We start from the raw sequence: 57,243 nt of genomic DNA on the forward strand, positions 1-57,243 counted from the left end.
GAGCTGCTCGACGCCGTCGAGGACCTCGTCCATGGTGTGGCAGATCACCGAGCGGGCGGACTCGCCGTGCCCGATCTTGCGGTTGACCTCCTCCACGACCTCCTTGAACAGGTCGCGGTCCTCGCCCTTGTTGATCGCCTCGACGTTGGCGCCGATCAGTTCGACGTCGTACTTCTCGAGGGTGCCCGCGGCGTGCAGCGAGATGGCCGTGTTGAGGGCCGTCTGGCCGCCGAGGGTGGGCAGCAGGGCGTCCGGGCGCTCCTTGGCGATGATCTTCTCGACGAACTCCGGGGTGATCGGCTCGACGTAGGTGGCGTCGGCGATCTCCGGGTCGGTCATGATCGTGGCCGGGTTGGAGTTGACCAGGATGACCCGCAGGCCCTCGGCCTTCAGGACGCGGCAGGCCTGCGTGCCGGAGTAGTCGAACTCGGCTGCCTGGCCGATGACGATCGGGCCGGAGCCGATGACCAGGACGGACTGGATATCGGTGCGCTTAGGCACGCTGGCCCTCCATGAGCTGTACGAAGCGGTCGAACAGGTAGGCGGCGTCGTGCGGACCGGCCGCCGCCTCCGGGTGGTACTGGACGCTGAAGGCCGGCTGGTCGAGCAGCTGCAGGCCCTCGACGACCTGGTCGTTCAGGCAGACGTGGGAGACCTCGGCGCGGCCGTAGGGGGTCTCGCTCACCTTGTCGAGCGGGGCGTCCACGGCGAAGCCGTGGTTGTGCGCGGTGACCTCGACTTTGCCGGTGGTGCGGTCCTGCACCGGCTGGTTGATGCCGCGGTGGCCGTACTTCAGCTTGAACGTGCCGAAGCCGAGCGCGCGGCCCAGGATCTGGTTGCCGAAGCAGATGCCGAACAGCGGCGTCCTGCGTTCGAGCACGGCCCGCATCACGGAGACCGGGTGGTCGGCGGTCGCCGGGTCGCCGGGACCGTTGGAGAAGAACACGCCGTCCGGGTTCACCGCGTAGATGTCCTCGGCGGTGGCGGTGGCGGGCAGCACGTGCACCTCGATGCCGCGCTCGGCCATCCGCTGCGGGGTCATGCCCTTGATGCCGAGGTCCACGGCGGCGACCGTGAACTTCGCCGTGCCGATCGGGACGGCTTCGCCGTCGGGGCCGACCGCGGGAACCACGTAGGTCTCCTTGGTGGCGACCTCGGCGGAGAGGTTCGCGCCCTTCATCTGCGGGGCTTCCTTGACCCGGGCGAGCAGCGCCGCGTCGTCGGCGACGGCCTCACCGGAGAAGATACCGACGCGCATCGCGCCGCGTTCGCGCAGGTGGCGGGTGAGGGCGCGGGTGTCGACGCCGGAGATCCCGACGACGCCCTGGTTCGCCAGCTCCTCGTCGAGCGAGCGCCTGGCCCGCCAGTTCGAGGGGACGCGTGCGGGGTCGCGTACGACATAGCCCGAGACCCAGATGCGGCCCGACTCGGGGTCCTCGTCGTTCACACCGGTGTTGCCGACGTGCGGGGCCGTCATCACGACGACCTGCCGGTGGTACGAGGGGTCGGTCAGTGTCTCCTGGTAGCCGGTCATGCCGGTGGAGAACACGGCTTCGCCGAAGGTCTCCCCCACGGCCCCGTAGGAACGGCCGCGGAAGATCCGGCCGTCCTCCAGGACGAGTACGGCGGGAGCGGCCTGCGTGCGGGCTCCCCTGGTGGAGGTCGTCATCGTGCGCCTTCCGTGCTGGTCGTGCTCGTGTTCGCTGTCATGGAGTTGATGGCCTCGACCCAGGCGGCGTGCTCGGCCGCCCGGTCGGAGCGGAAGCCGGAGTCGAGCTGCCTGCCGCCGTGCTCCCAGGTGACGATCAGGAGACCGCCCTCGGCGAGCACCTTGCCCGCGATGCCCTTGTCGAGCCGCGCCCCGCGCAGGGCGCCGGCCGGGATGAAGAAGTCCTGCGCCCCGGGGCGTACGACATCCAGGCCCTCGTCCGTGAGCGTGAGCTCGACGCGGCTGCGGGTGCCGAGACCGTGGGCCACGATCCGGTCGAGCCACTGCCCGGCCGTGGTGGACCCGTGGTACCGGCCGCTCAGCTCAAGTCTCGCCGGACCTCGCCCGGACGGCATTCCAGGCAGCGGCGGCTTGCCGCCTCCGTCGAGGGTGGTGGCGGGCGACGGGCGGGCGGGCAGCTCGGGCAGATCGCCCTGGAGGGTGCCGCGCCACTTCCAGCCCTGGCGCATCAGCCAGTAGACGAGGGCGATGAAGAGCAGGAGTCCGACGACCCAGCCGATCCGTGCCGCCCAGTCGGTGACCTCGGCCGACTTCTGTTCCGCGGTGATGAGGTAGGTGCTGTGGGTATTGACAGTGTTGGGGGTGATGAAGCTGATGAAGGTGCTGTAGGTGCTCACGCCAGGTTCCCGTCGACGACCGTCGCGCGGCCCCGCAGGAAGGTGTGGGTGACGCGCCCGGGCAGCTCAAGACCCTCGTACGGGGTGTTGCGGCTGCGGGAGGCGAATTCCGCGGAGTCCACGGGCCCACGGTAGGCGGGATCGAGCAGCGTGAGGTTGGCCGGCTCACCTGCCGAGACGGGGCGTCCGTGGCCGGCGAGACGGCCGATCCTCGCAGGGTTGGCGGACATGCGCTCGGCGACGCCCGCCCAGTCGAGCAGACCGGTGTCGACCATCGTGTGCTGGACGACGGACAGCGCGGTCTCCAGGCCCACCATGCCCATGGCGGCGGCGGCCCACTCGCAGTCCTTGTCCTCGTGCGGGTGCGGGGCGTGGTCGGTGGCCACGATGTCGATGGTGCCGTCGGCGAGGGCCTCGCGCAGCGCCAGGACGTCGCGCTCGGTGCGCAGCGGCGGGTTGACCTTGTAGACCGGGTTGTACGTGCGCACCATCTCGTCGGTGAGGAGCAGGTGGTGCGGGGTGACCTCGGCGGTGACGTCGATGCCGCGGGACTTGGCCCAGCGGACGATCTCGACGGAGCCGGCGGTGGAGAGGTGGCAGATGTGCACGCGGGAGCCGACGTGCTCGGCGAGCAGCACATCGCGGGCGATGACCGACTCCTCGGCCACGGCGGGCCAGCCGCCGAGGCCCAGCTCGGCGGAGACGACGCCCTCGTTCATCTGGGCGCCCTCGGTCAGGCGCGGCTCCTGGGCGTGCTGGGCGACGACACCGTCGAAAGCCTTCACGTACTCCAGGGCGCGGCGCATCATCACCGCGTCGTCCACGCACTTGCCGTCGTCGGAGAAGACCATGACGCCGGCGGCGGACTCGTGCATGGCGCCGAGCTCGGCGAGCTGCTTGCCTTCGAGGCCCACGGTGACGGCGCCGATGGGCTGCACATCGCAGTAGCCGGACTCCTTGCCGAGCCGCCAGACCTGCTCGACGACGCCGGCGGTGTCGGCGACGGGAAAGGTGTTGGCCATGGCGTGCACGGCGGTCCAGCCGCCCTTGGCGGCGGCCTTGGTGCCGGTCAGGACGGTCTCGGAGTCCTCACGGCCGGGCTCGCGCAGGTGGGTGTGCAGGTCGACGAGGCCGGGCAGGAGGATCTTGCCGTCCGCCTCTACGACCGTGGCGCCCTCGTCGGACAGGCCGCTGCCGACCTCGGCAATGGTCTCCCCGTCGATCAGCACGTCCTGCGGTTCGCCACCCAGGACCTTCGCACCGCGGATCAGGATCTTGCTCATGGTTACTTGCTCTCCTCGGGACGTGCGTGGGTGACGGCGGGCTCGTTGCCGCCGAGAAGCAGGTAGAGGACCGCCATACGGGTGTGCACACCGCCTGCGACCTGTTCGATGACGGTGCAGCGCGGGGAGTCGGCGACCTCGGCGGTGATCTCCATGCCGCGGACCATCGGGCCGGGGTGCATCACGATGGCGTGCTCGGGCATCTTCGCCATGCGGTCGCCGTCCAGGCCGTAGCGGCGGCTGTACTCGCGCTCGGTCGGGAAGAAGGCGGCGTTCATCCGCTCGCGCTGCACGCGGAGCATCATCACGGCGTCGCTCTTCGGCAGGACGGCGTCGAGGTCGTACGAGACCTCGCAGGGCCAGCTGTCCATGCCGACCGGCAGGAGGGTCGGCGGGGCGACCAGGGTGACCTGGGCGCCCAGGGTGTGCAGCAGATCGACATTGGAGCGGGCCACACGGCTGTGCAGGATGTCGCCGACGACGGTGACCTGCTTGCCGGACAGGTCCTGGCCGATGCCGGCGTCGGGCCCGACCAGGCGGCGGCGCATGGTGAACGCGTCGAGCAGCGCCTGGGTGGGGTGCTGGTGGGTGCCGTCACCGGCGTTGATCACCGGGGCGTCGATCCAGCCGGAGTTAGCCAGACGGTACGGGGCGCCGGAGGCGCCGTGGCGGATGACGACGGCGTCCACGCCCATCGCCTCCAGGGTCTGCGCGGTGTCCTTGAGGGACTCGCCCTTGGACACCGAGGACCCCTTGGCCGCGAAGTTGATGACATCGGCGGACAGCCGCTTCTCGGCGGCCTCGAAGGAGATCCGGGTGCGGGTCGAGTCCTCGAAGAACAGATTGCAGATCGTGCGGCCGCGCAGGGCGGGAAGTTTCTTGATCGGCCGGTCTGCGACCCGGGCCATCTCCTCGGCGGTGTCGAGGATCAGTACGGCTTCGTCGCGGGTGAGGTCGGCGGCCGAGATGAGGTGACGCATCATCTGGAAGGCTCCGTAAGGCAGTTCTGGAGGTTCCGGGTCTCCCCCGGATCCAGGGGCATGCGGGCGTGCGTGAGCACGGAAGGTCCTGGCGGACCGTGGGAGGAGTGCTAGCGCTCGCCGGCCGGGGCGGTCTGCTTCTCGGCGGTCTGCTTCTCGGCGGTCTGCTTCTCGCCGAGCAGCACGGCATCGCGGCCGTCCTCCTCGGCGAGCTGGACCTTGACCGCCTCCCGCAGCGACGTGGGGAGGTTCTTGCCGACGTAGTCGGCGCGGATCGGCAGCTCGCGGTGGCCGCGGTCCACGAGAACGGCGAGCTGCACGGCGCGCGGCCGGCCGATGTCGTTCAGCGCGTCGAGGGCGGCGCGGATGGTGCGGCCGGAGAAGAGCACGTCGTCGACGAGGACGACGAGGCGTCCGTCGATGCCGTCGGCCGGGATGTCGGTGCGCGCGAGCGCCCGCGGCGGGTGCATCCGCAGGTCGTCGCGGTACATGGTGATGTCGAGCGAGCCGACCGGGATCCCCAGTCCGGTGATCTCTTCGAGCTTGTCGGCCAGGCGCCGGGCGAGGAAGACGCCGCGGGTGGGAATGCCGAGGAGCACCACATCGTCGGCGCCCTTGGCGCGTTCGACGATCTCGTGGGCGATGCGGGTCAGAACCCGCGCGATGTCCGGGCCTTCGAGAACGGGCCGGGCAGCATCGGATGCCGCAGATGAGTCCATGAAAAGGACCTCCTTCTCCGCCTCACGGGACGGACCTTAAAGGACGTCGTCATTGCGCCCACCAGGCTACCAGCAAACGGCAACCGCGCAGTTCACGGTCCCTCCGAAGGGAGGGTACGGACCTTTCGGCTTGACGCGGGGACGTAACGCTGCGTAACATCACAGTGAGTTACCAGCCATGCGGCAGGCTCAAGTCCGCCGCAGATCGAAACGGTGTCCGGGAGCTATATGTCCAGCGAATACGCCAAACAGCTCGGGGCGAAGCTTCGAGCGATCCGCACCCAGCAGGGCCTCTCCCTTCACGGTGTGGAGGAGAAGTCCCAAGGACGCTGGAAGGCGGTCGTGGTCGGTTCGTACGAGCGTGGCGACCGCGCCGTGACCGTACAGCGGCTGGCCGAGCTGGCCGATTTCTACGGTGTCCCGGTGCAGGAGCTGCTCCCGGGCACGACCCCCGGCGGGGCCGCCGAACCGCCGCCGAAGCTCGTGCTCGACCTGGAGCGCCTGGCGCACGTCCCGCAGGAGAAGGCGGGGCCGCTGCAGCGCTATGCGGCGACGATCCAGTCGCAGCGCGGTGACTACAACGGCAAGGTGCTCTCGATCCGTCAGGACGACCTGCGCACCCTCGCCGTGATCTACGACCAGTCGCCCTCGGTGCTCACCGAGCAGCTGATCAGCTGGGGCGTCCTGGACGCGGACGCGCGCCGTGCCGTCTCCCACGACGAGGCCTGAGCCCTCACTGCAGAAACGTGCCGCCTGGCGCGGGGCTCCGCCCCCGCACCAGGCGGTTTGTCGTTGGTCGGCCGGAGGCCGCGAACGCCGGGAGCCCGCAACGCACAATGCGCTGCGGGCTCCCGGCGTGCCGGACGCGGCGCCTACGCCTCGTCCCGCCGAAGCGAAGGCTTCAGGTCCTTCAGCCGGCCGAGCAGGCCGTTGACGAAGGACGGCGACTCGTCCGTGGAGAACTCCTTGGCGAGCTGCACAGCCTCGTCGAGGACGACCGCATCGGGCGTACCGTCGACCCAGACCAGCTCGAACGCGCCGAGCCGCAGAATGTTGCGGTCCACCGCGGGCATCCGGTCGAGCGTCCACCCGACGGCGTACTGGCTGATCAGCTCGTCGATCCGGGCAGCATGCTCCACATACCCCTCGACGAGCTCCATCGTGTACGCGCTGACGGGCGGCTGCCGGGTGTCCGACTTGGAGTGCCGGATCCAGTCCGCGAGGACCGTGGCCACGTCGGTGCCGCGCTGATCCGCCTCGAAGAGGATCTGGAAGGCGCGCTTGCGAGCCGTATTGCGGGCAGCCACGGTTAGCTGTTCACCCGGCCGAGGTAGCTGCTGTCACGGGTGTCGACCTTGATCTTCTCGCCGGTCGTGATGAACAGCGGAACATTGATCTGGTGGCCGGTCTCGAGGATGGCGGGCTTGGTGCCACCGGTGGAGCGGTCGCCCTGGACGCCCGGCTCGGTCTCCTGGATGACGAGCTCGACGGCGGCCGGCAGCTCGACGAAGAGCACCTCGCCCTCGTGCTGCGCGACGGTGGCGGTGAAGCCCTCGATCAGGAAGTTGGCCGCGTCGCCGACGGCCTTCTTGTCGACGTGCAGCTGGTCGTACGTCTGCATGTCCATGAAGACGAAGTACTCGCCGTCCATGTACGAGAACTGCATGTCACGCTTGTCGACAGTGGCCGTCTCGACCTTGACGCCGGCGTTGAACGTCTTGTCGACGATCTTGCCGGACAGCACGTTCTTGAGCTTGGTGCGCACGAAGGCCGGGCCCTTGCCGGGCTTGACGTGCTGGAACTCGACGACGGACCAGAGCTGGCCCCCGTCGAGCTTGAGCACCATGCCGTTCTTGAGGTCGTTCGTGGAAGCCACGGTTGCGGATCTCCTGGACTGGACTGGTGGGACCGAGGTTCCGCCCGCACACTAGAGCGCGAGCAGTTCCTTGGTCGTGATGGTGAGTAGCTCGGGTCCGCCGTCCGCCTCGGGGCGTACGACGAGCGTGTCATCGATCCGGACTCCGCCCCGTCCCGGGAGGTGGACCCCCGGTTCGACGGTGACCGGCACGCAAGCGTCCAGTTTACCCATGGCCGTGGGCGCCAATTTCGGGTCCTCACCGATTTCCAGCCCGACACCGTGTCCGGTGGCCGCCGGAAGCTGTTCCGCATACCCGGCGGAGTCCAGTACCTGACGGGCCGCATGGTCGACATCGCGGTAGGCGACGCCCGGTGCGAGCGCCTCCCGGCCCGCCCGCTGCGCGGCGAACACGAGGTCGTAGAGCTCGATCTGCCAGTCGGCCGGGGAGGTGCCGATGACGAAGGTCCGGCCGATCTCGCAGCGGTACCCGCGGTAGTTGGCGCCGAGGCAGACGCTGAGGAAGTCGCCCTCTTCGACCCTGCGGTCGGACGGCCGGTGGCCGCCCCGGCCGGAGTTCGCTCCGGTGGCGACGGAGGTCGCGAAGGCGGGCCCGTCGGCGCCGTGGTCGACGAGGCGGCGTTCGAGTTCGAGCGCCAGGTGCCGCTCGGTGCGGCCGACAAGAATCGACTCCAGAAGCTCGCCGAGCGCCTGGTCGGTGATCTCGGCGGCGATCCGCAGACAGGAGATCTCCTCCTCGTCCTTGACGAGCCGCAGCTGCTCGACGGCGCCGCCGAGGTCGGCCAGGCGCAGCCGCGGGGCGACGGAGGCGAGCGCCCGGTGCCGGGCGACGGTCAGGTGGTGCTCCTCGACCGCGAGCGATTCGGCGCCCGCGGCCGCGGCCAGGTCGGCGGCGGCCACGGCCGCGTCGCCGTCCGGTGCGCCGATGACCTGGAGCGTGAGCTGTTCGTCCGCCCGGCCATCGGCGGGTTCGCCGGTGGGCACCTGGCCGCACAGCAGGAGATCCTCGCGCGGGCCGAGCAGCAGCACGGCTCCCTCGGGCGAGGAGCCCGCGAGATAACGGACGTTGGCGGGGCGTGAGACGACGGCCGCCGCGCTGCCGCCGGCCGTCCACCGCTCCCTCAACCGCGCCCTGCGGGCCGCGTACACCTCGGACATGAACCGAGCGTACGAGCGTGGGCGCGGGGCTGCCCGGTCAGTGCGTCCGACCGGGCGCCGGGCCGCCGCGCGGGGTCGGCGGGCCGAGGCGCCCTGCCGTCTCAGCGAGCGGCGGGCCGGGGCCCGCGCACGGCCCTGCGGCTCACCACTTCGGCGGGCTGGCGATGGAGCGGGCGAGCACCTCGTCGAGGACGCGGGCCGTGCCGGGCACGTCGTAGTGCGAGTTGTCGATGATCGGCAGGCCGGAGCCGTACCAGCCGGCCATCCGGCCGTGGATACGGGCGACTTCCTCGTCGGTGAGCCGCCGGTTGCCGCTGCGCTGCCGGTTGCGCTCCAGGACGATCTCCAGGCCGGGAAGGAGCACGACGGGCAGCAGTCCCGGTCCCACATGCCGCTTCCAGCCGCCGAGCCCCACGACGGGGCGGTCCGGGAAGACCGCGTCGTCGAGGATGCAGGAGATGCCGTTGGCCAGGAAGTTGCGGGCCGAGAAGCCGCAGGTGCGGCGGGCGAGCCGGTACTGGGCCTCCGAGTTGTCGTTCCACCCGGACTGCGGGTCGGCGAAGCCGGAGCGCACCCATTCCCGTACGTCGTCGAGGCTGATGTGCGCCGTCGGCACCCTGCGGTGCTCGGCCCAGTACTTGGCCACGGAGGTCTTGCCCGCACCGGCCGGGCCGATGAGGAGAACGGCGAGGGTGGTGCCGCCGGTGTCTACGGGGGCCTGGCCCTGCGGAGGACTGGGCACGGCGACGGGCCCGCCGGGCGGCAGCTGGACATGGCCGGTGGTGTCCCGCGATATGGGTGGGGGCTGCGGCTGCTGGGCCGGGGCGGGCTGCGGCGGGGCGGGCTGCGGCGGCGCCTGCTGCGGTGCCGGACCGTTGTGGAAGCTCGCCGTGGGCGGCGCGGCCGGAGGGGGCGCCACCACGGGCGGCGGCGGACCGGCCGGCGGGACCACGGCGCCCGGCGCGGGCGCGACGGGGTGCGGTCCTGCGGGGCCCTGCCCCGGCCGATGGGGCGGCAGCGGGTTGCCCACTGCGTGTTGCATCCGGTGCCACTCCGTCTCGTCACTGCGACTGGCGCCGGTCCGGCGCCCGTCGGGCGGAACTCGGCGTCGGGTCCCGAGCCGTCACCGGGGAGCTCCCCCGGCGCCGGCTCTCACGGAACGGTACCGCCCCCGGCCGCCGTTGTGTGAACGGCCGGGGGCGGAGGAAAGTGCCCGAATGGCTGGATTACGAGGAAACCTCGCCGTATGCGGCGAGCAGAACCGCCGGGTCGGGGCCTTCGAGGACCGCGGGCTTGCCGATCCCGTCCAGGATGATGAAACGCAGCAGGTTGCCGCGGGACTTCTTGTCCACCTTCATCGTCTCCAGGAGCTTGGGCCACTGGTCGTGCCGGTACGAAAGCGGCAGTCCCACCGACTCCAGGACGCTGCGGTGCCGGTCGGCCGTGGCATCGTCGAGCCGGCCCGCGAGCCGGCCGAGTTCGGCCGCGAAGGCCATGCCGACGGAGACGGCCGCGCCGTGCCGCCACTTGTAGCGCTCGTTCTTCTCGATCGCGTGGGCCAGGGTGTGGCCGTAGTTGAGGATCTCCCGCAGGCCGGACTCCTTGAGGTCGCTGGAGACGACCTCGGCCTTGACCCGGATCGACCGCTCGATCAGCTCGGCGGTGTGCGGCCCCCCGGGCGTACGGGCGGCCGCCGGGTCCTGCTCGATCAGGTCGAGGATCACCGGGTCGGCGATGAAGCCGGCCTTGATGATCTCGGCGAGCCCGGACACGTAGTCGTTGACCGGCAGCGAGTCCAGGGCCGCGAGGTCGCAGAGCACCCCGGCCGGCGGGTGGAAGGAGCCGACGAGGTTCTTGCCCTCGGCTGTGTTGATCCCGGTCTTGCCGCCGACCGCCGCGTCCACCATGCCGAGCACGGTCGTCGGCAGGGCGATCCAGCGCACCCCGCGCAGCCAGGTCGCGGCCACGAATCCGGCGAGGTCGGTGGTGGCACCGCCGCCGACGCCCACAATCACATCGCTGCGAGTGAAGCCGGTCTGGCCGAGCGCCTTCCAGCAGTACGCGGCGACCTCGGCGGTCTTGGCCTCCTCGGCGTTGGGCACCTGGATGGCCACGGCCTCGTAGCCCTGCTCGGCGAGGTCGGCACGGATGGCGTCACCGGTCTCGGCGAGCGCCTCCGGGTGGATGAGCGCGACGCGCTGCGCCTGCTCGCCGATCAGACCGCCCAGTTCACCGAGCAGCGAACGGCCGACAAGGACCTCGTACGGGTCGCTTCCCGCGGTGCCGCCGACCTGGATCCGGGTCACCTGCTGCTCGGTCATGCCTGCTTCAACTCCAGAGCTTCGAGGACCGCCTCGGCGACCTCTTCGGGGGCCCGGCCGTCGGTGGCGACCACGACACGGGCGACTTCCTGGTACAAGGGGCGGCGCGCTTCCATGAGCTCGCGCCACTGTTTGCGCGGATTGACCGCGAGCAGCGGCCGGGCCACGTTGAGGCCGGTGCGCCTGACGGCTTCCTCGACGTCCATCGAGAGGTAGACGACGGCGTGCTCGGCGAGCAGCTCCCGCGTGCCCGCGTCGAGGACGGCGCCGCCGCCGAGGGCGAGCACGCCGTCGTGGCCGAGGAGCGCCTCGCGGACGGCCGCGCGTTCCAGGCCGCGGAAGTGCTCCTCGCCCTCCTCGATGAAGATGTCCGAGATCTCCCGGCCCTCGCCGGCCACGATGTCGGCGTCGGTGTCGCGGAAGGTGCAGCCGAGCCGCTCGGCGAGCAGTTCGCCGACGGTCGTCTTGCCCACACCCATCGGGCCGACGAGGACGATCCGCGGGCTCATCGGATGTGCAGGTGGTCGAGGTACGTCTGTACGTTGCGCCGGGTCTCGGGGACGCTGTCGCCGCCGAACTTCTCGGCCACGGCGTCCGCGAGGACCAGGGCGACCATGGCCTCGGCGACGATTCCGGCGGCCGGAACAGCACACACGTCGGAGCGCTGATGGTGTGCCTTCGCCGCCTCACCCGTGGCCACGTCGATGGTGGCGAGCGCGCGCGGCACGGTGGCGATGGGCTTCATCGCAGCCCGTACGCGCAGCAGTTCACCGGTGGTCAGGCCACCCTCGGTACCGCCGGAGCGGCCGGTGGAACGCTGCACGCCGTCCTCGGTCCGCACGATCTCGTCGTGCGCCTGGGAACCGGGGACGCGGGCCAGGTCGAAGCCGTCGCCGACCTCGACACCCTTGATGGCCTGGATGCCCATCAGCGCGGCGGCCAGCCGGGCGTCCAGGCGGCGGTCCCAGTGGACGTGCGAGCCGAGGCCGACGGGAACACCGTAGGCGAGGACTTCGACCACACCGCCGAGGGTGTCACCGTCCTTGTGGGCCTGGTCGATCTCGGCGACCATCGCCTTCGACGCGTCCGCGTCCAGGCAGCGCACCGGATCGGCGTCGAGCTTCTCGACATCGGCCGGGGTCGGGTACACGCCGTACGGGGCCTTCGCGGCGGCCAGCTCGACCACATGCGAGACAATCTCGATCCCGGCGGTCTCCCTGAGGTACGAACGGGCGACCGCACCCAGCGCCACGCGGGCCGCGGTCTCGCGCGCGGAGGCGCGCTCCAGGATCGGCCGGGCCTCGTCGAAACCGTACTTCTGCATGCCCGCGAGGTCCGCGTGACCGGGACGCGGGCGGGTCAACGGCGCGTTGCGCGCGAGCCCGTCCAGGATCTCCGGGTCGACCGGGTCGGCCGACATGACCTGCTCCCACTTGGGCCACTCGGTGTTGCCCACCATGATCGCGACCGGGGAGCCGAGCGAGAGACCGTGCCGGACACCGCCCAGGAAGGTGATCTCGTCCTGCTCGAACTTCATCCGCGCACCGCGGCCATAGCCGAGCCGCCGCCTGGCCAGGTGGTCCGCCACCATCTCGGTCGTGATCGGGACGCCCGCGGGCAGCCCCTCAAGGGTCGCCACGAGTGCGGGGCCGTGGGACTCGCCCGCGGTCAGCCAACGCAACCTGCTCAACGGTGCTCCTCATGCTCGCGCCTGCTACAGCGACGGCGCGACCCGGGTGCGCGGCCCTGGCCCGCCTCCCGTAGATCCTCCCACGCCCTGCGACCCGCGCCGCCCGCCGGTCCAGCAGACGGGACGGCGCAATGCAGCGCCGCCCTGGGACTAGCGCTCCGCCAGCGCCCGCTCCCCTGCCTTGCGCATCGCGCCGAGGGGCGCCGGGGCGCGGCCCGTCATCTGTTCGACCTGCAGGACCGCCTGGTGCACCAGCAGGTCGAGGCCGCTGACCACCGCTCCGCCGAACATCGACCAGCGGGCGGCCAGCTCGGTCGGCCACGGCTCGTAGAGGACGTCGAAGAGCGTGCCGGGGCGTTCGGGTGCCGATCTGGCCAGCTCGTCGGTGGTCCCTGCCGGGGTCGTGGCGATCACCAGCGGCGCCTCCAGCGCGGCGGCCGCCTCGCTCCAGTCGGCGGTGCGCACCGCGACGTCCAGCCGCTCACCCCACTGCCGCATCTCCCGGGCCCGCGTCTCGCTGCGTACGTACGCGACGACCTCGCCCGTGCAAATCCGGGCGAGCGCAGCCAGCGCGGACGATGCGGTGGCGCCGGCGCCCAGGACCGCCGCGGTCTCCACCTGCTCGACGCCGTGCTCGCGCAGCGCCGCGATCATCCCCGGGATGTCGGTGTTGTCGCCGAGGCGCCGGCCGTCCTCGGTGCACACCACCGTGTTGACGGCCTCCACCGAGGCGGCGGTCTCACTGACCTCGTCCAACAGCGGCAGTACGGCCCGCTTGAGCGGCATGGTCAGGGAGAGGCCGGCCCACTGCCCGTCGAGGCCTTCGAGGAAGGCGGGAAGTCCTGCCTCGTCGACCTCGAAGCGCTCGTAGGACCAGTCGCGCAGGCCCAGCCGCTCGTACGCCGCCCGGTGCAGCACCGGCGAGAGCGAGTGGGCGATGGGCGAGCCGAGAACCGCGGCCCGCCTTCGCACATCAGCCATCAGTCCTTCTTCTTTTGTTCCTCAAGGTACTTCTGCCGGTTGCGCTCGTGCTCCGCGTTCGTCACGGCGAACAGTGTCTCGTTCTCGTTGATGGAGACGAAGTAGTTCCACTTGCCGTCGACCGGGTTCATCGCGGCCTCCAGCGCCTCCTTCTTGAAGGTGCTGATCGGACCCGGCGGCAGGCCCTTCGCACCCGGCCAGTACGTGTTGTACGGGTCCTCGATCTCGCGCAGGTGGTCGACCGAACCGATGCCGAGCTTGGACTCGCCGCGTACGTAGTTGACCGTGGAGTCCATGTCCAGGAGGCCGTAGGTCTCCGGGTTGTCGAGCTTCTTGCGGTTGTAGATGACGCGGGAGATCTTCCCGAAGTCCTGCTCGCTGCCTTCCTTCTGGATGATGCTCGCCACGGTGAGGACGTCGAGCGGGCTGTCGAGGCCCAGCTCCTTCGCCTCCGCCTCGAGGTCGTACTTCTTCAGGAGCGCGGTCGAGCCCGCCACCATCTCCTTGAGCGCGTCCTCGGGCTTCATGTCGTCGGCGACCGGGTAGGTGCCCGGGAGCAGGAAGCCTTCGAGCGGGTCCCTGACGTTCTTGTCCGGTTTCTTCGCCCACTCGGGAAGGTCGAGTTCCTTCCAGTGCTCCTTGGCGTACTTCGCCGTGGTGCCTTCCTTCTGCCCGGTGCGCTTGTCGATCTCCTTGTAGATCTTCGTATTGCGGTCACCGGGGATGACCATGAAGTTGTTGCGGCTCTTCGGGTCGAGCATCAGCTCAACGGCGGCCGCGGCGGACATCTCCTTCTGCAGGATGTACGAACCCGCCTGGATGCCGAGCCCCTTCGGGTTCTCCGCCTGAGCGGCGGAGAAGGCATCGACGCTGGCCACGACGCCGGCGTCCTTCAGGATCTGTCCGATCCGGTTGCCGCCCGCGCCCTTGGGGATGACCACCGACACGCTCTCGCCGTTGCCGCTGCCGGAGTAGTCCTCGGCCGCACCGAAGCGGTCCTGGACGAACTGATAGCCGAAGTAGCCGACACCCGCGATGCCGCCGGCGAACACCGTCGCCACGACCAGGCAGGCGATGCCGCTGCGGCCCTTCCTGCCGCCGCGCCCGCGCCGCTCGTCCTTCCCGCCGCGGCCACGACCGCCGCGCCCGCGACCGTCGTCGTCGGAGTCGTCTTCATCGTCATCGTCCCCACCGCCCGCGAAGAACGCGTGCTCGCCCTGGTCCGGCCCCGGGTCCCACTCGGGCGTCTTCTCGGGCACCGCACGGCGGCGGCCCGGCGGCTCGGGCGGCGGATACGCCTCGGGCGTGCGGTAGTGGTCGGGGAGCTCGGAGCCGTACTGCGCGGGCTCCGCGTAGGGGTCGGGGCCCGCGCCGTAGGAGGGCTGCTGTCCGCTCTCCCAGCCGCCCTCGTAGCCCTGCTGCGGATAGCCGCTCTGCGCGCTGCGGCCGTACGTGGCCTGCTGACCGGTGTCGTACGTGGCCTGCTGTCCGGTGTCGTACGGAGCAGACGTGCCGTACGAGGACTGGGCGCCGCCGCCGTACGTCGCCTGCTGACCGGTGTCGTAGGCGTAGCCCTGCCGGCCGGTGTCGTAGTGCTGTCCGCCGTTGTAGTGCTGTCCGGTGTCGTACTGCTGTGGCTGCTGCGGGTACTGCTGCTGCGGGTACTGCTGCTGCGGCTGGCCGCCGTAGGGACTGTGGCCGTCGGCGGCCTGCTGTCCCGACCATCCCTGGTCCCCGTACAACGGGTCCTCGGGATGCCACGGTTCGGGGCCCCGGCCCCGGCCATACTCAGTCATCGATCCCCTACGAGCCGCGAGACGGCTGCCGGACGCTGCGCGACCGGATCCCTTCCGCCTCTCCTGCTGCACGCCTCTTTTTCGAACACCGGCGCATCGCGCGGAACGTTACCGTATCGCGATCAGATGACCACTTCGACGCCCTCGCCCGGAGCTTTGCCTGACGCCCGTTCGGACTCCAGGGCGTTCTGCAGGATCACCACGGCGGCCGCCTGGTCGATGACAGAACGGCCCTTTTTGGACTTCACACCCGAGGCGCGCAGGCCCTGACTGGCCGTCACTGTGGTCATCCTCTCGTCGAGGAGACGGACCGGCACCGGGGCGATGCCCTTGGCGAGCTCCTGGGCGAAGCCGCGCACCTTGGCTGCGGCCGGGCCCTCGCCCCCGCTGAGGGAGCGAGGCAGGCCGACCACGACCTCGATGGGTTCGTACTCCTCGACGAGCTGCCGCAGTCTGCGGTGCGCGGCCGGGACATCCCGGCCCGGCACGGTTTCGACGGGGGTGGCGAGGATCCCGTCGGGGTCGCACGAGGCGACCCCGATCCGGGCGTCCCCGACGTCGATGGCGAGCCGGCGCCCGCGACGCAGTTCGCCGCTCACTTCGCGGTCTCACCCACGAGGCGTTCGACGGCGGCCATGGCCTCGCCGACGGCGGCCGGGTTCTGGCCGCCGCCCTGGGCGACGTCCGGCTTGCCGCCGCCTCCGCCGCCGAGGGTCTTGGCGGCGGTGCGGACCAGGTCGCCGGCCTTGAGGCCGCGCTCGCGGGCGGCCTCGTTGGTGGCGATGACGGTCAGCGGCTTGCCGTTCGCCGTGGTGAACAGGGCGACGACGGCCGGGCGGTCGCCCGGGATGCGGCCGCGGACGTCGAGGACCAGCTTGCGCAGGTCGTCGGCGCCGGTGCCGTCGGGCACCTGGCCGGTGACGAGGGCGATGCCGCGGACGTCCTGGGCGCCCTGGGCGAGACCGGCGGCGGCCTGGAGGACCTTCTCCGCGCGGAACTTCTCGATCTCCTTCTCGGCGTCCTTGAGCTTGCCGAGCATGGCGGAGATCTTCTCCGGGAGCTCCTCGGAGCGGCCCTTGATCAGCTCCTGGATCTGGGCGACGACCGTGTGCTCCTTGGCGAGGAAGCCGTAGGCGTCGACGCCGACGAGGGCTTCGATACGGCGCACGCCGGAGCCGATGGAGGACTCGCCGAGCAGCTTCACCAGGCCGAGCTGGGCGGTGTTGTGCACGTGCGTGCCGCCGCACAGCTCCTTGGAGAAGTCGCCGATGGTGACGACGCGGACGCGCTCGCCGTACTTCTCGCCGAACTCGGCGATGGCGCCCTGCTTCTTCGCCTCGTCGATCGACATGACCTCGGCCTGCACGTCGAGTTCGCGGGCGAGAACCTCGTTGATCTTCTGCTCGACGTCGGTCATCACGGCCGTGGGCACGGCGGACGGCGAGCCGAAGTCGAAGCGGAAGCGGCCGGGCTGGTTCTCGGAACCGGCCTGGGCGGCCTGCGGGCCGAGGGCGTCGCGCAGGGCCTGGTGGGTGAGGTGGGTGGCGCTGTGCGCGCGGGCGATGGCGCGGCGGCGGCTCACGTCGATGACGGCCTGGGCCGGGGCGCCCACCGTGATCTCGCCGACCTGGACGACGCCCTTGTGGACGTAGACACCGGGGACGGGCTTCTGGCAGTCGCGGACCTCGATGACGGCGCCGGAGTCCAGCTTGATCCGGCCCGTGTCGCCGATCTGGCCGCCGCCCTCGGCGTAGAAGGGGGTGCGGTCGAGCACGATCTCGACCTCGTCGCCCTCGACGGCGGCGGGCGAGGGCACACCGTTCACGAGGATGCCGACGATCTTCGACTCGCCCTCGGTGGAGCTGTAGCCGATGAAGTCGGTGGCACCGGCCTCGTCGGCGATCTCGCGGTAGCCGGACATGTCGGCGTGGCCGGTCTTCTTGGCCTGGGCGTCGGCCTTGGCGCGGTCCCGCTGCTCCTTCATCAGGCGGCGGAATCCGTCCTCGTCCACGGAAAGGCCCTGTTCGGCGGCCATTTCGAGGGTGAGGTCGATCGGGAAGCCCCAGGTGTCGTGGAGCAGGAAGGCCTTCTCCCCGGCGAGGACCGTGCCGCCGGCGGCCTTGGTCTCGGTGACCGCGGTGTCGAGGATGTTGGTGCCGCCCTTGAGGGCCTTGAGGAAGGCGGCCTCCTCGGCGAGCGCGACGGTCTCGATGCGCTTGCGGTCGGTGATCAGCTCGGGGTACTGCAGACCCATCGTGTCGATGACGACGTCGATGAGGTCCTTGACGACGGCGCCCTCGGCGCCCATGAGGCGCATGTTGCGGATGGCGCGGCGCATGATGCGGCGCAGGACGTAGCCGCGGCCCTCGTTGCCGGGGGTGACCCCGTCGCCGATCAGCATGACGGAGGTGCGCATGTGGTCGGCGACGACGCGCATGGATACGTCGGTGTCCTGCTTGTCGCCGTAGCGCACACCGGTCAGCTCGGTGGCCTTGTCCATGACGACGCGCAGGGTGTCGGTCTCGTACATGTTCTGTACGCCCTGCAGGATCATCGCGAGGCGTTCGAGACCGAGTCCGGTGTCGATGTTCTGCGAGGGCAGGTCGCCGAGGATCTCGAAGTCGTCCTTGCCGGTGCCCGGGCCGCGCTCGTACTGCATGAAGACCAGGTTCCAGATCTCCACGTAGCGCTCGTCGTTGACCGCCGGGCCGCCCTCTTCGCCGAACTCGGGGCCGCGGTCGTAGTTGATCTCGGAGCAGGGGCCGCAGGGGCCGGGGACGCCCATGGACCAGAAGTTGTCCGCCTTGCCCAGGCGCTGGATGCGCTCCTTCGGCACGCCGACGACCTCGTGCCAGATGCGCTCGGCCTCGTCGTCGTCGAGGTAGACGGTGATCCAGAGCTTCTCGGGGTCGAGGCCGTAACCGCCCTTGTCCTGGTCGCTGGTGAGCAGCTCCCAGGCGTACTTGATGGCGCCTTCCTTGAAGTAGTCGCCGAAGGAGAAGTTGCCGCACATCTGGAAGAACGTGCCGTGCCGGGTGGTCTTGCCGACCTCTTCGATGTCGGGGGTGCGCACGCACTTCTGCACGCTGGTGGCGCGCGGGGCGGGCGGCTTGGTCTCGCCCAGGAAGTAGGGCTTGAACGGCACCATGCCGGCGTTGACGAGGAGCAGGGTCGGGTCGTCTGCGATCAGCGACGCCGACGGCACGACCTTGTGCCCACGCTCCTCGAAGAAGCTCAGCCAGCGGCGGCGGATTTCAGCCGACTCCATCAGTGGTCCTCATTCCGGTTGTACGTGTACGAGCCGTTCTCGTACGTCGGGTGCGAAGTGATCCCGTGTTTACGGGCGCCCGGTGCGCGGTTGTCGATCGCCACCACGCGGCGCGGGGCGGGCAGTTCGGCGTCCGGGTCGTTCTCGAGGCCGAGCGCCTCGCCGAGTTCGGCCTCGCGCTGGGCCATGCCGGCCCGTACGTCGAAGGCGAAGTCCTTGAGGCGGTGGCCCGCGTCGATCGCCTTGTTCGCGGCCTGGGCCGCGAGGCTCTCGGGGGTCAGCTGCTTCAGTTTGCGGTTGACCTTGGTGGTGGCCCACACGCCGGCGGCTGCGCCCGCGGTGAACCAGAAGGTACGGCGGAACATGGCTGGTCAGTCCCTCGCGTTCCTGTTGTTCCGCTTGCTCCGGCGCGCGGCTGGCACGGCCCGGCCCACGATCACCGTACGCCGGGGTGTCCTGCGCGGCACGTCCGTCTCGGCCCTGCGTCCGGAGACGGCCCTGCGCACCCCGTAACCGAAGGCCGCGACCTTGACGAGCGGGCCGCCGAAGGTCGAGGCGACGGTGGTGGACAGCGCGGAGGCGTTGGAGGTGACCTCCTGGACGTCCGTGGCGATGGCGTCGACCCGGTCGAGCTGGGTCTGCGCGGAGCGCACGGTCGCGGAGGCGTCGCTGAGCAGCGGCACGGCCTGTTCGGTCACGTCCGCCACGAGCTTGGTGGTCGCTTTGAGCGTCTGTGCGAGCCTCGCGAGTGCGAGCGCGAGAAACGAGACCAGGATCGCCCAGAAGACGGCCACGAGGATCCCGGCCACCTCTCCACCGGTCACGCTGCACCGCTCTCTGCTGTCGGGGATTAGTCGTCGTCAGACCCTATCGCGCCGAGCCCGGCGCTCCGTACCGGATTGCCTGCCGGCTTGCAGGGCGTCGCGCGATCCGATTGTACGGAGTGCGCACGACTGAGTACGCTGCGTTCCCCATGCGACGGTCTCAGCGCCCTTCACCGGGCCCGCCTCCCGGCAATCTCCCCGTGGAACTCGACTCCTTCGTCGGCCGGGCGGCCGAACTGGCCGAGCTGGCCGCGCTCCTGGAATCCTCGCGGCTCGTGACGGTGACCGGCCCCGGCGGGGTGGGCAAGTCCCGGCTCTCGCTGCGCGCGGCGGGGACGCATCCGGCTCCTGCGGACGGTGTGTGGCTGGTGGAGCTGGCGCTCGTACGGGAGGCGGGCCTGGTCGAGCACGCTCTCATCGAGGCGTTCGGCCTCACCGACCACACGCGGCGCCCGCCCAGGGCCGTGCTCCTCGATCAGCTCGCGGAGCGTGAACTACTGCTCGTCATCGACGGTTTCGAGCATCTCGCCCAGGCGTGCGCCGAGCTGGTGCACGCGCTGCTGCGCCGCTGCCCCGGGCTGCGGGTGCTCGCCTGCGGCCGACGGCCGCTCGACGTACGGGGCGAGCGGGTCCTGAACCTCGGCCCGCTACCCGGACCGGAGGCCGTGGCGCTGCTCACCGAGCGCGCGGCAACGGCGCTCGCGGGCGGGAGGCGGGAGGAACCGTCCCGGACGCGGGACGCGCCCGTGGACACGCCGGGCGGGCACTTGGACGCGCAGGGCGGGCACAGGGACGCGCAGGGCGAGCCCGTGGAGTCGCGGGACGCGCTGGTCGAGGTGTGCCGCCGGGTGGACGGCATCCCGCTGGCGGTTGAGCTCGCGGCGGCCCGGCTGCGGACCCTGTCACCAAAGGGGCTGCTCCACCGACTCGACGACCGCTTCGCCCTGCTGACCGGCCACACCAGCGGAGTGCTCCCCCGCCACCGGACGCTGCGGACGACGATCGGCTGGAGCCATGAGCTGTGCGGGCCCGCCGAGCGCCTGCTGTGGGCGAGGCTGTCCGTGTTCACCGGCTCCTTCGACCTCGACGCGGCGGAATACGTGTGCGGGGGCGAGGGCCTGCCCGCCGAGGACGTGCTCGACGTGCTGGGCGAACTGCTCGCCCAGTCGGTGCTGAGCCGCGAGGACTCCCCGACCGGGGTGCGCTACCGGATGCTCGACACGGTACGGGCGTACGGAGCGGAGTGGCTGGACTCGGCCGGGGACGCCGCGCGGCTGCGGCGCAGGCACCGCGACTGGTATCTGGGGCTCGCGACCTGGTGCGAGCTCGACTGGTTCTCGCCGCGGCAGGCCGCGGTGGCCGCCCGTATCGACAGCGAGCTGCCGCAGCTGCGGGCCGCGCTGGAGTTCTGCCTGGCAGACCCCGAGGAGACGCATCTCGGCCAGTACCTGGCGGGCACGCTGTGGTTCTACTGGGTCGGCTGCGGCCGCCTCGCGGAGGGCCGCCACTGGCTGGAACGCGGTGTCGGCCTCGACTGCGCGCAGGACAGCCCCCGGTCCCGGCTCAAGGCGCTGTGGGTGCTCGGCTATGTGGCGATCCTGCAGGGCGACACGGTCGACGCGCTGGCCGCGCTGCAGGAGTGCCGCGAGGAGGCCGAGCGCACGGACGACCCGCTGGCGGCCGCGTATGCCGTGCACCGCCTGGGCTGTCTTGCGCTGGTCTCGGACGACATGGAGCGCGCGGAGCGACTGATCCGGGAGGCGATCGGGCGTTACCGGGAGCTCGGCGAGCTGAACAGCAACGTGCTGATGGGGCAGGTGGAGCTCGCCATGGCCCTGGTCTTCCAGGGGGACCTGCCCTCGGCGCTGGCGCTGTGCGAGGAGGTCGACGAGATCTGCCGTGAGCACGGCGAGCGCTGGACCCGTGCGTACGCGCTGTACGTACTGGCGTATGCGGCCTGGACCCGCGGCGAGTTCGCCCGGGCCCGTGCGCTGCTGCACGAGTGCATCACCATCGACCACACCTTCCGCGATCTGGTCGGGCTCGTCCTCGCGATCGAGCTGCTCGCGCTGGTCACGGCCGGCGAGGGCGATGCGGCTCAGGCCGCGGTACTGCAGGGCGCGGCGGAACCGGTGTGGGCCTCGGTCGGGCTGCCGTTGTTCGGCTCGGGCTACTTCGGCGCTCCGCGGGCGCTGTGCCGGCAGCGGATCGGCGAGGTGCTCGGTCCTGCGCGCTACGAGCGGTGCCTGGCGCAGGGCAGGGCCCTGACGCCGGACGAGACCGTACAGCGGGCACTCGCCTCCCGGGTGGACGCGGCACCGCGGGCCGCGCGGGTGAGCATGCCCCGGCCGGGCGGTCGGGATACGCGAAAGCCCGCCGGCTCCCCCGCGAAGGGCGGAGAAGCGGCGGGCTGACCGCGAAAGGGTGCTGCGCCTGCCGGTGAATCAGCGGGCGTAGTACTCGACGACGAGCTGCTCGTCGCAGACGACCGGGATCTCCTTGCGGTTCGGGTCACGGTCCAGGCGGAAGGCCAGGGCCTTCAGGTTGACCTGGAGGTAACGCGGGGTCTCGCCGTCAGGGGCGAAGCCACCCTCACGCGCGACCTGGAACAGCGGCTTCTCGCGCGAGCGCTCGCGGACGGTCACGACGTCGTCGGGACGGACGCGGAAGGACGGCTTGTCGACCTTGCCGCCATTGACCTCGATGTGGCCGTGGACGACCATCTGGCGGGCCTGGTAGATGGTGCGGGCGATGCCCGAACGCAGGACCAGGGCGTCGAGGCGGCGCTCGAGCTCGATGACCAGGGCCTCACCGGTCTTGAGCTGCGTCTTGGCGGCACGCTCGTAGGCGCGGACGAGCTGGCGCTCGGACACGTCGTACTGCGCGCGCAGACGCTGCTTCTCGAGCAGACGGACCTTGTAGTCCGAGGTCTGCTTGCGGCCGCGGCCGTGCTCGCCCGGCGGGTAGGGACGGGCCTCGAAGTACTTGACGGCCTTCGGCGTCAGCGCGATGCCGAGCGCACGGGACTTCTTGACCTTGGGACGCGACTGGTTAGGCACGTTCTCCAGACCTCCGTAATAGGTTAGGTTAGGCTCACCTTACTTAAGGAGACCGCATGTCTCGCCCAGGGAAAACCACACCCATCACGGACAGCACGAAGAACGTCGATGCAGCTCCTGAGAACCAGGGCGTCGAAGGCATCGACATGACGGCGGGCCGATCAGATCGTGGTCAGCCGCATCCCAGCAGGCTTGAAGCCGCCCGACTGCCGTCAGCAGCCGAACGCACACGAACTCTCGTACAGAGTACATGCTCGGCGGTGGTGCTCGTGCCCGGTGCCGTGCGGGCACCCCAGGACCTGCTGATGCCGCTGGCCCGCGAGGTCACCCGCGAAGGCGACGTCCACCTGCTGTTCCCTGCCGACGCACCGCCGGTACGGGCCGCCACACACGCACAGGACGACGAGCTCCGGACCGTCCTGGAGATCGCCGACGTGGCCCCGGTCGCCGTCCCCCACCGTATCCGGGCACGGGCCTGGGTGTCGGGCTGGCTGACGCGGGTGCCGGAGCGCGCCGAGCCGGGGCGGATGATGCTGCGCCTGGAGGTCGGGGAGATCTCGGTCGACGACCTGTGGGGCTCCGACCTGGTCGAGCCGGAGGACTTCGGTGCGGCGGCCGCCGATCCACTGGCCGGGCACGAGGCCGGACTGCTTCAGCACCTGCACTCCGCGCACGGCGAGCAGGTGCGGCTGCTCGGCTCGCTGCTCGGCGCGCGGGCGGGCCTCGCGCACACGGAGCGGGCGGTGCCGCTGGCGCTCGACCGGTTCGGGCTGCGGATCCGCTTCACCGGCGAGGGGCAGTGCTTCGACGCGCGCTTCGACTTCCCCCGGCCGGTGCGCGACCTCGCGGACCTGCGGCGGGCGATGCACCGGCTGTTCTCGGCTGCTGCCGAGTAGCGGGCAGGGCCGGGGTGCGGCGCGCATTCCCGCGCCGTATCGGTGGCTGTGGCTGTGGCGAAGCGGCGTTCGCGCGCTCGACCCGCGGCGGTGTGCGGCCGGCGGCCACGGTGAGGGCCGCGCAGGAGGCGAGCAGCAGCGCGCGGAGCCGTCCGCGTCGCCCTGCTCTATCGCCACAGCCTGCTGCCATGCCGCCGAGCGTAGGCGCGGGCCGGATCGCCGCGCGCCGGGACCGCGGCGGAGTCAGCGCGCCTCGGCCGCCCCGCCCGGCGCCTGCTCGTCCCGCACCGCCTGCTCGCTCCGCTCCCCCGTGAGCCGTTCGCGGACGCGGTCCACGACGTCGGCGTAGCGGGCCTCGGCCCCGTAGCGCGTCGGCCGGTAGTAGCGTCGGCCGCTGACCGCGTCCGGGGCGTACTGCTGGGCCGCGATGCCGCCCGGCACATCGTGCGGATACACATACCCCTGCGCATGCCCGAGCTTGGCCGCGCCCTTGTAGTGCCCGTCGCGCAGATGCGCGGGCACGGGTCCGGCCAGGCCCGCCCGTACGTCCTCCATCGCCGCGCCGATGGCGAGCGTGGCGGCATTGGACTTGGGGGCGAGGGCCAGAGCGATGGTGGCGTGGCTGAGGGTGAGGGCCGCCTCCGGGAAGCCGATCAGCGCGACGGCCTGGGCCGCGGCGACGGCGGTGGGCAGCGCGGTGGGGTCGGCGAGGCCGATGTCCTCGCTCGCGGAGATCATCAGGCGCCGGGCGATGAACCTCGGGTCCTCGCCCGCTTCGATCATCCGGGCGAGATAGTGCAGGGCCGCGTCCACATCCGAGCCGCGGATCGACTTGATGAGGGCGCTGGCCACGTCGTAGTGCTGGTCGCCGTCGCGGTCGTACTTGACCGCTGCGCGGTCGACCGACTCCTCCAGGGTCTGCAGGGTGATCTCCTGCTCCCTCTTGGCCAGCGCCGCGCCCGCACCGGCTTCGAGTGCGGTGAGCGCGCGACGGGCATCACCGCCGGCGATCCGCAGCAAGTGGTGGGCGGCGTCGTCGGCGAGGTCCACGCTGCCGCCGAGCCCGCGCTCCTCGCTCAGCGCCCGCTGCAGCAGCCCGCGCAGGTCCGCCTCGGTGAGGGGTTCGAGGGTGAGCAGCAGGGAGCGGGACAGGAGCGGGGAGATCACCGAGAAGTACGGGTTCTCGGTGGTGGCAGCGATGAGGGTGACCCAGCGGTTCTCCACGGCCGGGAGCAGCGAGTCCTGCTGGGCCTTGCTGAAGCGGTGGATCTCGTCGAGGAAGAGGACGGTCTCCTGGCCGTAGCCGCCGGTCGCGCGACGGGCACCCTCGATGACCGCGCGGACCTCCTTGACACCCGCGGTGATCGCGGAGAGCTCCACGAAGCGCTTGTTGGTGGCCTTGGAGACCACATAGGCGAGCGTGGTCTTGCCAGTCCCGGGCGGCCCCCAGAGGATCACCGAGGAAGGCCCCGCGGGCCCGCCGCCGCCCTCCCCCACCAGGCGCCGCAGCGGCGATCCCGGCTTGAGCAGATGCCCCTGGCCGACCACCTCGTCCAGGGTGCGCGGGCGCATCCGGACAGCCAGCGGACTGCTGGACGGCTCCTTCTCCTGGCGCTCTTCGGCGGCGGCGGTGAACAGATCTGGCTCCACGACGTCAACCCTAGGACACGCCTCTGACATCACCGCCTCGGCCGTCGCCCCGGCCCGCTGCGGCGGACAGGGATCCGGAGCGGGCAGGGATCCGGAGCGGACGGGGCTCCGGCGGACCGGGACCCGGCGGCTCAGCTGGTCCAGAAGTCCCACCAGCGGGTCAGGACCAGCATGCCGATGATGCCCACGTGCACGACCGGCAGGACCCAGGTGAACTCGTCGAAGAAGGAGCGCAGCCAGGAGGGCGCGGGCAGCAGCCCGGTACGGATGTTGTGCGAGGTCACGTACCAGAACATGATGATCGTTGCGACCCAGGCGAGCGAGCACCACAGGCACAGGTTCCCGATGGTGTACAGCGACTGGTACTGCAGCCAGGTGCAGAAGGCGACGCCGAACAGCGTCCCCGCGTTGAAGGTCAGCCAGTACCAGCGCGGGAAGCGGGCGCCGGCGAGCAGGCTCACGCCGACGCAGACGACGATGCCGTACGTGACGAGGCCGAGCATCGGGTTGGGGAAGCCGAAGGCGGAGGCCTGATCGCTCTCCATGATGTTGCCGCAGGACACCACGGGGTTGAGGCTGCACGCGGGCTTGAAGTCCGGGTCCTCGAGCAGCTTGAACTTGTCGAGGGTGATGACCCAGGCGGCGAGCAGCCCGGCGAGGCCGGTGATCACCAGGAGGATGCCGAGCGCACGGCTGCCGCCGACGCTGCTGCGCGGCTGTCCGTCCGCAGGATCGCCGTGGCCGTCGTGGACGCCTGTGCTCGCCATGGTCGTCTTGCTCATCAGCAATTCCGTCGCTTTCCCTGTCCGGCAGTGGACCCGGGGGGTCATTGTGCCGTACCCGGCTGTGTGTCCACCGTTCGATGAACGTCCGCGGCTGCGGACGCCCCCGGATCCCGGGCGCCGGGGCAACATCCGGGCAGGCGCGGGCCGTTCACGGCGTACGGAAGTCGGCATCGCCCGCCGGGAGGAATCCCCGCCCTGCGGGTTGACGGCGCGGAGACGGGGCGCGGAGCGAGAGGCACCGGGCTCGAAGCGAAAGGGACAGGGCCGGACCGCCGGGCAGAGGTCCGGCCCCCGGGTTCACGCCAGGCGCGACGTGAGCACCTCGACGAGCTTGTCGAGGGCGACCGCCTGCTGCTCCCCGGACTCCATCTCCTTGAGCTGGACCACGCCTTCGGCCAGGTCCCGCTCCCCTGCGACGAGCGTATAGGCGGCGCCCGAGCGGTTCGCCGACTTCATGGCCGACTTGAGCCCCTTGCCGCCGAAGGAGAAGTCGGTGGCGATCCCCGCCTTGCGCAGCTCGGTGACGACGCCGAAGAGCACCCGCCGCGCCTCCTCGCCGAGCGGAACCGCGAAGACGCTGGTCGTGGCGGGCAGGTGGAGATCCACACCCTCCGCCTCCAGGGCGAGGACCGTGCGGTCCACCCCGAGCGCCCAGCCGACGGACGGCAGGGAGGGCCCGCCGATCATCTCGGACAGACCGTCGTAGCGGCCGCCGCCGCCCACCGCGGACTGCGAGCCGAGGCCGTCGTGCACGAACTCGAACGTGGTGCGCGTGTAGTAGTCGAGCCCGCGCACCAGCTTCAGGTCGTCCTCGTAGACCACACCGGCGGCGTCCAGGAGTTCACGTACCTCCTTGTGGTACGCGGTGCACGCATCGCACAGGTGGTCCGGCATGGACGGCGCACCGGTCAGCTGCTTCTGCACCTCGGCCCGCTTGTCGTCGAGCACCCGCAGCGGGTTGATCTCGATCCGGCGCCGGGTCTCCTCGTCGAGGTCGAGGCCGCGCAGGAAGTCCTGGAGCGCGGCCCGGTAGACGGGACGGCACTCCTTGTCGCCGAGCGAGTTCAGCAGGATGCGGAAGTTCCTGAGGCCCAGCGAGCGGTAGGCCTGGTCGGCCAGGATGATCAGCTCGGCGTCGAGCGCCGGGTCCTCGGCGCCGATCGCCTCGGCGCCGACCTGCGAGAAGTGGCGGTAGCGGCCCTTCTGCGGGCGCTCGTAGCGGTAGTACGAGCCCGAGTACCAGAGCTTGACCGGCAGATTGCCTGCCTTGTGCAGATTGGCCTCGAGGGCGGCGCGCAGCACGGAGGCGGTGCCTTCCGGGCGCAGGGCGAGCCGGTCGCCGCCCTTGGTCTCGAAGGCGTACATCTCCTTGGTCACGATGTCGGTGGACTCACCGACACCGCGCGCGAACAATTCGACGTTCTCGAAACCGGGGGTCTCGACATAGCCGTAGCCGGAGTTCTTCAGCGGCGCCGAGATCGCGTCCCGTACCGCCAGATACGTCGCGGAGTTCGGCGGCAGCAGGTCGTACGTGCCCTTGGGGGCCTGAAAAGTGCTCACGGGAGAAGTCTCGTCACATTCCTCGTCGGGGAGCTTCCATGCTGCCCTGATCCTGGCGGCTGTCGGCCACCTGCCGCAGATAGGGGTTGGTGGCGCGCTCGCGGCCGATGGTCGTCTGCTGGTTGTGCCCGGGCAGGACCACGGTCGAGTCGTCGAGCGGCAGGACCACGCGGGCCAGCGATTCGAGCATCTCGTCCATGGAGCCACCGGGGAAGTCGGTGCGTCCGATGGAGCCGGCGAAGAGCAGGTCGCCCGAGAACAGGATCGGAGGGATGTCCTCCGCCTCGGGCAGCCCGAAGGTCACCGACCCCCTGGTATGTCCGGGCGCGTGCGAGACGGTGAGTTCGAGACCGGCGAGCTCCAGCTTCGCGCCGTCCGTGAGCTCCTTCACATCGTCCGGCTCCCCCACGGTGAGCTCACCGAGCAGCTGCTGCCCGAAGGCCCTGCCCAGCGCCTTCTCCGGGTCGCTCATCATGAACCGGTCCTCGGGGTGGATCCAGGCCGGCACATCATGCGCTCCGCACACCGGGACGACCGAGGCGACATGGTCGATGTGGCCATGGGTGAGGACGACGGCGACGGGCTTGAGCCGATGCTTCCTCAGCGCTTCCTCGACTCCTTCGGTGGCCTCGTGGCCAGGGTCGATGATCACGCACTCCTCGCCCGCGGCGGGGGCCACCAAGTAGCAGTTGGTGCCCCAGGCCCCGGCGGGGAACCCGGCAATCAGCACGATCGTCCTTACTTTCGGTACGGGAGTTGCGGCGAGCAGCCGACGGGGCTGCGGATCAAACCCTACCGGCGCGGCTCGGCCCACAGCGAACCCATATACGGTACGGGCAGACTTCGGACAGGCAGATCGAACGTACGAGGAGAGACCCGGTGGTCAGCAGCGAACAGCGGCGGAAGCAGCTCGCGCGGGAGAAGTTCCTGCGCCAGCAGCAGCGACGCGAGTCGGCACGGCGCAAGGCCAAGCAGCGGAACGCGATCATCGCGTCCACCCTCGTGGTGGTCCTCGCGGCGGGCGGCGGCGCGTGGGCGGCCGGTGCCTTCAAGGACGACAAGGAGGCCTCCTCCGCCGGCTCGGACCCCTCCGGCACGCAGTCGCCGGGCCCGGAGGAGTCCTCGCCGACGCCGGAGCAGTCGCCGGCTCCGAAGATGGCCGTCGACAAGAAGGCGAAGTACACCTTCGCCATCAAGACCAACGAAGGCGACCTCTCCATCGCGATGGACGCGGCGAAGACCCCGGAGACGGTCAACTCCTTCAAGCACCTCGCCGACAAGGGCTTCTTCGACGACACGAAGTGCCACCGGCTGACCACCCAGGGCATCTACGTCCTGCAGTGCGGCGACCCCGAGGGCACCGGCATGGGCGGCCCCGGCTACTCGATCCCGGACGAGAACCTGGACGGCCTCGGCAAGGCCGGCGCCGACGGCTCGGTGACCTACCCGGCAGGCACCGTGGCGATGGCCAACGCGGGCCCGAACACCGGCGGCAGCCAGTTCTTCCTCGTCTACAAGGACTCGAAGCTGCCGCCCGCGTACACGCCGTTCGGCGAGATGGACAAGGCCGGGCTGAAGATCGTCGAGGCGGTCGGTGAGGCCGGAGTCGCCGAGGGCAGCCAGAGCCCGGGTGACGGTGCCCCGAAGAAGGCCGTCACCATCGAAAAGGCGACGGTGAAGAAGAACTGATCCCTCGGGATTCGCTGGCGCTGGATGCGGACAGCCGCCCTGCTCGTCGCCTATGTTGGCGTTGTGCAGGGCGCTGTGAACGGCGGCCCTGAGGAAACTGTGGACGATGCCCCGGGCCGACGGACCCGGCCGAGCATCATGTGGAGGAGGCGCTGTGAGCAGCGACCCGTGGGGCCGCGTCGACGAGGCGGGGACCGTGTACGTGCGTACGGCCGACGGCAGTGAACGAGTGGTCGGCTCGTGGCAGGCAGGCTCGCCGGACGAGGCGCTGGCCTACTTCAAGCGCAAGTACGACGGACTCGTCGTCGAGATCGGCCTCCTCGAGCGCCGGGTGAAGACGACGGATCTGTCGGCGAAGGACGCCACGACGGCGATCGAGCATCTGCGTGAGCAGATCACCGACGCCCATGCCGTCGGTGACCTCGACGCCCTGGCGAAGCGTCTGGACAAGCTCGTCGAGTCCGTCGAGTCGCGCCGTGAGGAGCGCAAGGCGCAGAAGGCCAAGCAGGCCGACGAGGCGAAGCACGCCAAGGAGGCGCTGGTCGCCGAGGCCGAGGAGCTGGCGCAGAGCGAGCAGTGGCGCAACGCCGGTGAGCGGCTGCGGGCGCTGGTGGACACCTGGAAGGGTCTGCCGCGTCTGGACCGCAAGTCCGATGACGAGCTGTGGCACCGCTTCTCGCATGCCCGCTCCGCGTTCTCCAAGCGCCGCAAGGCCCACTTCGCCGCCCTCGACGCGCAGCGCGAGGAGGCCCGTAAGACCAAGGAGCGCCTGGTCGCCGAGGCCGAGTCGCTGTCGAACTCGACGGAGTGGGGACCGACCGCGGCCCGCTACCGCGATCTGATGACCGAGTGGAAGGCCGCGGGCCGCGCCCAGCGCGAGCACGAGGACGATCTGTGGAGCCGCTTCCGCGGTGCCCAGGACGTCTTCTTCACGGCCCGCAGCGCGGTCTTCGCCGAACGCGATGCGGAGCAGGGCGAGAACCTGAAGCTCAAGGAGGAGCTGGCCGCCGAGGCCGAGAAGCTCCTGCCGGTCTCGGATCTGAAGGCGGCCCGTGCCGCGTTCCGTTCGATCAACGAGCGCTGGGAGGCCATCGGCCACGTCCCGCGGGACGCCCGTCCGAAGGTCGAGGGCCGGATGCACGCGGTCGAGCGGGCCATCCAGGACGCCGAGGAGACGGAGTGGCGCCGGACGAACCCGGAGGCGCGTGCGCGTGCCGAGGGTCTGACCGGTCAGCTGCAGGACGCGGTGGACAAGCTGCGCGAGCAGGTCGAGGCGGCCCGCGCCGCGGGCAACAACGCCAAGGCCGACAAGCTGCAGAAGGAGCTGGACGGCCGCAAGGCACTCCTGGACCAGGCCCTGAAGGGCCTTGAGGAGTTCGGCGGCTGACACCCGCAGTTTCGGTCATACGGAAGGGGCTTGCGTACGCGAGGTACGCAAGCCCCTTCCGTATGCCGGGAGTCAGGGCGTATGCCGGGAGTCAGGGCCTGCGCGCCGACGTCACCCGGTACACGTCGTACACGCCCTCCACACCGCGTACCGCCTTCAGGACATGGCCGAGGTGCTTGGGGTCGCCCATCTCGAAGGTGAAGCGGGAGGTGGCCACCCGGTCCCGGGAGGTCTGCACCGCCGCGGACAGGATGTTGACGTGCTGGTCGGACAGGACGCGGGTGACGTCCGAGAGCAGCCGGGAGCGGTCGAGGGCCTCGACCTGGATGGCGACCAGGAAGACCGAGGACTGGGTGGGTGCCCATTCGACCTCCAGGATCCGCTCGGGCTCCTGGGAGAGCGAGTCCACGTTGACGCAGTCCTTGCGGTGCACGGAGACTCCGCTGCCGCGCGTGACGAAGCCCATGATCGGGTCGCCCGGCACCGGTGTGCAGCAACGCGCCAGCTTCACCCAGACATCGTCCACGCCCTTGACGACCACGCCCGGATCGGCGCTGGAGCGGCGCTTGGTGCGGCCCCGGGTCGGCGGGGCGGTCTCGGCGATGTCCTCGTTGGCCGCGTCCTCGCCGCCGAGCGCCTGGACCAGCTTCTGCACGACGTTCTGCGCGGCGACATGGCCCTCGCCGATCGCCGCGTACAGCGAGGAGATGTCGGGATAGCGCATCTCGTGCGCGAGCGTCACGAGGGAATCGCCGGTCAGGATCCGCTGGATGGGCAGATTCTGTTTGCGCATCGCGCGGACGATGGCTTCCTTGCCCTGCTCGATCGCCTCGTCGCGGCGCTCCTTGGAGAACCAGGCGCGGATCTTGTTGCGCGCCCGCGGCGATTTGACGAAGCCGAGCCAGTCGCGGGAGGGTCCGGCGCCCGCTGCCTTGGAGGTGAAGACCTCCACCAAGTCGCCGTTGTCCAGGGTGGATTCGAGCGGGACCAGGCGCCCGTTGACCCGTGCTCCTATGGTGCGGTGGCCGACCTCGGTGTGCACGGCGTAGGCGAAGTCGACGGGGGTGGCGCTCGCCGGGAGCGCTATCACGTCGCCCTTCGGCGTGAAGACGAAGACCTCGTTGCGGGACAGGTCGAAGCGCAGGGATTCGAGGAACTCGCTGGGGTCCTCGGTCTCCTTCTGCCAGTCGAGCAACTGGCGCAGCCACGCCATGTCGTTGAGGTGGTCGTCCTTGCCGGCGCCCTTCTTCGGGACGTCGGTGCGGACCTTGGAGGCGCCCGCGACGGCCTCCTGCTTGTACTTCCAGTGCGCGGCGATGCCGTACTCGGCGCGGCGGTGCATGTCGAAGGTGCGGATCTGCAGTTCGACGGGCTTGCCGCTGGGGCCGATCACCGTGGTGTGCAGCGACTGGTACATGTTGAACTTGGGCATCGCGATGTAGTCCTTGAACCGGCCGGGTACCGGATTCCATCGCGCGTGCACCGTGCCGAGGGCGGCGTAGCAGTCGCGGACCGTGTCGACGAGGACGCGGATGCCCACGAGGTCGTAGATCTCCGCGAAGTCCCGGCCGCGGACGATCATCTTCTGGTAGACGCTGTAGTAGTGCTTCGGCCGGCCGGTGACGGTGGCCTTGATGCGGGCCGCGCGCAGATCGGCTTGGACCTCGTCGGTCACTATGGCCAGGTACTCGTCGCGCTTGGGGGCGCGCTCGGCGACGAGGCGGACGATCTCGTCGTACATCTTGGGGTAGAGGATCGCGAAGGCGAGGTCCTCCAGCTCCCACTTGATGGTGTTCATGCCCAGGCGGTGCGCCAGCGGAGCGTAGATCTCCAGCGTCTCGCGGGCCTTCTTCTCCTGCTTCTCGCGCTTGAGATAGCGCATGGTGCGCATGTTGTGCAGGCGGTCGGCGAGCTTGATGACCAGGACCCGCGGATCCTTGGCCATGGCGACGACCATCTTGCGTACGGTCTCGGCCTGTGCGGCCTCGCCGAACTTGACCTTGTCCAGCTTGGTGACGCCGTCGACGAGCAGGGCGACCTGGTCGCCGAAGTCGCGCCGGAGGGTGTCGAGGCCGTATTCGGTGTCCTCGACGGTGTCGTGCAGGAGGCCCGCCATCAGCGTCGCCGGGTCCATGCCGAGCTCGGCGAGGATCGTGGTCACCGCGAGCGGGTGGGTGATGTACGGGTCGCCGCTCTTGCGCTTCTGGCCTCGGTGCCAGCGCTCGGCGACCTGGTAGGCCTGCTCGATCTGGCGGAGCGTCGCGGTCTCGATCTTGGGGTCGTTGCTGCGCACAATCCGCAGCAGGGGCTCCAGGACCGGGTTGTACGGGTTGGAGCGCTGCACGCCCAGCCGGGCCAGGCGGGCGCGCACCCGGTTCGAGGAATTCGAGCGGGAGCCGCCGGCAGGGGCGGCGGGGTTCGTACGGGCCGGTGCGGCGGGCGCCGGGCGCATCGGAGGCGCCGGGGAACGCTCGGGAGGCTTCGGCTTCGGGCGGGGGTTCTCGGCCGCCGGTTCGCTCTTCGCGCCCACGGCAGCGGCCGCCGCGGCCGTGGGGTCGGCAGAGGCCTCTGCCTCGGACTTCGCGGCGGTGAGTGGCTGTCGGGCCTCGTCTGGCAAGAGCGCTCCTCGGGCAGGATCCGGCCCCCCGATCAGGTCCGGACTGCCATGGTATCGATCCTTGGCCGTCCGCTCGTGCCCGACGGTGGAGGCCCTGCTCCGGCGCGGGTGCCGCGCAGGCCCCCGGATCGCCGCCGAAGCGCCGTTGAGGGCGGGTCCCGGGAGCTTCCGGGACCCGCCCTCAACGGAGTGAAACCAGGGTCAGACGACCAGTACCGCGTCCAGTGGGGCGCCGTCGAGCGCGGGCTCGAGACGGGCCCGGCCGCCCAGGAAACCGAGTTCCATGAGCACGGCCACGCCCGCGATCTCGGCTCCGGCCCGCCGCACCAGGTGCAGGGAGGCCTCGGCCGTGCCACCGGTGGCGAGGACGTCGTCGATGACCATGACGCGGTCTGCCGCGCACAGGTCCTCGGCGTGCACCTCGATCTCGGCGCTGCCGTACTCCAGCTCGTAGGCCTGCTTCAGGGTCGCTCCCGGGAGCTTCCCGGCCTTGCGTACGGGGACGAAGCCGAGGCCCGCGCGGATCGCGACCGGGGCCGCGAGGATGAAGCCCCGCGCCTCCAGGCCGACGATCTTCGTCGCGTCGTGCCGTACGCAGAGCTCGGCGAGCTCGTCCGTGAGCACCGAGAAGGCGGCCGGATCGGCGAGCAGCGGCGTGATGTCCTTGAACATCACCCCGGGCTTCGGATAGTCCGCCACATCGCGGATCCGGCTGAGCAGCAGTTCACTCGCCTCGGTCATCGGCGCTTCCCTGAAGGACGGCCACGCCCGCGGCTGCGGGACTGCGGCTGGGTACGGCGCTGGCTCACGACCGGTCCCGCGCCCACCGGGGCCGGCTCGTCCTCGGCCTCGGCCTCGGTGGGCTCGTCCTGCGGCTCGGCGGCGCGGGCGTCCTCGTCGGTGCCGCCGGCCTGGGCCTGCCTTGCACGCTTGTGGAGCACCCGCTGATTGTGCGCCTTCACGGCCGGTTCACGGTTCTTCAGGTCGACGACGACCGGCGTGGCGATCATGATCGACGAGTACGTACCGGCGGCCAGGCCGACGAAGAGGGACAGCGCGATGTCCTTGAGCATGCCGCCGCCGAGCAGACCGGCACCGATGAACAGCAGCGCGGCCACCGGCAGCAGGGCGACGATCGAGGTGTTGACCGAGCGCACCACCGTGCCGTTCAGACCCTGGTTGGCAAGCTCCGGGTAGGTGTGCCGTACGTCGTCGCCCAGGGTCGCGGTCTTCTCCCTGACCTTGTCGAACACGACGACCGTGTCGTAGAGGGAGTAGCCGAGGATCGTCAGCAGACCGACGACCGTGCCAGGGGTGACCTCGAAGCCGACGATGGCGTACACGCCCACGGTGATCACGAGGTCGTGGAGGAGAGCGACCAGCGCGGCCAGCGCCATCCGCCACTCGAAGGCGATCGCCAGATAGACGCTCACCAGGACCAGGAAGATCACCATGCCGGTGAGGGCCTTGCTCGTCATCTGGTCGCCCCAGCTGGGGCCGACCAGTTCCGCGTTCAGCTCGCCGGCCGGGATGCCGAGCTCCTTGGCGACCGCCTCGCGGGTCGTGTCGGAGGTCTCGGTGTCGAGGCCGGTCACCGTGATGCGCAGCGAGCCGTTGCCCAGGCGCTGCACCTTGGCGTCGCTTCCGGAGGCCGACGAGGCGGTGGAGCGCGCGTCCTCGACCGACAGCTTGGTGTCGGCCGGGGTGGTGAAGACGGCCCCGCCCTGGAACTCGACCCCCATCGTAAGGCCCTTGAAGCCGAGACCGGAGAGCGAGATCGCGACCAGGACCAGCGAGATCAGGTACCAGAGCTTGCGACGGCCGACGAAGTCGATGCCGCCGTCGCCGTTGTGCAGCCTGGCACCGAGAGTGCCCATCCGTGACATCTCAGGCCTCCTTCGGTTCGGCGGACGGGGCGGCGGCGCGGCGGCGGCCCCGGATCGGAGGGGTGACACCCAGGCGCTTGGGGTCCAGGCCGGACAACGGGTGCCCGCTGTGGAAGAACTTCCGCCGGGCCAGCAGGGTCGTCAGCGGCTTGGTGACGCCGAACACGATCACGACGTCGAGCAGCGTGGTCAGACCGAGCACGAAGGCAAAGCCCTGGACCGTGCCGACTGCGGCGAAGAACAGCACCACGGCGGCCAGGAACGACACCACATCGGACACCAGGATGGTACGCCGGGCGGCGGGCCAGGCGCGCTCGATGGCGGGGCGGATGGACCGGCCGCCGCGCACCTCGTCCCTGATGCGCTCGAAGTAGACGATGAACGAGTCGGCCGTGATGCCGATGGCCACGATGGCGCCGCACACTGCGGGCAGACTCAGCGCGAAGCCGACGGCAGGACCCATCAGCGCCATGATCACGTAGGTCATGCCGCCCATGAGGGCGAGGCTGGCGATGGCGACCACGGCGAGTGCCCGGTAGTAGAAGACCAGGTACACGACGACGAGAACCAGGCCGATGGCACCGGCGATCAGGCCGGCCTCGAGCTGCTCACCGCCGAGCGAGGGCGAGATCGTGACGACGTTCGCCTCCTCGAAGGTCAGCGGCAGGGAGCCGTACTTCAGCATGTTCGCCAGCTCGTTGGCCGACTCCTGCGTGAAGGACCCGGTGATCTCCGCGTTCGCACTGAGCGTCTGGTTGACGCTCGGCGCGGAGACGACGTTGTTGTCGAGGACGATGGCGAACTGGTTCATCGGGGGCTGCTGCTGGGAGAGCTGCCCGGTGATCTTCGCGAACTTCTTCGAGCCGCCGCTCGTGAAGTCCATCGTGACCTTCCAGATGCCCTGCTGCTGGTCGATCTCGGCATTGGCGTCGTCGACGTCCTTGCCTTCGACCTCGGCGGGGCCGAGCACGTACTTCTCCCACTGGCCGATGCTGTTCTCGCCACAGGCCACGATGGGTTCGCTGGGCTTGCTGCCCCGCGCGACCGAGGTGCGCTGCTTCTTGTCGGTGCAGTCGAGCGCGGCGAACCTGGCCTGCAGGTCGGCGGCCTGGTCGGCGGACTCGTCGGGGCTGGGGCTCGGGGAGGCCTTCGGGTCGTCCGAGGTGCTCGCCGAGGGAGACGGGGTGGTGTCCTTCAGGGCGTCGGTGACGGCGCGGCCCTGCGGGGTCGCGCTGGAGTCGGCGGAAGGTGTGGCCTTGTCGTCCTCGCCCTTGCCGGCGTCCTTGTCCTGGCCTGTCTCGTCGTCCTTCGCGCCGCTCTCGGAGGCGGAGGGCGTCGGCTCGGTCGAGACGTCCGGGGTCTGCTTCGGGTCTCCGGCCGCGACCTGGAGCACGGGGCGGAAGTAGAGCTGGGCGGTGGTGCCGACCTGCTCGCGCGCCTGCGCCTCGTTCGTCCCCTTGGGGATGTTGACGATGATGTTGCGGTCGCCCTGGGTCTTGACCTCGGCCTCGGACACGCCCAGACCGTTGACACGGCGCTCGATGATGTTGACCGCGGTGTTCATGTTGGTCGGGTTGATCGCGTCCGCGCCGCCCGGACCGTCGGGCCTGGCCTCGAGCGTGATGCTCGTGCCGCCCGCGAGGTCGATGCCCAGGCGGGGAGTGGTGTGCCCGGACAGGAACATCCCCCCGGTGAGCGCCACCATGATGATTGCGATCAGGGCCAGAGCGCGTCCCGGCCTGGGCTGGCCGCTCTGCCTCCTGCCCTTCTTCGGTGCTGCCACCTTCTCGTTTCTCCCTGTCCAACCGCCCGGGCAGCCGGCTCGTGACCGGTATGCGGACCCTTGGCGGCCATGAAGTGGTGTCGAGAGACCACGCGAGAACGCACGATCCAGGGACCGCGCGGCAGGTATGCCCGCCGCGGCCCCTCGATGTGACTTACTTCGCGTCGCCCTCGCCGTCGGTCTTCTTCGCCTCGACTTCGGCGTCGGCGTCCTTCTTGCCGAGGTCGACGGGCGAGTCGTCGGCGGAGGCGTCGGTGGCCGGCTCATCGCCCCCGGTCAGGGAGGAGGCGTCGTCGGGAACGGAGTCGACCGAGACGTCGTCGGTGCCGACGCCGTGGACGATGCGGTTGTACTCCTCGTCCTCGAGGACGGCGCCGATCGAGTTCTTCGCGTAGATGGCGTGCACGCCGGGGGCGACCTCGAGCGTGGCGGTCTCGTCGGTGACTTCCTTGACGACCGCGTACATGCCCCCGATCGTGCGGACGCCCGTGCCGGGCTGCATCTGGTTGCGCATCTCGACCGCCTGCTGCTGCTTCTTCTTGGCGGAACGGGTCATCATGAACATGACGCCGATGATCAAGATGAACGGAAGAAGGCTCAAAATACTCACGGGACGGGCTTCCTTCGCACGACCGCGCAGATGAGCGGCCTGTTGAATGGGGGTGGGCACACCGCCCGCAAGGGCGGCATCGGCGGAGTCTAAGCGAGTCCGCACGAATGGAACAACGCTCAGCATGGCACCGGGGTTCCATGCGGGGCGAGCGTCCGGGCCGTCACGCCCCGAACAGGTCTCCTTGTCCGCCTCGTCCACCCTGCTGCGCCGCCCCGCCCCCGTACGTCTGCGGCGCCGTCAGGCCCAGGTGGGCCCAGGCCGCGGGGGTGGCCACCCGGCCGCGCGGGGTCCGGGCGAGCAGCCCCTCCCGTACGAGGAAGGGCTCGGCCACCTCCTCCACGGTCTCGCGCTCCTCCCCCACCGCGACCGACAGCGTCGACAGGCCGACCGGGCCGCCGCCGAACAGCTTGAGCAGCGCTTCGAGGACCGCACGGTCGAGCCGGTCGAGTCCGCGGGCGTCCACCTCGTACACCCCGAGTGCGGCCTGGGCGATCTCCCGGCCGATCCGTCCGTCGGCCTTGACCTGCGCGTAGTCGCGGACGCGGCGCAGCAGACGGTTGGCGATGCGCGGGGTGCCGCGGGAGCGTCCGGCGATCTCGGCGGCTCCTTCGGTGTCGATGTGCACATCGAGCAGTTCGGCGGAGCGGTGGATGACGCGCTGCAGTTCGGCGGGCTCGTAGAACTCCATGTGCGCGGTGAAGCCGAAGCGGTCGCGCAGCGGCGGCGGCAGGAGGCCGGCCCGGGTGGTGGCTCCGACCAGCGTGAACGGCGGCAGCTCCAGCGGGATGGCAGTGGCGCCGGGACCCTTGCCGACGATGACGTCGACCCGGAAGTCCTCCATCGCCATGTAGAGCATCTCCTCGGCGGGCCGCGACATCCGGTGGATCTCGTCGAGGAAGAGGACCTCGCCCTCCTGGAGGGAGGAGAGGATCGAGGCGAGATCGCCCGCGTGCTGGATCGCCGGACCGCTGGTGATGCGGATCGGCGCTTCCATCTCGGCCGCGATGATCATGGAGAGGGTGGTCTTGCCGAGGCCGGGGGCTCCGGACAGCAGGACGTGGTCGGCGTTGGCGCCGCGTTGACGCGCGGCCCTGAGCACGAGGTCGAGCTGCTCGCGCACCCGCTCCTGGCCGACGAACTCGGCGAGCGACTTCGGCCGCAGCGCCGCCTCGACAGCCTGGTCCTCGCCGTCCGCGGCGGAGCCGACGAGCCGGCCGGTGCTGTCCTCGGCCGGCTGTGCGGTGTCGTCCCAGTTCACGGTGGAGTGCCTCGCCAGTTCGTGGTGGTGGATGTACGGGGTGGTGGATGTACGGGGTGGTGGATGCACTGGGTGGGGGTGCGCAGGGTCAGCGGGTGCGGTTGAGGGTCTGCAGGGCCGCCTTCAGGAGCGGACCGATCTGCGGGACACCCTCCGTCGCCTCGGCCTGCGGGGTGACCGCGGTGACGGCGTCGTCCGCCTCCCGGCTCGCATAGCCCAGGCCGATCAGGGCCTCGTGCAACTGCTCGCGCCAGGAGGCGGTGGCCTGGGCCCCGGCCGCGGGCGCGGTGCCCAGCGGTGCCCCGAGCCGGTCCTTCAGTTCGAGCAGCAGCTTCTGCGCGCCCTTCTTGCCGATGCCCGGCACCGCGGTCAGCGCCTTCTCGTCGCCGGTCGACACCGCACGGCGCAGGGCGTCCGGCGCGTGCACGGCGAGCATGGCCTGGGCCAGGCGCGGGCCGACCCCGCTCGCGGTCTGCAGCAGCTCGAACGTCTGCCGCTCGTCGTCGTCGGCGAAGCCGTACAGGGTGAGGGAGTCTTCGCGTACGACCAGGGACGTCGCGAGCCTGGTCTGCCGACCGACTCGCAGCCCGGACAAGGTGTTCGGGGTGCACTGCACGGCCATGCCGACACCGCCGACCTCGACCACCGCGGCATCGGGCGCGAGGGCGGCGACGGGGCCGCTGACGAAAGCAATCATGTGGTCCGGCCTTTCGGGGCGGGCAGGGCTGTGGCTTGCTTGCGGCGGCCCTCGGCGGTGGCCTGCCTGAGACGTTCCTCGGCGGCGGCCTTCTTGAGACGTTCCTCGGCGGCGGCCTGCTTCAGGCGCTGCTCGGCGACGGCCTCCTGGAGGCGGCTGTGTGCGGCGGCCCGCTGCAGCCGGTGCTGCGCGGGGGCGCGCCAGATGTGGCAGATGGCGAGGGCCAGGGCGTCGGCGGCGTCCGCGGGCTTCGGCGGGGCGTCGAGCCGCAGCAGACGCGTGACCATCGCGCCGACCTGCGCCTTGTCGGCCCGTCCGCTGCCGGTGACTGCCGCCTTGACCTCGCTGGGGGTGTGCAGGGCCACGGGGAGACCGCGGCGGGCGGCGCAGAGCATCGCGACGGCGCTGGCCTGGGCGGTGCCCATCACCGTCCGTACGTTGTGCTGGCTGAACACCCGCTCCACGGCGACGCATTCGGGCCGGTGCTCGTCCAGCCACTCTTCGATGCCCTGCTCGACGGCGACGAGCCGCGCGCCCAACTCGGCGTCCGCGGGGGTGCGGACGACGCCGACGCCACGCATGGTGAGCGGCCTGCCCGCCACGCCTTCGACAACCCCGACACCGCACCGGGTCAGTCCCGGGTCGACCCCCAGCACCCGCACCGCTCACCCCCTGCTTGGTTCGCCTGCTGTGTTCGCTCGCTTGTTTGTGCAGGCTATCTGTTGCCACCGACAACGGCCGACACCGACAAGGCGACGGGGCCGGGACGGGGCCGCGACGGGACGGGCGAACGAGACCGGCAGAGCAGCGACGCCGGGACGGACGAAGCGGCGGGCCGACGGGAAACTCCCGTCGGCCCGCCGCTCATTGACCTGGCAACCTGCCGAAGCCGAGACTCAGGCGTCGACCTTCTCCATGACCTCGTCGGAGACGTCGAAGTTGGCGAAGACGTTCTGCACGTCGTCGCTGTCCTCCAGCGCGTCGATCAGCTTGAAGATCTTGCGCGCGCCCTCCTCGTCCAGCTCGACCTGCATGGTCGGGACGAAGTTGGCATCGGCCGAGTCGTAGTCGATCCCGGCTTCCTGGAGCGCGGTGCGCACGCCGACCAGGTCGGTGGCCTCGGAGAGCACCTCGAAGGACTCACCGAGGTCGTTGACCTCCTCGGCGCCCGCGTCGAGCACCGCGCCGAGGACGTCGTCCTCGGAGAGCTCGCCCTTGGGGACGATCACGACGCCCTTGCGGTTGAACAGGTACGAGACGGAGCCCGGGTCGGCCATCGAGCCGCCGTTGCGCGTCATGGCGACACGCACGTCGGACGCGGCACGGTTGCGGTTGTCGGTGAGGCACTCGATGAGCACCGCGACACCGTTGGGGCCATAGCCCTCGTACATGATCGTCTCGTAGTCGGCGCCACCGGCCTCGAGGCCGGCACCGCGCTTGACCGCGGAGTCGATGTTCTTGTTCGGGACCGAGCTCTTCTTCGCCTTCTGGATGGCGTCGACGAGCGTCGGATTGCCTTCGGGGTCGGCACCGCCGGATCGCGCGGCGACCTCGATGTTCTTGATCAGCTTCGCGAAGAGCTTGCCGCGCTTGGCGTCGATCACGGCCTTCTTGTGCTTCGTCGTGGCCCATTTAGAGTGGCCGGACATCTGCCTGTCTCCTTCGCGTAACCAATCTCTGTACGAACGACAGAGATCCTACCGGGCTCCTGCTGCGGCTTTGGCCCGCACCTTGGCCCGCACCATGTCGACGAACATTCCGTGCATGCGGTGGTCGCCGGTGAGTTCCGGGTGGAACGACGTCGCCAGGACGTCTCCTTGACGTACGGCGACGATGTGGCCCTCGTGCTCGGCGAGCACCTCGGCCGCGGCGCCGACCGATTCCACCCAGGGCGCGCGGATGAAGACGCCCTCGACCGGGCCGAGGCCCGCGACGTCGACGGAGGCCTCGAACGACTCGTTCTGCCGCCCGAACGCGTTGCGCCGGACGATCATGTCGATGCCGCCGATGGTCTCCTGGCCGGAGCGCGGGTCGAGGATCTTGTCGGCGAGCAGGATCAGGCCCGCGCACGTGCCGTAGACCGGCATGCCGCCGCGCACGCGCTCACGCAGGGGCTCGAGGAGGCCGAAGAGCACGGCCAGCTTGGAGATCGTCGTGGACTCGCCGCCCGGGATGACCAGGGCGTCGACCTCGGCGAGTTCCTCCGGGCGCCGCACCGGCCTGGCCACGGCGTCGGCCGTGGCCAGGGCGGTGAGATGTTCCCGTACGTCTCCTTGGAGTGCGAGCACTCCGATCACAGGAGTCTCGGGCATGGCTGTTACCAGCCCCGGTTCGCGTAACGCTCGGTCTCGGGGAGCGTGTCGCAGTTGATGCCGACCATGGCCTCGCCCAGGTTGCGGGAGGCGTCGGCGATGATCTTCGGGTCGTCGTAGAAGGTGGTGGCCTTCACGATGGCTGCGGCGCGCTTGGCCGGGTCGCCGGACTTGAAGATGCCGGAGCCGACGAAGACACCCTCGGCGCCGAGCTGACGCATCAGGGCCGCGTCGGCCGGGGTGGCCACGCCGCCCGCGGAGAACAGCACGACGGGCAGCTTGCCCAGCTCGGCGACCTCCTTGACCAGCTCGTACGGGGCGCGCAGCTCCTTGGCGGCGGCGTACAGCTCGTTGTTGTCGTAGCCTCGCAGGCGGGCGATCTCGTTCTTGATCTGGCGCATGTGGCGGACGGCCTCGACGACGTTGCCGGTGCCGGCCTCGCCCTTGGAGCGGATCATGGCCGCGCCCTCGGCGATACGGCGCAGGGCCTCGCCCAGGTTGGTGGCGCCGCAGACGAACGGGGTCGTGAAGGCGAACTTGTCGCTGTGGTTGACCTCGTCGGCCGGGGTGAGGACCTCGGACTCGTCGATGTAGTCCACGCCGAGGGACTGCAGGACCTGCGCCTCGACGAAGTGGCCGATGCGGGACTTGGCCATGACCGGGATGGAGACGGCCCCGATGATCTCTTCGATCATGTTGGGGTCGGACATCCGGGCCACGCCGCCGTCCTTGCGGATGTCGGCGGGGACGCGCTCCAGGGCCATGACGGCGACGGCACCCGCGTCCTCGGCGATCTTCGCCTGCTCGGCGTCGACCACGTCCATGATCACGCCGCCCTTGAGCTGCTCGGCCATGCCGCGCTTGACGCGCGCGGTGCCGGTCGCGGGGGTGGCGGAGTTGTCGGGGGTGATGGTGCTAGCCACGGATGACCTCACTGAAGTGACGAAAACGGTGATGGCTACAAGCCAACGTCAGCGAGCAGTCCACAACAAGGGCCAATGAGGAGCCGGTGGCTCATTTTCGCCTACGCGGCCGACGTACTGCCTGGTCAGAGGCAGGCCCCGGGCCGGATGCACCCCCACCACCCAGGCACCCCCACCGGTCCCACCGGTCAGGCGCCCCCACCGGTCGGGCGCCGCCCGGCGGCCCCTGCGCGACTCAGGACCCGGGCCGGTCGGCCAGCGCGGCGGGCGGCTCGTCGTCCATCTCGAAGGCCATCGGGAACGGCGCGTGGCCCGCGAGGCGGAACAGCCGCACCTTGCGGTGGCGCCGCAGCGCCCGCGCCGCGCGTACGGCGTCGTTGTGGAAGCGGCGCGCCATCGGCACCCTGCGGACCGCCTGGGCCAGTTCCTCGGCGGCGGACTCGCCGCCGGGCGCCTCGCGTACCGCCTCGACCTGGTCCGCGTCCGCGAACACCGCGCGCAGCGCCTGGCTCAGTTCACTCTCCGCGACCTCGCGCTGGTCCTCCTCGGACTGGCGGGCGGCATGCGCGGCCTCGTAGAGGACGATCGAGGCGGCCGGGTCGAGCACGTTCGACGTGGCGAGCTCCTGGGCGACCGAGGCGCGGCGCAGGAGCTGGGCGTCGAGGGCCGCCCGTGCCGCGTCGATCCGGGTGTGCAGCCGGTCGAGCCGTCCGGCCGTCCAGCTCAGGTACAGGCCGACGGCGATGAGCGCGACGGCGATCCAGATCAGGGTTACGGTCACGGGCGGCAAGGCTACCGGGGCGCCTCGGTAGTCGACGCAGGCCCCGTCGGTCCGTGGCCGGGCAGGCTCCGCGACCGGGCCAGGCGCCGCGGCTGAGGCAGGCGCCGCGGCTGAGGCAGGCGCCGCGGCTGGGGCAGGGTCGGTCAGTCCGTGGCCGGGGCAGGGTCCGTCAGGGGCAGCGAGCGCAGGCAGCGGATGGCCAGGTCCGCCGGTGAGCCCGGCCCGGAGGTTCCCGCATCGCTCTGCGCCCAGACCTCCAGGGAGATCCGTATGGCATCGGTCGCCGCCGCGGCGGCGAGCCGGTGCTGCAGCGAGTCCGTCCCCGGCCCGGCGAGCCGGGCCACGACCGGGACCAGCCGTTCCTCCGACTCCTGGTTGACCCGGTACCAGACGGCCCGTAGCGCGGGGTCGCCCTCGGCCGCGCGCAGCAGCGTACGGGTCCGCTCCAGCCCCTCGCGCGCGGCCTCCCCCGGCTCGGCCAGTGAGGCGGCGGCCGCGGCCTCCAGCGCCTGCCGCAGGGGCGTGCCGGGGTCCGTGGCGGCGAGCAGGGCGCGCCAGTGCTCGCCGCCGGCCGCGAGCAGCGGCCCGACGGCGTCCTGCTTGCTGCGGAAGTAGCGGTAGAAGGTGCGCAGGGCGACGCCTGCGCGCTGCGCGATGTCCTCCGCGGTCGTGGCATCGGGGCCGTGCTCCGTAAACAGCTCCATGGCCGCCCGCGCGATGTCCAGCTGGGTGGCCGCCTTGCGTCGTTCGGTGAGGGTGCGGGGCTGAGTGTTCACGGGCCTCAGCCTAATCGAACCCATCCCCAGTTGGCGCGAAACGCAGGTGTGGCAAAACGTGCCACCTAGGCGTACCGTGTAATTGAAAGAGCAAACAGCGGGCCGCAATCCGCGCGCTCGCCCGCAGGAAACGGGATGCGCCATGAGCACCACACAGATCTTGAACCGCTACGAAGGCCGCCGCGCACTCGTCACCGGCGGTGGTTCCGGCATCGGCCAGGCCACCGTGCTGCGCATGCTGGCCGAGGGCGGTCACGTGGCCGCCGCCGACGTCAGCGAGGCAGGTCTCGCCGACACCGAGGCCAAGGCGGGCGAGAACGCCGTTCGCCTGACCAAGGTCGTCGTGAACGTCGCCGACGAGGACTCCGTCAAGGCCGGCGTCGCCCAGGCCGTCAAGGCGCTCGGCGGGCTGGACGTCCTCGTCAACGCGGCAGGCATCCTGCGCTCGGGCCACACCCGGGACGTCAGCCTCGCCGACTTCAACCAGGTCATCCAGATCAACCTCGCCGGCACGTTCCTGATGATCCGCGAGTCACTGCCCGCGCTCCTCGAAGGCAACGGGTCCGCGGTCGTCAACTTCTCGTCCACGGCACAGAACTTCGCCCACCCCTACATGGCGGCGTACGCGGCGTCCAAGGGCGGCATCCAGTCCATGACGCACGCCCTGGCCATGGAGTTCAGCAAGCAGAACATCCGCTTCACCTGTGTCCAGCCCGGCTCCATCTCCTCCGGCATGACGGACGGCAGCGGGCAGTCCAAGCAGTCCGTCGGCCCCGGCCTGCCCGAGGACGCCGACCTGTCGCTGCTCCAGAAGACCGCGCCGATGCTCCAGGTCGGTGAGGGCCCGTACAACTTCGCGGGCCCCGACTCGGTCGCGTCCGTGGTGGCGATGCTGGCCTCGCACGACGGCTACTTCATCACCGGCACCGAGGTGCGCATCGACGGCGGAAGCCATATGTGAGGAACAGCTCGCGGCCCTCGCCGTACGGGCCCACAAGCGGTTCGACCGGGCCGACCTGCTCCCGGAGCTGTGCGGTCACCAGGTGGCCGCACAGCTCACGTCGGTACAACTCAGGTTCGTACAACCCAGGCTCGTACGGGATCAGTCCCGCGCCCGCGCGAACCTGGCCCGCAGCCCGCTCGATCGCTCGTCCGTGGCCACCGAGGCCGCCCCGTCCGCCACCGTCTCGTAGACCGCGAGGATGTCCGCGCCGACCGTCGACCAGTCGAAGCGGCGCACGTGCGCGCTGCCGCGCTCGCTCAGCTCCGCGCGGCGGTCCTCGTCGCCGAGGAGCCTTACCGCGGCCGAGGCCAGGGCGTCCGCGTCCTCGTTGGCGAAGAGCTCACCGGCGGCCCCCTGGTCGAGGACCTGGGCGAAGGCGTCGAGGTCCGAGGCGAGCACGGGCGCGCCCGCGGACAGGGCCTCCACCAGGATGATGCCGAAGCTCTCGCCGCCGGTGTTCGGCGCCACGTAGACATCGACGCTGCGCAACAGCCGCGCCTTGTCCTCGTCGCTGACCATGCCGAGGAACTCCACCCGCGAGCGCATCTCCTCGGGGAGCGAGGCGACGGCCTCCTCCTCGTCGCCGCGGCCGGCGACGAGCAGCCGGGTGTCCGGGCGCTCGGCGAGGATCTTCGGCAGCGCCTTCATCAGGACGGGCAGCCCCTTGCGGGGCTCGTCGATCCGGCCGATGAAGCCGATGGTGCCGCCCTCCCGTCGCCCGCCACCCCCCTCAACCGAGCTTCGCGCCCCTGCTGACTGCCACTCCGCCTTGGGCTCGGCGCGCGCGAAGAAGTCCACGTCGACGCCGTTGGGGATGAGGACCGCGTCGCCGCCGAGGTGCTCGACGAGCGTGCGCCGCGCGTACTCGCTGACCGCGATCCGCGCGCTGATCTTCTCCAGTGCGTGCTGCAGGATCGGGTACGCCGCCACCATCGCGCGCGAGCGGGCGGTGGAGGTGTGGAACGTGGCCACGATCGGGCCCTGCGCGGCCCAGCAGGTCAGCAGACCGAGCGAGGGCGAGGCGGGCTCGTGGATGTGCACCACGTCGAAGGTGCCGTCGTGCAGCCAGCGCCGCACCCGCGCCGCGGAGAGGAAGCCGAAGCTGAGCCGCGCGACCGAGCCGTTGTACGGCACGGGCACGGCGCGGCCCGCCGAGACCACGTACGGCGGCAGGGGTGTGTCCTCGTCCGCGGGGGCGAGGACGGAGACCGTGTGGCCGAGGCCGATCAGATGCTCGGCCAGGTCGCGGATGTGGAACTGGACGCCGCCCGGCACGTCCCAGGAGTACGGGCAGACGATGCCGATCCTCACCGCGTCCCCTCACCGGGAAGCGGGCTCTCGGAACGGCGGCCCTCAGAACGCTCGTCCTCGGAGCGCTCGTCCTCGGAACGCTCGTCCTCGGAAGCTCGGCCCGCGGGGCCAGGCGCCTTGCTCGGGTCCAGGTCCGAGAGCCACAGCCGCTGCAGCATGTGCCAGTCCTCCGGATGTTCGGCGATCCCCGTGGCGAACGCGTCCGCCAGGGCCTGCGTCATCGAGGACGTCTTCTCGGCCCGGGTACCTGTCTCCGGCACGTCGACGGGTGCGTGGACCCGTCCCTTCATCACCGGCGTCTCGTCATACCAGAGTGTCACGGGCAGCAGCAGCGCACCCGTCTGCTGGGCGAGCATCGCCGGACCGGCGGGCATCCGCGCGGTCTCCCCGAAGAACTTCACCTCCACCCCGGAGGCGGACAGATCACGGTCGGCCACGAGGCAGACGAGACCGCCGGCCCGCAGCCGCCGCGCGAGGGTGCCGAAGGCCGAGCCGCCGGTGTGCGGCAGGACCTCCATGCCGAGGCTGCCGCGGTACTCCACGAACCGGTCGTAGAGCGATTCGGGCTTGAGGCGCTCCTGCACGGTGGTGAACGGGGTCTCCAGCTCGGTGGTGACCCACGCGCCGGCCAGGTCCCAGTTGGCGAGGTGCGGCAGGGCGAGTATGACGCCCTTGCCGGAGGCGAGACCGTCCGTGAGGTAGTGGACGTCCTTGACGTCGAAGCCGCTCTTGATGCGCTCCTTCGACCACGCGGGCAGCCGGAAGGACTCCATCCAGTACCGCATGTACGACCGCATGCCCGCCTTGGACAGTTCCGCCAGGCGCTCGGGGCCCGCGTCCGGGACGACGCGTGCGTAGTTCTCCTCGAGCCGCCGGACGCCCTTGCCGCGCTTCTTCCAGGCGAGGTCGGCGATGGTCCGTCCCAGGCGTACGGCGACCGGCTCGGGGAGCTTCTTGACGGTCCCCCAGCCCAGCCCGTACAGGGCGTCCGTCAGCCTCTCCGCGGCCGTCGCGGCCTTGCCCGCCGTCGCGGCCCTGCCCACCTTCGTGCTCCGCTCGTCCGTCCCGCTCATGATGCCGCCTCGCTCCCCCGTGCCGCGCTCTCGCTGCCCTGCGCGGTGTTCCCGTTGCTCCGTGCCGCGGTCCGGTCGCCCTGCGCCGCATCCTGATCGTCCTGCGCCGCATCCTGATCGCCCTGCGCCGCGTTCCCCTCGGCCGCCGCCGCATCCGCCTCGGCCGATTCTCGTCGTACGGTCACGACCCGCTGCCCCAGCGTCACCAGGCTGCCCGCGGCGACGATCCACAGCGCGATGGGAAGCAGCACGTCGATCCCGGGCACCCCGAACGCGTGCAGACCGGCGAGACCGGCCGCGACCAGCGAGATCACCAGGCGCTCGGCGCGTTCGATCAGTCCGTTCACCGCGACGGGCAGGCCGATCGACTCGCCGCGCGCCTTCGTGTACGAGACGACCTGGCCGCTCGCCAGGCAGAAGATCGCGACCGCGCACAGCACGTTGTCGTCGCCCTTGCCCGCGTACCAGAGCGCGAAGCCGCCGAAGATCGCGCCGTCGGCGACCCGGTCGAGCGTCGAGTCGAGGAAGGCGCCCCAGCGGCTGGAGATCCCGGCCTGGCGCGCCATGTTCCCGTCCACCAGGTCGGAGAACACGAACAGGGTGATGACGATGGTGCCCCAGAAGAACTCCCCGCGCGGGAAGAAGTACAGCGCACCGGCCACCACACCGGCCGTCCCGATCAGGGTCACCGCATCGGGACTGACCCCGCGGCGGAGCAGAAACGCGGCGAACGGCGTGAGAACACGCGTGAAGAACGCACGCGCGTACTTGTTCAGCATGGCCTTCGAGCCTCTTCCCAAGGGGGGTGGCGGGCCGCGCGGCCCCAGCGGCCACCGGCGGGCCCATCGTAGTCACGGAGCGCTCGCCGCCACCTGCCCAGGTCTGCCGTACGCGCGCTGGGGGCGATGTCGTACGACGTATGGACGGGACATGGCCCGAGTGGAAAGCTCGAAGTACCGCGGGCGTCGCCGAAGCCGCCGGCCTTGTCGAGTCAGACCAGCACGCGGATTCCGCGTGTCCGCGCCCACTCCTCACCGCGCACGAAACCGGGAGGCAAGGCATGGGCGACAAGGCGAACGCACACCCCGGGGCCGCCGGCAGGGCATTGACGGCCGACCATCCCACGTCCGTACGGAATGTGGTGCTGGTCGGCCACAGCGGTTCGGGCAAGACGACACTGGTGGAGGCCCTCGCACAGACCGCGGGGGCGGTGAACCGGGCAGGCCGGGTGGAGGACGGCACCGCGGTCTCCGACTACGACGAGATCGAGCACCGTCAGCAACGCTCGATCCAGCTCTCCCTCGTCCCAGTCGCATGGGACGGCATCAAGATCAACCTCCTCGACACCCCCGGATACGCGGATTTCGTCGGGGAACTGCGGGCCGGTCTGCGGGCGGCGGACGCGGCCCTTTTCGTGGTCTCGGCGGCCGAGGGCACCGAGGGCATCTCGGGTGCGACCCGCATGGTCTGGGACGAGTGCGCGGCCGTGGGCATGCCGCGGGCCATCGTGATCACCCACCTGGAGGCGGCCAGGGCCGACTTCGAGCAGATGACACAGGCCTGCGCCGAGACCTTCGGCGGCGAGGACCCCGACGCCGTACTGCCGCTGTATCTGCCGCTGCGCGGCGAGGCAGGCGCGGACGGGCACGCGCCCGTGGAAGGCCTGATCGGGCTGCTCTCGCAGAAGGTCTTCGACTACTCCTCGGGCGTACGCGAGGAACGTCCGCCCTCGGAAGCGGAGCTTCCGCTGATCACCGAGGCCCGCAACCGGCTCATCGAGGGCATCATCGCCGAGAGCGAGGACGAGACCCTCATGGACCGCTACCTGGGCGGGGAGGAGCTGGATTTCAAGACCCTGGTGGGTGATCTGGAGACCGCGGTCGCCCGTGGCATCTTCCACCCGGTCCTCGCCGCCGCGCCCGCGGCCGAGGGCTCGAAGCAGGGTTTGGGCACGCCGGAGCTGCTCGAACTGATCACCGGCGGCTTCCCCACGCCCCTGGAACGCCCGGCACCCGAGGTGACCACACCGGAGGGAGCCGCACGCCGGCCGGCCGCCTGCGATCCGGACGGTCCGCTGGTCGCCGAGGTCGTGAAGACCTCCTCCGACCCGTATGTGGGCCGGCTCTCCCTCGTACGGATCTTCTCGGGCACCCTGCGCCCGGACGCGACCGTCCATGTCTCGGGCCACGGGCTCGCCGACCGCGGGCACGAGGACCATGACGTGGACGAAAGGATCGGCGCCCTGTCCTCCCCGTTCGGCAAACAGCAGCGCGTCCTCCCCCAGGCCATCGCGGGCGATCTGGCCTGTGTGGCCAAGCTCGGGCGTGCCGAGACCGGCGACACCCTGTCCGGCAAGGACGAGCCGCTCCTGATGCGGCCCTGGTCCATGCCGGATCCGCTGCTCCCGCTGGCCATCCAGGCACACAGCAAACCCGACGAGGACAAGCTCTCACAGGGACTGGCGCGCCTGGTCGCCGAGGATCCGACGATGCGCCTGGAGCAGAACCAGAACACCCACCAGGTCGTCCTGTGGTGCCTGGGCGAGGCGCACGCCGATGTGGCCCTGGAGCGGCTGCGCAACCGGTTCGGCGTGCAGGTCGACGTCGTCGAGCACAAGGTCTCGCTGCGGGAGACCTTCTCGGGCAAGGCGGCCGCACGCGGCCGGCATGTCAAACAGTCCGGCGGGCACGGACAGTTCGCGATCTGCGAGATCGAGGTGGAGCCGCTGCCCGGCGGCTCGGGCATCGAGTTCGTCGACAAGGTCGTGGGCGGCGCGGTGCCGCGGCAGTTCATCCCCTCCGTCGAGAAGGGCATACGGGCCCAGGCGGCGCGCGGCGTCGCGCTCGGGTATCCGCTGGTGGACGTGCGGGTAACGCTGCTCGATGGCAAGGCGCACTCGGTGGACTCCTCCGACGCGGCCTTCCAGACGGCGGGCGCGCTGGCGCTGCGCGAGGCCGCGGCGGCCGCGACGATCCACCTGCTCGAACCGGTCAGCGAGGTGCAGGTCCTGGTCGCCGACGCGTACGTGGGCGCCGTGATGAGCGACCTGTCCGGGCGGCGCGGCCGCGTGGTCGGCACCGAACAGTCACCGGACGGGCGCACACTCGTACGGGCCGAGGTGCCGGAGATCGAGATCGGGCGGTACGCGGTGGATCTGCGATCCCTCTCGCACGGCACCGGGCGGTTCAGCCGCTGCTACGTCCGGCATGAACCGATGCCGCCGCAGCAGGCCGCCGCATTGCGGGATCAGACGCGGAGTTCGGGCTGACGCCCTTCGCGCCCGGGGGCCTGTGGCTCGGAGCCCGGGGCCTGTGGACAACCGGTTCCCACCGGTTGTCCACAGGCCCGAGCGCCCTTCGCGACTCCCGGCTACATTGATGATCTGCGCAACCGGAACCTCTCGGCCGCCTACTGACGCCACGTCAGAAGGTGTGCCGCGTACGGAAGTCGGGAAGGTCGCAGAAGCAACGGTGCAGCGATGGGGGCGGCAGTGGCTGGCGAATTCGATTCGGTCTTCGGGCCTGGCGCCCAGGTGCCTCTTTCCGGTGCCGCGGGCGAGACCGCGGCGACCCAGGCCCTGGCATCGGCCGCATACCGTGACTCCGACGTCGACGAGATACTCAAGGCGAACAGCGACTGGCACGAGTCCAAGGTCAAGAAGGGCAAGCTCTCGCTCTTCAAGCCCGATCTCGGCGAGGCCTTCTCGCGGGCCGTGCAGGAGCGGATGCTGGGCGGCGGCCGCAAACCGCTGATCCAGTCCTTCGGAATCGAACCGCAGGCCGTGGTCGAGCACTGCCTCGCCGCCACCCGGATCCGCAAGCACCGGGACAGCAAGCTCACCGTCGTGATGTCCGTGTGCGGGCTACTGTTCCTGCCCGGGCTGCTGATCTGGCTGGCGATCTTCCAGGCCAGGAAGTGGATCGGCGAGCAGCAGGACAAGCGCGCCCAGGCCCTGTCCACCGCGCTCCTCGTCGGCGGCGCGGGCGTGCTGCTGATCTTCCTGATCCGGCTGCCCTTCGCCGGGATCGCGGGCCTCTATCTGCGCGCCATGGTCATCGCCCCGGTGATCGGCTGGCTGCTCGCCAAGCAGATATGCGAGCACACGGCCAAGGATCTCAGGGCGCGCTGGGACAGCCTGCTCGCCGGCGGCGGTATCGGCGCGAAGATCCCGGAGGCCGTGCCCAGCGATCCCGGGGACACCGGCGCCGAGGAACTGCGCGCCGCCCTCGAACGGCTCTCGGCCGAGCAGGGGTCCAACTCCGTCTTCTACGCGGGCCCCAAGGGCATCCTCGGCATGGGCACCCGCTGGGGCAGCTGGCAGCTCGCCGAGGAACTGGTGCCGCGGGCCGACAAGGAGATCAACCCGTTCCGCAGCTGGACCGTCATACGGGCGATCCACCGGGAGCTGAGCGAGCTGGAGCGGGGGCCGCTGCACACCGGCGGCTTCCCGGCACCTTCGGTGCGCCACTGGGTCGTCAGCCCCATCGGGGAGAACGCGAAGGAGGTCGCCCGCCCCGAGAGCTCCAAGATCACGACGTCCGACGGTGTGGAGCACGAGACGTTCCTGATCAAGGAGAACGAGATCGAGCGGATCTGCAACGAGCAGCAGTTCAGCAGCGGCGACCGCCACTACCTGGGCGTCCAGTTCCGGCTCTGGGACGGCCAGCTGATCCTCACGATGCTGGTCACCGTGACGGTGCTCGCGCAGACCCTGCGCATCGAGGTGACCGGTCACGCCCTCGGGCCGGTGCACGCCCTGTTCACGACCAAGCCGAAGCCCAAGGTCAAGGAGGTCGCCAAGACCGTCAGGTTCTGGGAGACCAAGGAGATCGCGCAGCCGCTCATGGGCACCATGGACGTGGTGCGCACCGCCGTCCGCGCGCCCTTCACCTGGTATCCGCCGCTCCTGGACTTCCTCGGGGGCAAGCTGGTGCTGCCCGAGCCCTTCGGGCTGCGGCACGCCTGGGCCGACAAGCCCTGGCGGCACCGCTTCATGGCGGACGACGCGCTGCGGGCGGCGACGCCGGTGCTGCGGGCGGTGCACAAATCGGCGATATCCATCCTGGAGGAGAACGACGTGGACACCGAGCGCTTCGGCAGCCGCTCGCTCCTGCTCAGCAATCTGGTCCAGGACGCGGCGCCGCAGAAGGCGGACGTGTACGAGGCGTGAGCCGGGCGGGCGCGCCGCCGAAGCGCGAGCCTGCGGGGCGTTGGCCGAGCCTGCGGGGCGTTGGCCGAGCCTGCGGGGCGTCGGGCGTCGGCCGGGTAGGCGGGCGTCGGCCGGCTGACGCGCCAGGTGGCCGGCGATCAGCCGGCCGGCCAGGCGTCCGCCAGCATCTTGCGGGTCTCGGCGAGGAGCTGCGGCAGGATCTTGGTGTGCCCGACCACCGGCATGAAGTTGGTGTCGCCACCCCAGCGCGGCACGATGTGCTGATGCAGATGGGCCGCGATGCCCGCGCCGGCCACGGTCCCCTGGTTCATCCCGATGTTGAACCCGTGCGCGCCCGAGGCGGACCGCAGCGCGACCATCGCCTGCTTGGTGAGCTCGCCCAGCTCGGCGGTCTCCGCACCGTTCAGCTCGGTGTAGTCGGCCACGTGCCGGTAGGGCACGACCATGAGGTGACCGCCGTTGTACGGATACAGGTTCAGGACCGCGTACACATGCCTGCCGCGCGCGACCACGAGCCCGTCCTCGTCGGACTTCTCCGGAATCGAACAGAAGGGGCAGCCGTCCCCGGCGCCCGGCCCCGTGGGCTTGTTCTCGCCCTGGATATAGGCCATCCGATGAGGCGTCCACAGGCGCTGGAAGGCGTCCTGGATCCCCACTCCGATCTGCTGCTCCGGCTCACTCGTCATGGTGTGCAGCATATGGCTTCGCCCGTTCGGGGCGTGTCGCCGGGGCCCTCCCGCCGACCGCTGCGGCGAAGCTGACCGGATGGAAGACGAGAGCCCGCAGGGGCGCTGGCAGCGGCGCACCGAGATCCCGCTCGCGCTCGCCTCGCTGCTGTTCCTCGGCGCGTACGCGACCCGGGTGCTCGCCCGGGACCTGTCGCAGCCCTGGCGCGATGTCTGCGCGGCGGTCGCCCTCGCCACCTGGGCGCTGTTCGCGGTGGACTACGCGGTGCGCTGGCGGCTGAGCGGCCTCGGCCCGCGCTTCGTCCGCCACAACGGCCTCGACGCCCTGGTGGTGCTCCTGCCGCTGCTGCGCCCGCTGCGCGTCGTCCGGCTTTACGAGGCCGTACAGCAGCGGCGCGGTGAACCCCGCCTGAGCCTGTACGCACGCGTGATGGTGTACGCGGGCCTGTCCGTGGCCCTGCTCGGCTTCGCCGGTGCACTTGCCGTCTACCAGTACGAGCACACGGCCGTGGGCGCGAACATCCGCACCTTCGGCGACGCGGTGTGGTGGACCTGCACCACGCTGTCCACCGTGGGCTACGGCGACAAGGCCCCGGTCACACCCATGGGCCGCCTGATCGCGGTCGGCCTGATGGGCTGCGGCCTCGGCCTGCTCGGCACGGTGGCGGGCTCGTTCTCGTCCTGGCTGATCCAGGTGTTCGCGCGGGAGGACGAGAAGCGCGAGGGACGCGCCGAACGCTGATCACGTCCGTACGCGCCCCTCGATGCCTTGAGGCCCAGCGGTCTCGATGCCCTTCGGCAGGTCTCAGACCTGCGCCCGCTCCTCGACCACCTTCGCGATCTTCGCGATGGCCTCGTCGACCGGGATGCCGTTCTCCTGCGAGCCGTCGCGGTAGCGGAAGGACACCGAACCGTTGTTCATGTCCTCGTCGCCCGCGATGACCATGAAGGGCACCTTGGCCTTCTGCTGGTTGCGGATCTTCTTCTGCATCCGGTCCGAGGAGGAGTCGACCTCGACGCGCAGCCCCTTGGCCTTCGCCTTCTCGGCGAACTCCTGCAGATACTCGACGTGCGCATCCCCGATCGGGATGCCGACGGCCTGCACGGGCGCGAGCCACGCCGGGAAGGCGCCCGCGTAGTGCTCCAGAAGCACACCGAAGAACCGCTCGATGGAGCCGAACAGCGCCCGGTGGATCATCACCGGCTGCTGCCGCGAACCATCGGCCGCGGTGTACTCCAGCTGGAAGCGCTTGGGCTGGTTGAAGTCGACCTGGATGGTCGACATCTGCCAGGACCGCCCGATCGCGTCCTTGGCCTGCACGGAGATCTTCGGCCCGTAGTAGGCGGCGCCACCCGGGTCGGGCACGAGCGGCAGGTTCTGCTTCTCGGCCGCGAGGCGCAGCGCCTCGGTGGCCTCGGCCCAGTCCTCCTCGGTGCCGATGAACTTGTCGGAGTCGTCGCGGGTGGACAGTTCCAGCTCGAACTCGTTGAGGCCGTAGTCACGCAGCAGGTCGAGCACGAAGGTCAGGAGCGTGTCGAGCTCCTGGGGCATCTGCTCCTTGGTGCAGTAGATGTGCGAGTCGTCCTGGGTGAAGCCGCGCGAGCGGGTCAGGCCGTGCACGACGCCGGACTTCTCGTACCGGTACACGGTGCCGAACTCGAAGAGCCGCAGCGGCAGTTCCCGGTAGGAACGCCCGCGGGACTTGAAGATCAGGTTGTGCATCGGGCAGTTCATCGCCTTGAGGCGGTAGTTCTGCTCGTCGAACTCGATGGGCGGGAACATGCCCTCCGAGTAGTGCGGCAGGTGGCCCGAGATCTCGAAGAGCTTCTCCTTCGAGATGTGCGGAGTGTTCACGAACTCGTAGCCGGACCTCTCGTGCGCCTTGCGCGAGTAGTCCTCCATGACCTTGCGGATCACACCGCCCTTGGGGTGGAAGACCGCGAGGCCGGGGCCGAGCTCCTCCGGGAAGGAGAACAGGTCGAGCTCGGAGCCGAGCTTGCGGTGGTCGCGCTTCTCGGCCTCGGCGAGGAACTCCAGGTGCGCCTTGAGTTCGTCCTTCGAGGGCCAGGCGGTGCCGTAGATGCGCTGCAGCTGCGGGTTCTTCTCGCTGCCGCGCCAGTAGGCGGCGGCCGAGCGCATCAGCTTGAACGCGGGGATGACGCGGGTGGTGGGCAGGTGCGGACCGCGGCAGAGGTCCTTCCAGCACAGCTCACCGGTCTTGGCGTCGATGTTGTCGTAGATGGTCAGCTCGCCGGCGCCGACCTCGGCGTCCGCGCCGTCGGCGGCCTGCGCGGCATTGCCCTTGAGGCCGATGAGCTCCAGCTTGTACGGCTCGTCGGCGAGCTCGACCGCGGCGTCCTCGTCGGTGGTAACGCGGCGCGAGAAGCGCTGGCCCCGCTTCTGGATCTCCTGCATCTTCTTCTCGATGCGCTTGAGGTCCTCGGGGGTGAAGGGCTCCTTGACGTCGAAGTCGTAGTAGAAGCCGTCCTTGATGGGCGGGCCGATGCCGAGCTTGGCGTCCGGAAACAGCTCCTGCACGGCCTGCGCCATCACGTGCGCGGTGGAGTGGCGCAGGATGTTCAGGCCGTCCTCGGAGGAGATCTCGACGGGCTCGACCTCGTCGCCGTCCTGCAGCTCGTACGCGAGGTCCTTCAGCTCGCCCGCGAGCCGGGCGGCGACGACGGTGCGCTCGCCGGGGAAGAGTTCCGCGGCGGTGGTGCCCGTGGTCACCACGCGTTCTTCCCGCTCGGAATCGCGTTGGATGATCACACGGACGTCAGACACTGGTCTCTCCTAGCTGAAGGGGTCACGTCGCCGTACGAAGGGCCACGCAGGGGGAATCGTACCGAGCCGACCCCCGCGATCGCGAAACGGATATCGGGCTGCGCGGTCCCCGTGGAAACCGGGTCGCCGCCGTCCCCGTCGCAACGGATCCCAGGCGCCGCCGCAACGGATCTCAGTCGCCGTCGTCCCCGCTGCAGGCCTCCTCGAAGAAGTCGAGATTCTCCTGCAGCGACTTCATCATCCGGTCCCGCACCGCCTCGTCCACCTGCACCGGCACGACATGCGAGGCTCCGGTGAGCCGCCGGAAGCCGCCCCGGCTCTCCAGGCGGCCGCTGACCCGGATCGGCAGTCCGACCAGATGGGCGCTGCCGGCGATCCGGTACGCCTCCTCGTCGAGCCTCAGCCGCACCTGCGGCACATCGGCGCCCGCGAGCACCCTCAGCCGCACGGTCCCGGCGCCGCGCGGCCCGCTGCGCCGCATCCGTACGACGGTCCCGGTGATCCGCACGGACACGGCGGGCTCGGCACGCCGGAACCGGACCCCGGCCTCCCGCAGCACCGGCAGGTCCCCGGGCGAGAACTCGACCGCTTCGGGCCGTGCCGCACAGCCCTCGGGCGCGCCCGCCGCCGGAGCCCAGGCGAAGGCGATCCGCGCGCCCGCGGTACCGCGTACGAGGGCGACGAGCGCCTCGGTCAGCTCCTGGCCGACGCCCGCCTCGACGGCGGTGTCGAAGGCCTCCATCCCGCCGGTGGCCCGCCGGTAGTCGATGGCCTCCCTGGCCGCGTACAGCGCGTGGTGCAGCCGTACGACGAGGGCGCGTCCGCTGTCGACCGGCAAGAACGCGGTCAGTGCGCGGCCGCCGGGCGCGGGTCCGACGAGAAGGTCCCGCAGCGCCGCCTCCGCGGGGCGGCGGTGGCGCGCTCCGTGGTATCCGGCGCGGCAGCGGACGGCGAGGGCCCCGGCGAGGAGCATCCTGCGGGCAGCGCCCGCGAGTTCCTCCGCCGCCTGCCAGGAGGCGGCGCCCGCGGGTCCGGTCGGCACGTCGCGCGACCAGCGGACCTCGTCGCTCGGCACGGCGAGGGCCACCAGGACTTCGCGGGCGGAGGGCGCGGCGCAGCGGGAGAGCGCGAGCAGCGCCTCGTCGAGGAGGTCCGCGCTGTCCGGGAAGGCGCGACTATCCGGTACGAGCAGGCTGGTGGCGTGGCCGTCTTCGGGTGGTGTCCAGCGGGCGTAGCGGCCGGTGCTGCCGCCGCGCCGTCGCCAGCCGTGCCGGTCGAGCAGCTCGCCGAGCACGACGGGG

The 57,243-nt window shown here is 70.7% G+C and carries 51 protein-coding genes and 1 pseudogene (2 of these 52 cut by a window edge); 9 read left to right on the forward strand and 43 right to left on the reverse strand.

The window, feature by feature from the left end:
* From carB to pyrR, 6 genes are all read right to left on the reverse strand, one after another.
* Window positions 1–501 carry the 5' end (the start) of a carbamoyl-phosphate synthase large subunit gene (carB, locus tag ACLF6P_RS05635; RefSeq protein ID WP_415948548.1) on the reverse strand. 2,808 nt of this gene lie to the left of the window's left edge, so only the first 501 of its 3,309 coding nucleotides appear in the window; its start codon is at window positions 499–501; its stop codon lies off the left edge, out of view.
* On the reverse strand, window positions 494–1,669 hold the full coding sequence (gene carA / locus ACLF6P_RS05640; protein WP_415948549.1) for a glutamine-hydrolyzing carbamoyl-phosphate synthase small subunit: 1,176 nt from the start codon (window positions 1,667–1,669) through the stop codon (window positions 494–496). The genes carB and carA overlap by 8 nt, the downstream gene beginning before the upstream one ends.
* Window positions 1,666–2,316 carry a PH-like domain-containing protein gene (locus tag ACLF6P_RS05645; RefSeq protein WP_415948634.1) on the reverse strand — a complete coding sequence of 217 codons (651 nt, stop codon included), beginning with the start codon at window positions 2,314–2,316 and terminating at the stop codon, window positions 1,666–1,668. The genes carA and ACLF6P_RS05645 overlap by 4 nt, the downstream gene beginning before the upstream one ends.
* A 26-nt stretch (window positions 2,317–2,342) precedes the next feature.
* The gene (locus ACLF6P_RS05650; RefSeq protein ID WP_415948550.1) at window positions 2,343–3,629 is read right to left on the reverse strand and encodes a dihydroorotase; all 1,287 of its coding nucleotides are present in this window, start codon (window positions 3,627–3,629) and stop codon (window positions 2,343–2,345) included.
* A gap of 2 nt (window positions 3,630–3,631) precedes the next feature.
* Window positions 3,632–4,612 carry an aspartate carbamoyltransferase catalytic subunit gene (locus tag ACLF6P_RS05655; RefSeq protein WP_415948552.1) on the reverse strand — a complete coding sequence of 327 codons (981 nt, stop codon included), beginning with the start codon at window positions 4,610–4,612 and terminating at the stop codon, window positions 3,632–3,634.
* A 107-nt stretch (window positions 4,613–4,719) separates the two neighbouring features.
* Window positions 4,720–5,328, reverse strand: a complete 609-nt coding sequence (gene pyrR / locus ACLF6P_RS05660; protein ID WP_415948553.1) for a bifunctional pyr operon transcriptional regulator/uracil phosphoribosyltransferase PyrR — start codon at window positions 5,326–5,328, stop codon at window positions 4,720–4,722.
* Between the two features lie 228 nt (window positions 5,329–5,556).
* On the opposite strand from pyrR, the gene bldD reads away from it, so the two are divergent.
* The gene (bldD, locus tag ACLF6P_RS05665; protein WP_415948554.1) at window positions 5,557–6,057 is read left to right on the forward strand and encodes a transcriptional regulator BldD; all 501 of its coding nucleotides are present in this window, start codon (window positions 5,557–5,559) and stop codon (window positions 6,055–6,057) included.
* Between the two features lie 143 nt (window positions 6,058–6,200).
* Here the strand turns inward: bldD and nusB are convergent, their stop codons facing one another.
* The 13 genes from nusB to ACLF6P_RS05730 form a co-directional block, all read right to left on the reverse strand.
* Window positions 6,201–6,635, reverse strand: coding sequence for a transcription antitermination factor NusB (gene nusB, locus ACLF6P_RS05670; protein WP_415948555.1), 435 nt, complete (start codon window positions 6,633–6,635; stop codon window positions 6,201–6,203).
* 2 nt (window positions 6,636–6,637) lie between these two features.
* The gene (efp, locus tag ACLF6P_RS05675; protein ID WP_415948557.1) at window positions 6,638–7,204 is read right to left on the reverse strand and encodes an elongation factor P; all 567 of its coding nucleotides are present in this window, start codon (window positions 7,202–7,204) and stop codon (window positions 6,638–6,640) included.
* A gap of 51 nt (window positions 7,205–7,255) precedes the next feature.
* Complete coding sequence (locus tag ACLF6P_RS05680; protein ID WP_415948558.1) at window positions 7,256–8,362, reverse strand: aminopeptidase P family protein; 1,107 nt, start codon at window positions 8,360–8,362, stop codon at window positions 7,256–7,258.
* A gap of 142 nt (window positions 8,363–8,504) precedes the next feature.
* Complete coding sequence (locus ACLF6P_RS05685) at window positions 8,505–9,404, reverse strand: Pro-rich N-terminal domain-containing protein (protein WP_415948559.1); 900 nt, start codon at window positions 9,402–9,404, stop codon at window positions 8,505–8,507.
* A 184-nt stretch (window positions 9,405–9,588) separates the two neighbouring features.
* The gene (aroB, locus tag ACLF6P_RS05690; RefSeq protein WP_415948560.1) at window positions 9,589–10,683 is read right to left on the reverse strand and encodes a 3-dehydroquinate synthase; all 1,095 of its coding nucleotides are present in this window, start codon (window positions 10,681–10,683) and stop codon (window positions 9,589–9,591) included.
* On the reverse strand, window positions 10,680–11,192 hold the full coding sequence (locus ACLF6P_RS05695) for a shikimate kinase (RefSeq protein ID WP_415948562.1): 513 nt from the start codon (window positions 11,190–11,192) through the stop codon (window positions 10,680–10,682). The genes aroB and ACLF6P_RS05695 overlap by 4 nt, the downstream gene beginning before the upstream one ends.
* Window positions 11,189–12,373, reverse strand: coding sequence for a chorismate synthase (gene aroC, locus ACLF6P_RS05700; protein WP_415948563.1), 1,185 nt, complete (start codon window positions 12,371–12,373; stop codon window positions 11,189–11,191). Before aroC ends, ACLF6P_RS05695 begins: the two co-directional genes overlap by 4 nt.
* Window positions 12,374–12,523: 150 nt before the next feature.
* A complete protein-coding gene (locus tag ACLF6P_RS05705) occupies window positions 12,524–13,354 on the reverse strand; it encodes a shikimate dehydrogenase (protein WP_415948565.1) in 831 nt (276 codons plus the stop codon).
* Window positions 13,354–15,150, reverse strand: a complete 1,797-nt coding sequence (gene mltG / locus ACLF6P_RS05710) for an endolytic transglycosylase MltG (RefSeq protein ID WP_415948567.1) — start codon at window positions 15,148–15,150, stop codon at window positions 13,354–13,356. The genes ACLF6P_RS05705 and mltG overlap by 1 nt, the downstream gene beginning before the upstream one ends.
* A gap of 122 nt (window positions 15,151–15,272) precedes the next feature.
* Complete coding sequence (gene ruvX, locus ACLF6P_RS05715) at window positions 15,273–15,737, reverse strand: Holliday junction resolvase RuvX (RefSeq protein WP_415948636.1); 465 nt, start codon at window positions 15,735–15,737, stop codon at window positions 15,273–15,275.
* A gap of 8 nt (window positions 15,738–15,745) precedes the next feature.
* On the reverse strand, window positions 15,746–18,418 hold the full coding sequence (gene alaS, locus ACLF6P_RS05720) for an alanine--tRNA ligase (protein ID WP_415948568.1): 2,673 nt from the start codon (window positions 18,416–18,418) through the stop codon (window positions 15,746–15,748).
* On the reverse strand, window positions 18,418–18,783 hold the full coding sequence (locus ACLF6P_RS05725; RefSeq protein ID WP_415948569.1) for a DUF6167 family protein: 366 nt from the start codon (window positions 18,781–18,783) through the stop codon (window positions 18,418–18,420). Before ACLF6P_RS05725 ends, alaS begins: the two co-directional genes overlap by 1 nt.
* Window positions 18,784–18,789: 6 nt before the next feature.
* Window positions 18,790–19,242 (reverse strand): DUF948 domain-containing protein, encoded by a 453-nt coding sequence (locus tag ACLF6P_RS05730; protein WP_415948570.1) that lies wholly within the window; start codon window positions 19,240–19,242, stop codon window positions 18,790–18,792.
* A 149-nt stretch (window positions 19,243–19,391) separates the two neighbouring features.
* On the opposite strand from ACLF6P_RS05730, the gene ACLF6P_RS05735 reads away from it, so the two are divergent.
* On the forward strand, window positions 19,392–21,656 hold the full coding sequence (locus tag ACLF6P_RS05735) for an ATP-binding protein (RefSeq protein ID WP_415948571.1): 2,265 nt from the start codon (window positions 19,392–19,394) through the stop codon (window positions 21,654–21,656).
* Between the two features lie 30 nt (window positions 21,657–21,686).
* Here the strand turns inward: ACLF6P_RS05735 and rpsD are convergent, their stop codons facing one another.
* Window positions 21,687–22,301, reverse strand: coding sequence for a 30S ribosomal protein S4 (rpsD, locus tag ACLF6P_RS05740; RefSeq protein ID WP_415948572.1), 615 nt, complete (start codon window positions 22,299–22,301; stop codon window positions 21,687–21,689).
* Between the two features lie 206 nt (window positions 22,302–22,507).
* Between rpsD and ACLF6P_RS05745 the strand changes: the two genes are divergently transcribed.
* Window positions 22,508–23,197, forward strand: a complete 690-nt coding sequence (locus ACLF6P_RS05745; RefSeq protein ID WP_415948637.1) for a DUF2470 domain-containing protein — start codon at window positions 22,508–22,510, stop codon at window positions 23,195–23,197.
* 243 nt (window positions 23,198–23,440) lie between these two features.
* Here the strand turns inward: ACLF6P_RS05745 and ACLF6P_RS05750 are convergent, their stop codons facing one another.
* From ACLF6P_RS05750 to ACLF6P_RS05765, 4 genes are all read right to left on the reverse strand, one after another.
* A complete protein-coding gene (locus tag ACLF6P_RS05750; RefSeq protein ID WP_415948573.1) occupies window positions 23,441–24,847 on the reverse strand; it encodes a replication-associated recombination protein A in 1,407 nt (468 codons plus the stop codon).
* Window positions 24,848–24,978: 131 nt separating this feature from the next.
* Entirely contained in the window at window positions 24,979–25,629 is a 651-nt protein-coding gene (locus tag ACLF6P_RS05755) for a vitamin K epoxide reductase family protein (protein ID WP_415948575.1), read from the reverse strand.
* 300 nt (window positions 25,630–25,929) lie between these two features.
* A complete protein-coding gene (gene hisS / locus ACLF6P_RS05760; RefSeq protein ID WP_415948576.1) occupies window positions 25,930–27,192 on the reverse strand; it encodes a histidine--tRNA ligase in 1,263 nt (420 codons plus the stop codon).
* 13 nt (window positions 27,193–27,205) lie between these two features.
* Window positions 27,206–27,922, reverse strand: a complete 717-nt coding sequence (locus tag ACLF6P_RS05765) for an MBL fold metallo-hydrolase (protein WP_415948577.1) — start codon at window positions 27,920–27,922, stop codon at window positions 27,206–27,208.
* Between the two features lie 149 nt (window positions 27,923–28,071).
* Here ACLF6P_RS05765 and ACLF6P_RS05770 point away from each other — a divergent pair, with 149 nt between their 5' ends.
* Both ACLF6P_RS05770 and ACLF6P_RS05775 read left to right on the forward strand, forming a co-directional pair.
* A complete protein-coding gene (locus tag ACLF6P_RS05770; protein ID WP_415948579.1) occupies window positions 28,072–28,881 on the forward strand; it encodes a peptidylprolyl isomerase in 810 nt (269 codons plus the stop codon).
* A gap of 154 nt (window positions 28,882–29,035) precedes the next feature.
* The gene (locus ACLF6P_RS05775; protein WP_415948580.1) at window positions 29,036–30,268 is read left to right on the forward strand and encodes a DUF349 domain-containing protein; all 1,233 of its coding nucleotides are present in this window, start codon (window positions 29,036–29,038) and stop codon (window positions 30,266–30,268) included.
* A gap of 91 nt (window positions 30,269–30,359) precedes the next feature.
* Here ACLF6P_RS05775 and ACLF6P_RS05780 read toward each other — a convergent pair whose 3' ends face one another.
* The 13 genes and pseudogenes from ACLF6P_RS05780 to ACLF6P_RS05840 form a co-directional block, all read right to left on the reverse strand.
* Window positions 30,360–32,885, reverse strand: coding sequence for a RelA/SpoT family protein (locus ACLF6P_RS05780; RefSeq protein WP_415948581.1), 2,526 nt, complete (start codon window positions 32,883–32,885; stop codon window positions 30,360–30,362).
* Window positions 32,886–33,086: 201 nt separating this feature from the next.
* Window positions 33,087–33,626 carry an adenine phosphoribosyltransferase gene (locus ACLF6P_RS05785; protein WP_415948583.1) on the reverse strand — a complete coding sequence of 180 codons (540 nt, stop codon included), beginning with the start codon at window positions 33,624–33,626 and terminating at the stop codon, window positions 33,087–33,089.
* Window positions 33,623–34,771, reverse strand: a complete 1,149-nt coding sequence (gene secF, locus ACLF6P_RS05790) for a protein translocase subunit SecF (RefSeq protein WP_415948584.1) — start codon at window positions 34,769–34,771, stop codon at window positions 33,623–33,625. The genes ACLF6P_RS05785 and secF overlap by 4 nt, the downstream gene beginning before the upstream one ends.
* Before the next feature lies 1 nt (window position 34,772).
* Window positions 34,773–36,554: a protein translocase subunit SecD gene (gene secD, locus ACLF6P_RS05795; protein WP_415948586.1), complete on the reverse strand. Its 1,782-nt coding sequence runs from the start codon at window positions 36,552–36,554 to the stop codon at window positions 34,773–34,775.
* A gap of 154 nt (window positions 36,555–36,708) precedes the next feature.
* Window positions 36,709–37,164: a preprotein translocase subunit YajC gene (gene yajC / locus ACLF6P_RS05800; protein ID WP_415948588.1), complete on the reverse strand. Its 456-nt coding sequence runs from the start codon at window positions 37,162–37,164 to the stop codon at window positions 36,709–36,711.
* 163 nt (window positions 37,165–37,327) lie between these two features.
* Complete coding sequence (gene ruvB, locus ACLF6P_RS05805) at window positions 37,328–38,425, reverse strand: Holliday junction branch migration DNA helicase RuvB (protein ID WP_415948639.1); 1,098 nt, start codon at window positions 38,423–38,425, stop codon at window positions 37,328–37,330.
* Between the two features lie 88 nt (window positions 38,426–38,513).
* On the reverse strand, window positions 38,514–39,122 hold the full coding sequence (gene ruvA, locus ACLF6P_RS05810; RefSeq protein ID WP_415948590.1) for a Holliday junction branch migration protein RuvA: 609 nt from the start codon (window positions 39,120–39,122) through the stop codon (window positions 38,514–38,516).
* A 161-nt stretch (window positions 39,123–39,283) separates the two neighbouring features.
* Window positions 39,284–39,784, reverse strand: a pseudogene (ruvC, locus tag ACLF6P_RS05815) (crossover junction endodeoxyribonuclease RuvC); the annotation flags it as partial.
* 234 nt (window positions 39,785–40,018) lie between these two features.
* Window positions 40,019–40,771, reverse strand: a complete 753-nt coding sequence (locus tag ACLF6P_RS05820; protein WP_415948591.1) for a YebC/PmpR family DNA-binding transcriptional regulator — start codon at window positions 40,769–40,771, stop codon at window positions 40,019–40,021.
* A 48-nt stretch (window positions 40,772–40,819) separates the two neighbouring features.
* On the reverse strand, window positions 40,820–41,434 hold the full coding sequence (gene pdxT / locus ACLF6P_RS05825; RefSeq protein WP_415948592.1) for a pyridoxal 5'-phosphate synthase glutaminase subunit PdxT: 615 nt from the start codon (window positions 41,432–41,434) through the stop codon (window positions 40,820–40,822).
* A gap of 5 nt (window positions 41,435–41,439) precedes the next feature.
* Entirely contained in the window at window positions 41,440–42,357 is a 918-nt protein-coding gene (gene pdxS / locus ACLF6P_RS05830) for a pyridoxal 5'-phosphate synthase lyase subunit PdxS (protein ID WP_415948593.1), read from the reverse strand.
* 235 nt (window positions 42,358–42,592) lie between these two features.
* The gene (locus ACLF6P_RS05835; RefSeq protein ID WP_415948594.1) at window positions 42,593–43,138 is read right to left on the reverse strand and encodes a LemA family protein; all 546 of its coding nucleotides are present in this window, start codon (window positions 43,136–43,138) and stop codon (window positions 42,593–42,595) included.
* A 143-nt stretch (window positions 43,139–43,281) separates the two neighbouring features.
* Entirely contained in the window at window positions 43,282–43,938 is a 657-nt protein-coding gene (locus ACLF6P_RS05840; protein WP_415948596.1) for a TetR family transcriptional regulator, read from the reverse strand.
* A gap of 118 nt (window positions 43,939–44,056) precedes the next feature.
* On the opposite strand from ACLF6P_RS05840, the gene ACLF6P_RS05845 reads away from it, so the two are divergent.
* Window positions 44,057–44,875, forward strand: coding sequence for an SDR family NAD(P)-dependent oxidoreductase (locus ACLF6P_RS05845; RefSeq protein ID WP_415948597.1), 819 nt, complete (start codon window positions 44,057–44,059; stop codon window positions 44,873–44,875).
* Between the two features lie 141 nt (window positions 44,876–45,016).
* Here ACLF6P_RS05845 and ACLF6P_RS05850 read toward each other — a convergent pair whose 3' ends face one another.
* The 3 genes from ACLF6P_RS05850 to pgsA are packed head-to-tail and all read right to left on the reverse strand — an operon-like array spanning window position 45,017 to window position 48,080.
* Window positions 45,017–46,228 (reverse strand): glycosyltransferase family 4 protein, encoded by a 1,212-nt coding sequence (locus ACLF6P_RS05850; protein WP_415948598.1) that lies wholly within the window; start codon window positions 46,226–46,228, stop codon window positions 45,017–45,019.
* Window positions 46,225–47,301, reverse strand: coding sequence for a phosphatidylinositol mannoside acyltransferase (locus tag ACLF6P_RS05855; protein ID WP_415948600.1), 1,077 nt, complete (start codon window positions 47,299–47,301; stop codon window positions 46,225–46,227). Before ACLF6P_RS05855 ends, ACLF6P_RS05850 begins: the two co-directional genes overlap by 4 nt.
* The gene (pgsA, locus tag ACLF6P_RS05860; protein WP_415948601.1) at window positions 47,298–48,080 is read right to left on the reverse strand and encodes a phosphatidylinositol phosphate synthase; all 783 of its coding nucleotides are present in this window, start codon (window positions 48,078–48,080) and stop codon (window positions 47,298–47,300) included. The genes ACLF6P_RS05855 and pgsA overlap by 4 nt, the downstream gene beginning before the upstream one ends.
* Before the next feature lie 281 nt (window positions 48,081–48,361).
* On the opposite strand from pgsA, the gene ACLF6P_RS05865 reads away from it, so the two are divergent.
* Window positions 48,362–50,569 (forward strand): elongation factor G-like protein EF-G2, encoded by a 2,208-nt coding sequence (locus tag ACLF6P_RS05865; RefSeq protein ID WP_415948602.1) that lies wholly within the window; start codon window positions 48,362–48,364, stop codon window positions 50,567–50,569.
* Between the two features lie 210 nt (window positions 50,570–50,779).
* Window positions 50,780–52,471 (forward strand): hypothetical protein, encoded by a 1,692-nt coding sequence (locus ACLF6P_RS05870; protein WP_415948603.1) that lies wholly within the window; start codon window positions 50,780–50,782, stop codon window positions 52,469–52,471.
* Between the two features lie 137 nt (window positions 52,472–52,608).
* On the opposite strand, the gene ACLF6P_RS05875 is transcribed toward ACLF6P_RS05870, so the two are convergent.
* The gene (locus ACLF6P_RS05875) at window positions 52,609–53,169 is read right to left on the reverse strand and encodes an HIT family protein (RefSeq protein ID WP_415948604.1); all 561 of its coding nucleotides are present in this window, start codon (window positions 53,167–53,169) and stop codon (window positions 52,609–52,611) included.
* A 67-nt stretch (window positions 53,170–53,236) separates the two neighbouring features.
* On the opposite strand from ACLF6P_RS05875, the gene ACLF6P_RS05880 reads away from it, so the two are divergent.
* Entirely contained in the window at window positions 53,237–53,899 is a 663-nt protein-coding gene (locus ACLF6P_RS05880) for a potassium channel family protein (RefSeq protein WP_415948605.1), read from the forward strand.
* A 63-nt stretch (window positions 53,900–53,962) separates the two neighbouring features.
* On the opposite strand, the gene thrS is transcribed toward ACLF6P_RS05880, so the two are convergent.
* On the reverse strand, window positions 53,963–55,942 hold the full coding sequence (gene thrS / locus ACLF6P_RS05885; RefSeq protein ID WP_415948606.1) for a threonine--tRNA ligase: 1,980 nt from the start codon (window positions 55,940–55,942) through the stop codon (window positions 53,963–53,965).
* A gap of 172 nt (window positions 55,943–56,114) precedes the next feature.
* On the reverse strand, window positions 56,115–57,243 hold the 3' portion of the coding sequence (locus ACLF6P_RS05890; protein ID WP_415948608.1) for a hypothetical protein. It continues 167 nt past the right edge of the window; only the last 1,129 of its 1,296 coding nucleotides appear in the window; its start codon lies off the right edge, out of view; it ends in the stop codon at window positions 56,115–56,117.

Source organism: Streptomyces lothianensis (assembly GCF_047779955.1).
Classification (GTDB): Bacteria; Actinomycetota; Actinomycetes; order Streptomycetales; family Streptomycetaceae; genus Streptomyces.

Coding starts and splice junctions, on each gene's coding strand:
- carA (WP_415948549.1), bottom strand. CDS start 1,669: ATGACGACCTCCACCAGGGGAGCCCGCACGCAGGCCGCTCCCGCCGTA.
- ruvA (WP_415948590.1), bottom strand. CDS start 39,122: ATGATTGCTTTCGTCAGCGGCCCCGTCGCCGCCCTCGCGCCCGATGCC.
- ACLF6P_RS05875 (WP_415948604.1), bottom strand. CDS start 53,169: ATGCTGCACACCATGACGAGTGAGCCGGAGCAGCAGATCGGAGTGGGG.
- ACLF6P_RS05695 (WP_415948562.1), bottom strand. CDS start 11,192: ATGAGCCCGCGGATCGTCCTCGTCGGCCCGATGGGTGTGGGCAAGACG.
- ACLF6P_RS05870 (WP_415948603.1), top strand. CDS start 50,780: ATGGGGGCGGCAGTGGCTGGCGAATTCGATTCGGTCTTCGGGCCTGGC.
- secF (WP_415948584.1), bottom strand. CDS start 34,771: ATGTCACGGATGGGCACTCTCGGTGCCAGGCTGCACAACGGCGACGGC.
- ACLF6P_RS05655 (WP_415948552.1), bottom strand. CDS start 4,612: ATGATGCGTCACCTCATCTCGGCCGCCGACCTCACCCGCGACGAAGCC.
- pyrR (WP_415948553.1), bottom strand. CDS start 5,328: ATGGACTCATCTGCGGCATCCGATGCTGCCCGGCCCGTTCTCGAAGGC.
- pgsA (WP_415948601.1), bottom strand. CDS start 48,080: ATGCTGAACAAGTACGCGCGTGCGTTCTTCACGCGTGTTCTCACGCCG.
- ACLF6P_RS05865 (WP_415948602.1), top strand. CDS start 48,362: ATGGGCGACAAGGCGAACGCACACCCCGGGGCCGCCGGCAGGGCATTG.
- ACLF6P_RS05680 (WP_415948558.1), bottom strand. CDS start 8,362: ATGTCCGAGGTGTACGCGGCCCGCAGGGCGCGGTTGAGGGAGCGGTGG.
- ACLF6P_RS05880 (WP_415948605.1), top strand. CDS start 53,237: ATGGAAGACGAGAGCCCGCAGGGGCGCTGGCAGCGGCGCACCGAGATC.
- ACLF6P_RS05705 (WP_415948565.1), bottom strand. CDS start 13,354: ATGGCTGATGTGCGAAGGCGGGCCGCGGTTCTCGGCTCGCCCATCGCC.
- ACLF6P_RS05845 (WP_415948597.1), top strand. CDS start 44,057: ATGAGCACCACACAGATCTTGAACCGCTACGAAGGCCGCCGCGCACTC.
- ACLF6P_RS05820 (WP_415948591.1), bottom strand. CDS start 40,771: ATGTCCGGCCACTCTAAATGGGCCACGACGAAGCACAAGAAGGCCGTG.
- ACLF6P_RS05650 (WP_415948550.1), bottom strand. CDS start 3,629: ATGAGCAAGATCCTGATCCGCGGTGCGAAGGTCCTGGGTGGCGAACCG.
- aroB (WP_415948560.1), bottom strand. CDS start 10,683: ATGACCGAGCAGCAGGTGACCCGGATCCAGGTCGGCGGCACCGCGGGA.
- ACLF6P_RS05755 (WP_415948575.1), bottom strand. CDS start 25,629: ATGAGCAAGACGACCATGGCGAGCACAGGCGTCCACGACGGCCACGGC.
- bldD (WP_415948554.1), top strand. CDS start 5,557: ATGTCCAGCGAATACGCCAAACAGCTCGGGGCGAAGCTTCGAGCGATC.
- ACLF6P_RS05840 (WP_415948596.1), bottom strand. CDS start 43,938: ATGGGTTCGATTAGGCTGAGGCCCGTGAACACTCAGCCCCGCACCCTC.
- ACLF6P_RS05855 (WP_415948600.1), bottom strand. CDS start 47,301: ATGAGCGGGACGGACGAGCGGAGCACGAAGGTGGGCAGGGCCGCGACG.
- ACLF6P_RS05785 (WP_415948583.1), bottom strand. CDS start 33,626: ATGACCGAGGCGAGTGAACTGCTGCTCAGCCGGATCCGCGATGTGGCG.
- ACLF6P_RS05685 (WP_415948559.1), bottom strand. CDS start 9,404: ATGCAACACGCAGTGGGCAACCCGCTGCCGCCCCATCGGCCGGGGCAG.
- pdxT (WP_415948592.1), bottom strand. CDS start 41,434: ATGCCCGAGACTCCTGTGATCGGAGTGCTCGCACTCCAAGGAGACGTA.
- ACLF6P_RS05735 (WP_415948571.1), top strand. CDS start 19,392: ATGCGACGGTCTCAGCGCCCTTCACCGGGCCCGCCTCCCGGCAATCTC.
- alaS (WP_415948568.1), bottom strand. CDS start 18,418: ATGGAGTCGGCTGAAATCCGCCGCCGCTGGCTGAGCTTCTTCGAGGAG.
- ACLF6P_RS05725 (WP_415948569.1), bottom strand. CDS start 18,783: ATGTTCCGCCGTACCTTCTGGTTCACCGCGGGCGCAGCCGCCGGCGTG.
- mltG (WP_415948567.1), bottom strand. CDS start 15,150: ATGACTGAGTATGGCCGGGGCCGGGGCCCCGAACCGTGGCATCCCGAG.